The 57671-nt window shown below is 72.9% G+C and carries 42 protein-coding genes and 1 pseudogene (2 of these 43 running past the window's edge); 22 read left to right on the top strand and 21 right to left on the bottom strand.

The window, feature by feature from the left end; all coding sequences use genetic code 11:
- From G443_RS04660 to G443_RS04640, 5 genes are all read left to right on the top strand, one after another.
- A protein-coding gene (locus G443_RS04660; protein WP_051314312.1) for an ABC transporter ATP-binding protein crosses the window boundary here: on the top strand, positions 1-210 show its 3' end. 1701 nt of this gene lie to the left of the window's left edge; only the last 210 of its 1911 coding nucleotides appear in the window; its start codon lies beyond the left edge, outside the window; it ends in the stop codon at positions 208-210.
- Positions 211-622: 412 nt separating this feature from the next.
- A complete protein-coding gene (locus G443_RS04655; protein WP_155886256.1) occupies positions 623-820 on the top strand; it encodes a hypothetical protein in 198 nt (65 codons plus the stop codon).
- Positions 821-832: 12 nt separating this feature from the next.
- The gene (locus G443_RS04650) at positions 833-2245 is read left to right on the top strand and encodes a glycosyltransferase (RefSeq protein ID WP_211237600.1); all 1413 of its coding nucleotides are present in this window, start codon (positions 833-835) and stop codon (positions 2243-2245) included.
- Between the two features lie 449 nt (positions 2246-2694).
- A complete protein-coding gene (locus tag G443_RS04645) occupies positions 2695-4422 on the top strand; it encodes a family 20 glycosylhydrolase (protein WP_372492948.1) in 1728 nt (575 codons plus the stop codon).
- 139 nt (positions 4423-4561) lie between these two features.
- Complete coding sequence (locus G443_RS04640; RefSeq protein ID WP_035292911.1) at positions 4562-5203, top strand: class I SAM-dependent methyltransferase; 642 nt, start codon at positions 4562-4564, stop codon at positions 5201-5203.
- 224 nt (positions 5204-5427) lie between these two features.
- Here the strand turns inward: G443_RS04640 and G443_RS04635 are convergent, their stop codons facing one another.
- Positions 5428-5964: a hypothetical protein gene (locus G443_RS04635; RefSeq protein ID WP_081715690.1), complete on the bottom strand. Its 537-nt coding sequence runs from the start codon at positions 5962-5964 to the stop codon at positions 5428-5430.
- Between the two features lie 204 nt (positions 5965-6168).
- Here G443_RS04635 and G443_RS25325 point away from each other — a divergent pair, with 204 nt between their 5' ends.
- From G443_RS25325 to G443_RS04610, 5 genes are all read left to right on the top strand, one after another.
- Positions 6169-7290 carry a sensor histidine kinase gene (locus tag G443_RS25325; protein ID WP_081715675.1) on the top strand — a complete coding sequence of 374 codons (1122 nt, stop codon included), beginning with the start codon at positions 6169-6171 and terminating at the stop codon, positions 7288-7290.
- Positions 7287-7958: a response regulator gene (locus tag G443_RS04625; protein WP_026420335.1), complete on the top strand. Its 672-nt coding sequence runs from the start codon at positions 7287-7289 to the stop codon at positions 7956-7958. The genes G443_RS25325 and G443_RS04625 overlap by 4 nt, the downstream gene beginning before the upstream one ends.
- Positions 7959-8200: 242 nt before the next feature.
- Entirely contained in the window at positions 8201-8764 is a 564-nt protein-coding gene (locus G443_RS04620) for a dihydrofolate reductase family protein (protein WP_026420336.1), read from the top strand.
- A 447-nt stretch (positions 8765-9211) separates the two neighbouring features.
- Positions 9212-9568 (top strand): ArsR/SmtB family transcription factor, encoded by a 357-nt coding sequence (locus G443_RS04615; protein WP_035292986.1) that lies wholly within the window; start codon positions 9212-9214, stop codon positions 9566-9568.
- On the top strand, positions 9565-10758 hold the full coding sequence (locus tag G443_RS04610; RefSeq protein WP_016698135.1) for an MFS transporter: 1194 nt from the start codon (positions 9565-9567) through the stop codon (positions 10756-10758). Before G443_RS04615 ends, G443_RS04610 begins: the two co-directional genes overlap by 4 nt.
- Positions 10759-10960: 202 nt before the next feature.
- On the opposite strand, the gene G443_RS04605 is transcribed toward G443_RS04610, so the two are convergent.
- From G443_RS04605 to G443_RS04575, 7 genes are all read right to left on the bottom strand, one after another.
- Positions 10961-11719, bottom strand: a complete 759-nt coding sequence (locus tag G443_RS04605) for an iron ABC transporter ATP-binding protein (RefSeq protein WP_026420337.1) — start codon at positions 11717-11719, stop codon at positions 10961-10963.
- Positions 11716-12753 carry an iron chelate uptake ABC transporter family permease subunit gene (locus G443_RS04600; RefSeq protein ID WP_026420338.1) on the bottom strand — a complete coding sequence of 346 codons (1038 nt, stop codon included), beginning with the start codon at positions 12751-12753 and terminating at the stop codon, positions 11716-11718. Before G443_RS04600 ends, G443_RS04605 begins: the two co-directional genes overlap by 4 nt.
- Positions 12746-13747, bottom strand: coding sequence for an ABC transporter permease (locus tag G443_RS04595; RefSeq protein ID WP_081715677.1), 1002 nt, complete (start codon positions 13745-13747; stop codon positions 12746-12748). The genes G443_RS04600 and G443_RS04595 overlap by 8 nt, the downstream gene beginning before the upstream one ends.
- A 61-nt stretch (positions 13748-13808) precedes the next feature.
- Positions 13809-14783, bottom strand: coding sequence for a siderophore ABC transporter substrate-binding protein (locus tag G443_RS04590; protein WP_016701223.1), 975 nt, complete (start codon positions 14781-14783; stop codon positions 13809-13811).
- A 446-nt stretch (positions 14784-15229) separates the two neighbouring features.
- Entirely contained in the window at positions 15230-17050 is a 1821-nt protein-coding gene (locus tag G443_RS04585; RefSeq protein WP_026420340.1) for a hypothetical protein, read from the bottom strand.
- Between the two features lie 485 nt (positions 17051-17535).
- Positions 17536-17790: a phosphopantetheine-binding protein gene (locus G443_RS04580; protein ID WP_030106720.1), complete on the bottom strand. Its 255-nt coding sequence runs from the start codon at positions 17788-17790 to the stop codon at positions 17536-17538.
- The gene (locus G443_RS04575; protein WP_051314315.1) at positions 17787-18980 is read right to left on the bottom strand and encodes an acyl-CoA dehydrogenase family protein; all 1194 of its coding nucleotides are present in this window, start codon (positions 18978-18980) and stop codon (positions 17787-17789) included. Before G443_RS04575 ends, G443_RS04580 begins: the two co-directional genes overlap by 4 nt.
- A 1404-nt stretch (positions 18981-20384) precedes the next feature.
- Here G443_RS04575 and G443_RS04570 point away from each other — a divergent pair.
- Positions 20385-21437 (top strand): NAD(P)/FAD-dependent oxidoreductase, encoded by a 1053-nt coding sequence (locus G443_RS04570; RefSeq protein ID WP_026420342.1) that lies wholly within the window; start codon positions 20385-20387, stop codon positions 21435-21437.
- 44 nt (positions 21438-21481) lie between these two features.
- Here the strand turns inward: G443_RS04570 and G443_RS04565 are convergent, their stop codons facing one another.
- The 3 genes from G443_RS04565 to G443_RS04555 form a co-directional block, all read right to left on the bottom strand.
- A complete protein-coding gene (locus G443_RS04565) occupies positions 21482-22132 on the bottom strand; it encodes a class I SAM-dependent methyltransferase (RefSeq protein ID WP_016700827.1) in 651 nt (216 codons plus the stop codon).
- 76 nt (positions 22133-22208) lie between these two features.
- Complete coding sequence (locus tag G443_RS04560) at positions 22209-23708, bottom strand: FAD-dependent monooxygenase (protein WP_016700828.1); 1500 nt, start codon at positions 23706-23708, stop codon at positions 22209-22211.
- Positions 23705-24394 (bottom strand): acyl-CoA-like ligand-binding transcription factor, encoded by a 690-nt coding sequence (locus G443_RS04555; RefSeq protein WP_308208830.1) that lies wholly within the window; start codon positions 24392-24394, stop codon positions 23705-23707. Before G443_RS04555 ends, G443_RS04560 begins: the two co-directional genes overlap by 4 nt.
- A gap of 218 nt (positions 24395-24612) precedes the next feature.
- On the opposite strand from G443_RS04555, the gene G443_RS04550 reads away from it, so the two are divergent.
- Entirely contained in the window at positions 24613-25191 is a 579-nt protein-coding gene (locus G443_RS04550; RefSeq protein WP_016700830.1) for an AAA family ATPase, read from the top strand.
- A 161-nt stretch (positions 25192-25352) separates the two neighbouring features.
- On the opposite strand, the gene G443_RS04545 is transcribed toward G443_RS04550, so the two are convergent.
- Entirely contained in the window at positions 25353-25901 is a 549-nt protein-coding gene (locus tag G443_RS04545; RefSeq protein WP_155886257.1) for a hypothetical protein, read from the bottom strand.
- 382 nt (positions 25902-26283) lie between these two features.
- Here G443_RS04545 and G443_RS04540 point away from each other — a divergent pair, with 382 nt between their 5' ends.
- Positions 26284-27813, top strand: coding sequence for a carboxylesterase/lipase family protein (locus G443_RS04540; protein ID WP_026420345.1), 1530 nt, complete (start codon positions 26284-26286; stop codon positions 27811-27813).
- A gap of 242 nt (positions 27814-28055) precedes the next feature.
- Here the strand turns inward: G443_RS04540 and G443_RS04535 are convergent, their stop codons facing one another.
- The 4 genes and pseudogenes from G443_RS04535 to G443_RS04520 all read right to left on the bottom strand — a co-directional run bounded on the left by G443_RS04535 (position 28056) and on the right by G443_RS04520 (position 31207).
- Positions 28056-28946, bottom strand: a complete 891-nt coding sequence (locus G443_RS04535) for a class I SAM-dependent methyltransferase (protein ID WP_026420346.1) — start codon at positions 28944-28946, stop codon at positions 28056-28058.
- Complete coding sequence (locus G443_RS04530; RefSeq protein WP_253860293.1) at positions 28831-29520, bottom strand: cysteine hydrolase family protein; 690 nt, start codon at positions 29518-29520, stop codon at positions 28831-28833. Before G443_RS04530 ends, G443_RS04535 begins: the two co-directional genes overlap by 116 nt.
- A 166-nt stretch (positions 29521-29686) precedes the next feature.
- A pseudogene (locus tag G443_RS04525) lies at positions 29687-29941 on the bottom strand (isocitrate/isopropylmalate family dehydrogenase); the annotation flags it as partial.
- Positions 29942-30670: 729 nt separating this feature from the next.
- Entirely contained in the window at positions 30671-31207 is a 537-nt protein-coding gene (locus G443_RS04520; protein ID WP_026420348.1) for an EF-hand domain-containing protein, read from the bottom strand.
- Between the two features lie 1206 nt (positions 31208-32413).
- Between G443_RS04520 and G443_RS04515 the strand changes: the two genes are divergently transcribed.
- Both G443_RS04515 and G443_RS04510 read left to right on the top strand, forming a co-directional pair.
- Positions 32414-32653 (top strand): hypothetical protein, encoded by a 240-nt coding sequence (locus G443_RS04515; RefSeq protein WP_035292915.1) that lies wholly within the window; start codon positions 32414-32416, stop codon positions 32651-32653.
- Positions 32654-32822: 169 nt separating this feature from the next.
- The gene (locus G443_RS04510) at positions 32823-34394 is read left to right on the top strand and encodes an alpha/beta hydrolase (RefSeq protein ID WP_245588933.1); all 1572 of its coding nucleotides are present in this window, start codon (positions 32823-32825) and stop codon (positions 34392-34394) included.
- Between the two features lie 716 nt (positions 34395-35110).
- Here the strand turns inward: G443_RS04510 and G443_RS04505 are convergent.
- A complete protein-coding gene (locus tag G443_RS04505; RefSeq protein WP_026420350.1) occupies positions 35111-36022 on the bottom strand; it encodes a LysR family transcriptional regulator in 912 nt (303 codons plus the stop codon).
- A 72-nt stretch (positions 36023-36094) separates the two neighbouring features.
- On the opposite strand from G443_RS04505, the gene dapA reads away from it, so the two are divergent.
- The 3 genes from dapA (at position 36095) to G443_RS04490 (ending at position 39786) form a co-directional block, all read left to right on the top strand.
- Positions 36095-37003, top strand: a complete 909-nt coding sequence (gene dapA / locus G443_RS04500) for a 4-hydroxy-tetrahydrodipicolinate synthase (RefSeq protein ID WP_026420351.1) — start codon at positions 36095-36097, stop codon at positions 37001-37003.
- Positions 37004-37662: 659 nt separating this feature from the next.
- Positions 37663-38466 carry a GNAT family N-acetyltransferase gene (locus G443_RS04495; RefSeq protein WP_026420352.1) on the top strand — a complete coding sequence of 268 codons (804 nt, stop codon included), beginning with the start codon at positions 37663-37665 and terminating at the stop codon, positions 38464-38466.
- 153 nt (positions 38467-38619) lie between these two features.
- Positions 38620-39786 (top strand): aminotransferase class I/II-fold pyridoxal phosphate-dependent enzyme, encoded by a 1167-nt coding sequence (locus G443_RS04490; protein ID WP_026420353.1) that lies wholly within the window; start codon positions 38620-38622, stop codon positions 39784-39786.
- A 45-nt stretch (positions 39787-39831) separates the two neighbouring features.
- On the opposite strand, the gene G443_RS04485 is transcribed toward G443_RS04490, so the two are convergent.
- Positions 39832-40857 (bottom strand): 3-dehydroquinate synthase family protein, encoded by a 1026-nt coding sequence (locus tag G443_RS04485; RefSeq protein WP_026420354.1) that lies wholly within the window; start codon positions 40855-40857, stop codon positions 39832-39834.
- Entirely contained in the window at positions 40811-41389 is a 579-nt protein-coding gene (locus G443_RS04480; protein WP_026420355.1) for a hypothetical protein, read from the bottom strand. Before G443_RS04480 ends, G443_RS04485 begins: the two co-directional genes overlap by 47 nt.
- A 162-nt stretch (positions 41390-41551) precedes the next feature.
- Here G443_RS04480 and G443_RS04475 point away from each other — a divergent pair, with 162 nt between their 5' ends.
- Entirely contained in the window at positions 41552-42085 is a 534-nt protein-coding gene (locus G443_RS04475) for a YceI family protein (RefSeq protein WP_026420356.1), read from the top strand.
- 104 nt (positions 42086-42189) lie between these two features.
- The gene (locus G443_RS04470; protein WP_026420357.1) at positions 42190-42843 is read left to right on the top strand and encodes an NAD(P)-dependent oxidoreductase; all 654 of its coding nucleotides are present in this window, start codon (positions 42190-42192) and stop codon (positions 42841-42843) included.
- On the opposite strand, the gene G443_RS04465 is transcribed toward G443_RS04470, so the two are convergent.
- Together G443_RS04465 and G443_RS04460 are read right to left on the bottom strand one after the other, a co-directional pair.
- Positions 42837-43706: an ROK family protein gene (locus G443_RS04465; protein WP_272481002.1), complete on the bottom strand. Its 870-nt coding sequence runs from the start codon at positions 43704-43706 to the stop codon at positions 42837-42839. The two genes, G443_RS04470 and G443_RS04465, sit on opposite strands and share 7 nt — an antisense overlap.
- Before the next feature lie 17 nt (positions 43707-43723).
- Entirely contained in the window at positions 43724-44161 is a 438-nt protein-coding gene (locus tag G443_RS04460; RefSeq protein WP_026420359.1) for a type II 3-dehydroquinate dehydratase, read from the bottom strand.
- 193 nt (positions 44162-44354) lie between these two features.
- Between G443_RS04460 and G443_RS25715 the strand changes: the two genes are divergently transcribed.
- Positions 44355-46127 (top strand): HAD-IA family hydrolase, encoded by a 1773-nt coding sequence (locus tag G443_RS25715; RefSeq protein WP_081715679.1) that lies wholly within the window; start codon positions 44355-44357, stop codon positions 46125-46127.
- Positions 46128-46249: 122 nt separating this feature from the next.
- A protein-coding gene (locus G443_RS04445) for a type I polyketide synthase (RefSeq protein ID WP_051314316.1) crosses the window boundary here: on the top strand, positions 46250-57671 show its 5' portion. The gene runs 1421 nt beyond the window's last position; the window shows 11422 of its 12843 coding nt (coding positions 1-11422); its start codon is at positions 46250-46252; its stop codon lies off the right edge, out of view.

Here is a 57671-nt window from a genome sequence, read left to right as displayed (position 1 = left end):
TTCGCCTGCCTGTTCATCAGCCACGACCTGGCGGTCGTGGAGATGCTGACCAGTCACGTCGCCGTGATGCGGCGCGGCGAGATCGTCGAGTCCGGGCCGACCGGAGCGGTGCTGGCCGAGCCGAGCCACGAGTACACCAGGGCACTGCTCGCCGCCGCCCCGGTGCCGGACCCGGACGAGCAGCGCCGTCGGCGGGAGGCCCGCGCCTGACGCTGCGACGCGCACCGGCGGGGCGGCCACCAGACGGGCCCGCCCCGCCGGGCCGAGCGCCTTGCCGGGTAGGTCGAGGCGGCACCTCGTGCGGCGGGTGATGTCGCTGGGGCCTGTGGGGCGTGGCGGTTCGCTGGGTCCCCGGAACCGGCCCAGGCCGACACGCACCCACAAGGGGGGTAACCCTGGGTCAGCGGGGGTCGATCGGGCCGAGGCGCGACCCCGCGCCGTCGTCCGTCGCGGATGCGCCTCCCGCCCTGCCCGACGGCTGCTCCCCGGCGTTCGGCTCCACCCGCGAGGTGCGCGCCGCCCGCCCGCTGATACCCGAGGGAACTCGTCGACCAGCGGTGACGGTCCGCCGCGGTCACGGGTGCGGTCATCGCGAGCCCCGGCTATACAGAGGCGTGGACAGGTGACAGGCAGCGCACCCGACCCGCGAGGGGGAGCCATGCCCTACGGATCGTTGGCGGCCACCGGAACCGGGGTGACGCTCGGTGGCGTCGTCCTCGGCCAGCTCTGGCTGGTACTGCTGGCCCTCGCCCTGGTCCTGACCGGGGCACTGGTCATCCGGTTCGCGTTCCGCCCAGGCAAGACACCCTCCGACCCGTGACGGGGAGGGACGATGCGGCCGCCGACGGCGACGTTCGTGGGGTTGCGGGCCCGGACGCTGCTGGCGGCCGCCCCACTGGTCTTCTTCGTGGTCTGGACGACGACGCACCTGGTGTCGGTGACGAACGTGTTCTCCGCGTCCACCAACCAGCTGGCATTCGCCTGGCTGATCTCGTTCCTCCTGCTCTGGTGGGTTCCGCTGGCCTGGTTCGAACGTCCGTTCCGGGCCACCGCCGACCAGCAGCACGAGTTGGACCAGTTGACGGTCACCGTCCAGATCCCCGTCTACAACGAGGACGAGGCGGCGCTGCGCGCCTGCCTCCGATCGGTGTTGGACCAGAGCCGGCCCGTCGACCGGATCCGGGTCGTGGACGACGGGTCGATGGACCCGGCCAGCGGGCGTGGCCAGACCTACCGCAGGGTCCGGCGGAGCTTCCTCGCCGAGGCGGCCGCCCGGGGAGTCGAGGCCAGCTGGGACCGGACCGAGAACCGGGGGAAGCGGTGGGCGCAGATGCACGTCCTCGCCCACGACGACGCGGACATCTTCGTCACCCTGGACAGTGATTCCGTGCTGGACGCGCACGCCGTCCGGGAGGGCCTCAAACCCTTCGCCGATCCCGGGGTGAAGTCCGTCGCCGGCCTGGTCGCCGTCCTCAACACCAGGGCAAACGTGTTGACCAGGATGATCTGCCTGCTGTACCTGCCGTTCACCCGGGGCCTGCGCAGCGCGCAGTCCGTTCTCCGCCGGGTCACCATCAACTCCGGCACCCTGGCCTTCTACCGGGCCGACGTGATCCGCCGCCACGCCGGCGTCTACGAGAACGAGACGTTCCGAGGCCGGCCGATGCAGATGAACGACGACTCCATGTTGACGATGTACGCCCTGCTGGAGGGCGACACCGTCCACCAGCCCTCCGCCATCGTCTTCACCCTGGCGCCGGAACGGTTGCGGCACTACATCAGGCAGCAGATGCGCTGGATGCGGGGGACCACGGTGCGGCACTTCTGGTGGCTGCGGTACATGCCCGTGACCGGTGTCGTGTTCGTGACCACCGTCGCCGAGTACCTGCACATCGCGCTGTCCGTGCTGATCCCCGTGGCCCTCGTCGTCGGAGCGGCCCGGGAGGACCGCCTCGGTGAGGTCCTGCTCATCACCCTCGTGATCGCCTTGGTCATGCACTACCTGATGGCGCTGCGGCTGTTCACGCTTCGCCGGTCGGACGACACGTGGCGGTTCACCGTCGGGTTGTTCGTGCTCTCGCCCCCTCGTCGCAGTCTGGCGGGTCGTGGTGCTTCGCCCGATGTACCTGTACGCGCTCGCCACCTGTTGGCGGATCAGCTCGTGGGGGACCCGGGGCTCGGTGGAGGTCAGGGCCTCGGGCGGGTAGCCGCGCGGTGCGCGCCGGCCGGGGGGTCGGTGGGGTGATGACCCGGAACAGCGTCGCGACGCCGGTCCGCCGCTCGCCACTCGACCGGCACGGTCGGTGCTCGACGGGGGAACGCGGTCCGCGCCCCCGTCCTGGGAGGACCGCGCCCCAGCCGCCGGGGCGGACGCGGTGACGCCGGAGGCGCGACGGGGAACCGCCTGGTGGGGGACCGGGACGGTGACCCGTGGTGAGGGGCTGCCCGTCGGGTTCGGCTGATCGGAATACACGCCTTGACGGCACCGGGACCGGTGTTCTTCTGTGAATGGTATAGACCTCTGTTCCGTTTCGGCGGCGTGGTGGGCGTGGCCAGCACGACGGGCCGCCACCCCCTCCCGCCGCCGTCCCCTGTCGTGGCGCAGACCGATGAGGAGGAACCACGGTGACACAACGGACAACGCGGAACCCTCGATGGAGACGGGCACGTGGCGTGGCGGCCAGCGTCGTTCTGATGGGAGGCATGATGGTGGGTGCCGCCGGCGGACTGGCGGCCGAGCCCGACGGGCCCGGCGCTCGGGAGGGGTTACCGAGCCTGGTGCCCCTGCCAGTCTCGGTCGAGGAACGGAGCGGCGCCGAGTTCGCGCTGGACGCCGACACCGGCGTCCGGACCGAGGCCGGATCGGCCGAGGCGCGACGGGTCGGCGAGCACCTGGCCGAGATCCTGCGCCGCTCCACCGGCTACCCCGTTCCGGTCTCCGACGCCTCCCCCACCGACACCTCCGGCATCCAGCTCCTGCTCGCGGATGCCGACCCGGTGGTCGGTGAGCAGGGCTACCAGCTCGACACCAGCCCGGACGGGGTCACCATCCGCGCCGAACACGCGGCCGGCCTGTTCTCCGGGGTGCAGACCCTGCGCCAGCTCCTGCCGCCCGAGGTGGAGAGCGCGACCGTCACCGACGCCGACTGGACCGTGCCCGGCGTCAGCATCACCGACTACCCGAGGTTCGGCCACCGCAGCGTGATGCTCGACGTCGCCCGGCACTTCCACCCGGTCGAACACGTCAAGCACTACATCGACCAGGCAGCCCGCTACAAGGTCAACCACCTGCACCTGCACCTGACCGACGACCAGGGCTGGCGGATCCAGATCGACAGCTGGCCGCGGCTGACCACCTACGGCGGCAGCACCCAGGTCGGCGGCGGCCCCGGCGGGTACTTCACCAAGGACGACTACCGCGAGATCGTCGAGTACGCCGCCGAACGGCACATCACCGTCGTGCCGGAGATCGACATGCCGGGGCACACGAACGCGGCGCTCGCCTCCTACGCCGAACTGAACTGCGACGGCATCGCCCCACCGCTGCGGACCGACATCGAGGTCGGCTACAGCTCGCTGTGCGTCGACCTGCCGCTGACCTACGAGTTCGTCGCCGACGTGATCCGGGAGCTCGCCGAACTGACCCCCGGCCCCTACATCCACATCGGCGGGGACGAGGCCGACGCCACCACCGACGAGGACTACGCGCTGTTCATGTCCCGCGTGATCCCCATCGTGGAGGAGAACGGCAAGCAGGTGATGGGGTGGCACGAGATCGCCAACACTGACATCCCCACCGACGCGGTTCCCCAGTTCTGGAGCACCAGCACCAGCCACGAGGGAGTGCGGGCCGCGGCCGAGCGGGGCGCCAAGGTGTTGATGTCCCCGGCGAACAAGACCTACCTCGACCACAAGTACGACGCGACCACCCAACTCGGGCTCCAGTGGGCCGGGTTCGTGGAGGTCCGCGACACCTACGAGTGGGATCCGGGAACCCACGTCGAGGGAGTCAGCGAGTCCTCCATCCTGGGCGTCGAGTCACCGCTGTTCACCGAGACCATCGTGACCACCGACGACATGGAGTACATGGCCTTCCCCCGGCTGCCCTCGGTCGCCGAGGTCGGCTGGACCCAGGCCGAGGCGCGCGACTGGGACGACTTCCGGTTGCGCCTGGCCGGGCAGGCGGCGCACTGGGAGGTCCTGGACCTGAACTTCTACCGTTCCCCGCAGATCCCGTGGCCTGACGCCGAGCACCCACCGGGCACGTGCTCGGCGCCGGCCTGGTCCGCCACCGAGGTCTACCTCGGAGGGGACGTCGTCTCGCACGCGGGTCGTGAGTGGACCGCCAAGTGGTGGACGCGTGGCGAACAGCCCGGGACGACCGGTGAATGGGGCGTGTGGCGGGACGAGGGTTCCTGCTGAGACCGGTTCACCAGGGTGACCACGGGGAGGGCGGCGTCCGGGAGGGCGTCGCCCTCCTTCCCCGAGGAGCGGCCGGACCGGCGGCGCCGCGCCCACCACAAGGGACAGCGGTCCCGGGCGCCCGGCTAGTCTCGCGCTGGTGAAGGCACCCGATCCCGCGACGACCTTCGACCGAATCGCCGCGACGTACGACGAGGACGGCCACCACCAGCACGTGGCCGAACTGCTCCTCACCGACCTCCCCGGAACCGCCGCGCCCCCGCCCGACCTGGTGCTGGACGTCGCGACGGGCACGGGCGCGGCGGCGTTCACCGCCCTGCGCCTGCTGCGCCCGCCCCGTCTCCTCGCCGTCGACATCTCCCCGCGCATGGTGGGACGGGCCCGGGAACGGGCGACCACCCTCGACCCCGCCGGCAGGATCGACTGGCGGGTGGCGCCCGCCGTGCCCGCTCCCGTCGGGGACGGCACCGTCGACCTGGTCGTCTGCGCCTCGTCCTACCAGTTCCTGGGGGCGGCGGCGTTCCGGGACTGGCTGCGGGTCCTGCGGCCGGGCGGGTGCCTGGCGATCACCCTGCCCTCGGCCGCGTCGTTCGCCCCGTCACCCGACTTCGCCAGGCTGGTGCCGCCCGACCTGGTGTTGCCCTCCGACGAGGGGCAGGCGGCCGAGATCCTGGCGCGGGGCGGCTTCGACCAGGTGCGCGTGCGCGGGCGGGACTTCGGGGGAACCCGACCCCGGGCGGTCTTCCTCGCCCACGCCGTCGCACCGGCGGCGCGGCGATGAGGACCGGGGCCGCGCTGGGACGACGATCAGTGGGGAGGCCCCGGTCGCGGTCGGACGACGCGCCGGCCGACCGCTGACCAGGGCCCCACGCGGGGTGGGGCGGGCGCCCGGCCCCAGCATCCGAGCGAGTGGCGGGGCGCCACCGCGCCAGGCCTCCCACCCTGGCGCGGCGTCGCCGTCCGGCCTCCGAGGGCCGCCGCCACTCCGTCCGCCCCACCCGGGCATCAACGGCGCGGTGCGCCGCGCCTTCCGGGTGCCGGCTGGACACGTCGGCCCCACGGGACCCTGGTCCTGGCGTAGGAGACCGCCAGCACGGCGACCAGCACGAGGGCGCCCCCGTCGGTGACCACGGTCGGGACCAGCCCCAGCGGTCCGTACAGCTGGAAGGCGGCCTCCAACGACTCGACCGGCACGAGTACGACGCCGGCGGCCTGCCCCAGGTTCACCACCACCACGAACCAGAACAGCCACGCCCGGTCCAGCCAGTGGGCCAGCACTCCCACCGCGTTGCCGAGGACGAACAGCGTTCCCACCAGTTGGAGGCCGGACAGGAAACCCGCGGCGTCCGCCGAGGCCCGTTCGGGGGTCGCCCCGGCCAGCACCATCGTCCGCACCATCAGGTCCACGTCCAGCACGACGAAGTTGTGCAGGCCGGTGCCGATGGTGAAGACCAGGCAGGCCCACGCCGTGACGGCTCGCAGCCGGGGGTCGCGCACCGCGCCGGACCCCCGTGGCCGCGTCTCCGCCGGTTCCCGTGTCATCCCGTTCCCCCTCCGGTGGTCGTGGTGGCGGAGTCGAGTCTCGTCGTCGGCGTTCCACCGGACGTCCACCGCCGGGACGGTTCAAGGGACCTCCCCGGGGAGGTTGGCGCGGTCCGGCGTCGTCACCCGTACTCCCCTCGGAGTAGGGGCGGGCACCTCGTCCGAGGGACGCGCCGCGGATCACCTCGGCCCTATGCTCGGCCGGTGATCCGGAGCGGGTGGACGACTGACGTGGTGCTGGCCGTCGCCCTGACCTGCGCGGTCGCGGTGGGCACCGAGATCCTGTGGCGGACCGGTCCGCAGGGCGAACGGCCGGATCTGATCGCGTTCGTCCTCCTGGCGGTGCCCGCCCTGTCCCTCGCCTGGCGTCGTCGGGCGCCGGTCCTCGTGACCGCCGTGACCTGCCTCTGCGCCGCCGGCTACTTCTGGGGCGGCTACCCGCCCCTGTTCGCCGCCGCTCCGGTGCTCGTGGCGGTCCACACGGCGGTGGGGCTCGGTCACCGCGAGGTCGGGTGGGCGGCGGCGTCCGCCCTCGCGGGCTCCGTGTTCGTCGTGGAGGTCGTCGTCGCCGACCAGGTAGCCACCGGATCCCTGTGGATGACCGGCTACCTGCTCGCCGCGATCACCAGCGGGGAGCTTGTCCGCCACCACCGCGCCCACCTCGCGGAGGTCGAGCTGCGGCGGGCGGAGGCCGAACGCACCCGGGAGGAGACCGCCGTCCGGCGGGCCGACGAGGAGAGGTTGTGGATCGCGGCGGAACTCCACGACACGCTCACCCACAGCATCTCGGTCATCGGTGTCCAGGCGGGGATGGCGAGCCACCTGCTCGACAAGGAGCCCGAACGGACCCGGGACGCGTTGCGCGCCGTCAGGGAGGCGAGTCAGGACGCGATGCGAGAACTGCGCGCGACCCTGGGGGTGCTCCGGCACACCGAGCCAGGCCAGGACACCCCCGGACTGCGGCGCCTGCCGGCGCTGGTCGCCCGGGCCCGGACGGCCGGCCTCGCCGTCACCACCAGGGTGACCGGTAGTCCCGTTCCCCTCGACGGCGAGGTGGACCGCGCCGCCTACCGCATCGTGCAGGAGGCGCTGACCAACGTCCTCCGGCACGCGGGCCCGGCCGCCGTGGAGGTCACCTTGGACTGGCGGCCGCCCCTGCTGCGACTGTCCGTCGTGGACGACGGCAGTGGTGGGGGCGGAGGGCGGGACGGCACGGGGGTGGTGGGGATGCGGGAACGGGCCGAAGGCGTCGGTGGCCGTTTCACCTCGGGGCACCGCCCCGGAGGCGGTTTCCAGGTGGCGGTGACCCTGCCGGTGGCTCCGTGATCAGGGTGTTGGTCGCCGATGACCAACCGCTGATCCGGGGCGCCTTCCAGGTCCTGCTCGACCGGGAACCGGACATCGAGGTGGTGGCCCAGGCGGGCAACGGGTTGGAAGCCGTCGAACTGACCAGGCGGCACCGCCCGTCCGTGGTCCTGCTCGATGTCCGGATGCCCCTGCTGGACGGGATCAGCGCGGCAGGGCGGATCATCGCGGATCCGGAGCTCGCCCCGGTCAGCGTCGTGATACTCACCAACTACGCGTTGGACGAGTACCTCTTCTCCGCGCTCCGCGCCGGTGTCAGCGGATTCCTGGTGAAGGACTCCGAACCGGCCGAGTTGATCCACGCGGTGCGGGTGGCCGACCGGGGCGACGCGGTGCTCGCGCCATCGGTCACCCGGCGTCTGGTCGAGGAGTTCGCGGCCCGGCCGCCCACCCCGGCCCCACCACCCGAACTCGACGGGTTGACGGTGCGGGAACGACAGGTCCTGGCACTCGTGGGCGCTGGCCTGTCCAACGCGGAGATCGCCCGGGAGTTGACGATCAGCCACCTCACCGCGAAGACCCACGTCAGTCGGATCATGACGAAGGTCGGGGTGAGGGACCGGGCCCGCCTGGTGGTGCTGGCCTACGAGTCGGGCCTGGTGGTGCCGGGCCGTCGGATCTCCGGCTGACCCCCGGTTGGTTCGCCGGAACAGGGGAAAGGAGGGGGACGCGTTGCTCGCGGATGCCCTGGGTCGCCGGAACCGTCGTAGGGAGCTGGTTCACTGCGGTTGGTCGCCGTTCGCGCTTCCGGCGGCCCCCCTGCCGGGCCAGCCGGCTCATCCCGCGGGCTCTCCGGCGGTCGCGCCCTCCCGGAGGTTCGTTCCGCGCGGCCGGCGGCCTCCCGCCCCACCACTCATGAGAGGACCCCGTTGTGCGCAGGCTCAAGCTTCAGGTGCAGACGACCGTTGACGGCTACCTGGCCGGTCCGAACGGCGAGATGGACTGGATGACGTTGCCCTGGAGCGAGGATCTGAACGACTACGTGAAGACCCTCATGGCACCCGTCGACCACATCATGCTCGGACGCCACCTCGCCGAGGGCTTCATCCCCACCTGGGCCGCCAACCCCGATGGCGAGACCGAGGAGACGGTCGCCTGGATGAACGACACTCCCAAGACCGTCGTCTCCAACACCCTGACCGAGTCGCCGTGGGAGAACGCGGTGATCGCCGGTGGCGATCTCGCGGCCGTCGTGCACCGGTTGAAGGACGAGCCGGGCGGCGACCTGATCGCCTACGGCGGCGCGACGCTGGTGTCCGGCCTGATCGGGGGTGGGCTCGTCGACGAGCTGCACCTGTTGGTCAACCCGGTGGCGATCGGCGCGGGTCTTCCCGTCTTCCCGCCGCTCGCCGAGTACCAACGGCTGCGCCTGGTCACAGCCCAGCCGTTCGACTGCGGGATCACCGCGCTGCGCTACGAGCCCTCCGCCGGGTGAGGCAGCCGGGTGCGGAGCGGGAGCTGACCGTTCCCATCTCGGGCGGTGCCCGGGCCGGGAGCGGGGGACACGGGTGGGGTGACCGGAGAGGCGCTCGGGTCGGGTGGGGGCGCACCGGGGGTGGGGTTGGGGCCGCGCACGGTCAGCCGAGGCGGTCCGCTGCCTGGTCCGGTCAGGCGGCGGTCGGTGGTGGACACGGGCCTGGGGCGACCGTTCGGAGGAGCCATTGACCCGGCCGGGGCGCGACGGCGGCTCGGCTGTCGGGACGCCGTGTCGTCGGATCGTCGTGGACGGTGAACCTGGTTCGGAGTGACGGGCGGGCCCCGGACCGTCCCCCGGCCGCGCGCCGCCTCGGCGGGACCGAGGAATCCCCCGACCGAAGCTTGATCGTTCGAAAATTCTCGCACTATTATGGTGCGAGAATTTTCGAACGATTGGAGTGTGGTCGTGAGCCCGTCCCGGACCTACGAACATCCGGACCGCCAGGACATCGCGCTGCCACGCGTGCTCTTCGCGCTCAGCGAGCCGCTGCGACTGGCGATGGTGCGCAAACTCGCCGCCGAGGGCGAGGTGGACAGCGTGGAACTGGGGCCGGACCTGCCGCGCTCGACCCTGACCCACCACACCAGCCTGCTGCGGGAGTCCGGAGTGGTCCACGTCCGCGCCGAAGGGCGCAAGTGCATGATCCGGCTGCGGGAACGGGATCTCGAGGAGCGCTTCCCCGGGCTGGTCGGCATCGTCCTCGCCGGGTACGACCCCCACCACGTCCCCGGCGACCACGAGGACGAGGACGGGACCAGGTGATCGGCACGGTGTGGCCGCTGGTCGTCGCGGCCGTGTCGCTCGGGATCGACGCCTACGTCCTGGCCGGGGTGCTGCCCCAGATCGCCGACTCGCTCACAGCCACCGTCGGCGCCATCGGTCTGGGGGTCACCGCCTTCACCGGTGCCTACGCCGTGGCCGGCCCCCTGTTGTCCGGCAGGTTCGTCGCGGGTTCCACCCGGCGGGGACTGCTCGTCGCGCTCGGCGTCTTCAACGCCGGCAACCTGATCACCGCGGTCGCCCCCAACCTCGAGGTGTTCCTCGCATCCCGGGTCCTCTCCGGCGTCGGAGCCGGCGTGCTCACCGCCCTGGCCACCAGTGCCGCCGCGGCACTGGTGGCGACCGAACGGCGGGGGAGGGCGATGGCCCTGGTCACCTTCGGCCTCTCGGCCGGAACGGTCGCTGGCGTGCCCACCGGGATGCTCATCGGCCACCACGTCGGGTGGCGCTGGACGATGGGCCTCGTCGTCGCCGTCGGACTGGTCAGCATGCTCGCCGTGTTGCTGCGCTCCCAGGCCATGCCCCCGTTGGACGCGGGCGGTGCCCGCGTCGCCGTGATCCTCACCCCCCAGGTGGCCATCGGTGTGGCACTCGCCTTCGTGTTCGGCCTGGCCAGTCTCGGCCTGTACACCTACCTGCTCCCGATGGCGGCCGAACGAGGGGTGGGGTCCTGGGGGTTCACCTTCGTCTGGGCCTGGGGTGTGGGCGGCGTGGCCGGGTCGATGGTGGCGGGCCCGCTCATCGACGGTCTCGGCTCGCGCCGACTGCTGCCCGGCGTCGCCGTCCTGCTGGTGGCGTCGTTCGCCGCGCTGGCCCTCCTCGACGGTCCCGCCGCCTGGCTGGTGGCGATCGCCCTCTGGGGCGCCTGCGGTTGGGGTGGAGTACCCGTGCTCCAGGACGTCCTGACCCGGTCCCGCCAGGAGCGCACCACCTCCGTCGTCGCCTTCCAGATGGCCGCCATGTACCTCGGCGCGTCGGCCGGGTCCGCGCTCGGCAGCGCGCTCCTCGGCGCCGGCACCAGCGCCGGCGACCTCCCGCTGGCGGCCACCGCGACCGGTGTCCTCGCGGTGCCGCTGGCGTTCCTCGTCCTCGGGTCGCGGCGGACGAGAGCCGGGGGCGCGACCCCCTCCGAGCCGGAGTCGAGGGCCCAGGCGGGAACGGGAAGGACGTGAGACCTCCACCGGTCCGGTGAGCCCCGCCGGCGGACCTCCGGGCCCGCCGGTGCCGGCGGTGGAGTTCCAGCCAGCCTCGTTCTCCCTCCCCGTGGCGGCGTCGCCCGGCGAGCACCCCTCCGGGCCGGCAGCCTCCGACCCGCCCCTCCCGGTGTCGACGGTCCGCGACCGCACCGCGCACCGGGGACCTCCCCCGGCCCGGCTACCGGTAGTAGACGGCCAGGGGGTGGGGGCCGTCACGGCGGACCTCGACGGGGGTCTCGAACACCTCCTCCAGCGTGGACCGCGTCATCAGCTCCGACGGCGGTCCCGCCTGGGCCACCCTGCCCCGGGTGAGGGCGATGATGTGGTCGGCGTAGGCCGAGGCGAAGTTGATGTCGTGGATGACGATGACGATCGTCTTCCCGAGCTCGTCCGCCGCCTTCCTGAGCTGTTTCATCATCGCCACGGCGTGCCGCATGTCCAGGTTGTTCAGCGGCTCGTCCAACAGGATGTAGTCGGTGTCCTGGGCGAGGACCATCGCCACGTAGGCGCGCTGCCGCTGCCCACCCGACAACTGGTCGAGGTACCGGTGTTCCAGCTCGCCCAGGTCCAGGAACTCGATGGCCTGGTCGACGTGCCGGTTGTCCTCGCGGGTGAGGCGTCCCCGGGAGTGCGGGAACCGCCCGAAACCCACGAGTTCCCGGACCGTCAGCCGGGTGACGAAGTGGTTCTCCTGCCGGAGGATCGATGCCGTCCTGGCGAGCTCGCGGCTCGGGGTCCGGGTGATGTCGTGCCCACCGATGGTGACGGTACCCGTGGTCGGTTCGGTCAACCGGCCGATGATCGTCAACATCGTGGACTTGCCCGCCCCGTTCGGTCCGACGAGCGCGGTGATGCCCCCGCCGGGGACGCTCAGGGTGAGCGGGCCGAGGACCGTGGTGTCCCCGTAGGTCTTGGTGACGTCCGACAGGGTGATCACAGGGCGCCCTTCCGCAGCAGGTGGACGATGAAGAAGAGCCCACCCGCGAACTCGATGATGACCGACAGCAACCCGGCCGCGTAGAACACGTGGCGGAGCACGAAGTAGCCGCCGAGCAGGGTGACGACGCTGAGGAGGAACGCGAAGGGCAGCACGTGGCGGTGCTGGGACGAACCCGTCAACTGGTAGGCGAGGGTGGCGACGATGAACCCGAAGAACGTCATCGGCCCCACCAGGGTCGTGGAGATCGAGATCAGCACCGAGGTGAGGATCAGCAGCACGGTGACCTCGCGCTTGTAGCGCAGGCCGAGGTTCGTCGCCGTGTCCCGGCCCAGCGCGATCACGTCCAGGTGGTGGCGCCGCCGCCAGACGACGCCGAGCGCGATCGCGATCACCAGCGCCGCCCACGGCAGGTACGCCTCGTTGGACATGCTCAGGTTGCCGAACAGCCGCGCCGAGAGCACGTCGAACTCGCTCGGCGTGAGCAACCGCTGCATGAACGAGGACAGCGAGCCGAAACCGACGCCGAGGACGACCCCGACCAACAGCATCACGTGCAGGTTCCCGCGCCGTCCCGAGAACAACCAGGTGTAGAGCACGGTCGCGAAACCCACCATGAGCAGGCTCTGGATCGCGACCTTGGCCAGCCCGTCGGTGGCCGCCGCTGCGGCGCCGCCGAAGAAGAACACGAGCGCGGTCTGGATGACCACGTAGACGGCCTCGAACCCCATGATCGAGGGGGTGAGGATGCGGTTGTTGGTCGCGGTGTGGAACAGCACGGTGGCGACCGCCTGGCAGCAGGCGACGATCAGGATGGTCGCCACGGTGGTGAACCGCATCTCGACGGCGAGCCAGAAACCCCGGCTCCCCGGGGTGGAGGGGATGTTCCACACCAGGACCCCGACCACGGCGGCGACGGCCACCAGGCCGAGAACGGCGAACCTCGGCCAGAGCCGGGGTGCGCTCCGCCGGTCCCGGTCGACGTCGGGGGCGGGAGCGGGACGGGTGGGGAGGGATGTGCTGGTGTCAGCCATGACGACGCTGCCTCAGGAGAAGCGTGATGAAGACCGCGGCACCGAGGATGCCGAGGATCATCGAGACGGGGATTTCGAACGGCATCCGGATGACCCGTCCCACGATGTCGCAGAGCGTGACGATGGCGATGCCACCGAGGCACACCCAGGGCAGGTTGGACCGGAGGTTGTCGCCCCGGACCATCGAGACCAGGTTGGGGACGACGAGGCCCAGGAAGGGCAGGAACCCGACGACGACGGTCGTGATCCCGCTGGCGATCGCCACGAGGGTGGTGCCCACCAGCATCACGTGGTTGTAGTTGACCCCCACGTTGGTCGCCACATCCTTGCCCAACCCGGCCACCGTGAACCGGTCCGCGACCACGTAGGCGATCACCACGACGATCGCCACGACCCACAGGAACTCGTACCGGCCGCGCACCACGCTGGTGAAGCTGCCCGTGAACCAGGTGCCGAGCATCTGGAGCAGCTGGGTCGAGACCGCCAGGTAGGTGGTGAACGCCGAGACGACCGCGCCGAGCATGATCCCGATGAGGGGGACGATCAGCGAGGAACGCAGCGCCACCCGACGCAGGATGGTGAGGAACACCAGGGTGCCGACGAACGCGAAGCAGCTCGCCACCGCCATCCGGGTGGACAGGGTGGCCTGCGGGGCGACGATCACGGTCAGCAGGAGACCGAGCGTGGCCCATTCGGTGGTGCCGGTGGTCGTGGGTTCCACGAAGCGGTTCTGGGTGATGAGCTGCATGATCAACCCCGACACGCTCATGGCGCAGCCCGCGAGGACGAGCGCCGACGTGCGGGGTATCCGCGTGATCCAGAACATCTCGGCCCCGAACTCCTGGCCCCCGATGTCGTACACGCCGACGAACAGGGATGCCACCACCAGGCCCAGGACGAGCACGGTGGCGACGGGGAGCGCGGCGATCCGGGGCAGGGCTCCGAAGCGGGCTCCCGGCCGGGCGGGGAGCCCTTGTCGTGTGGTGTGAGTCATGATGTCGACGTCGGGGGTGCGCGCGGACCGGAACGGTCCACGCGCACCCGCCTCCGTCCCCTTACTCGGCGTCGGCGAACGCGGTCGCGACCGCGTCGAAGAGGGTCGTGTACGCCTGGATGCCCTCGTCGAGGTAGAAGCCGGGTTCGAGGTAGATGACCTGGCCCTTGCGCACGGCCGGCACGTTCGCGAGCGCCTCGGAACCCTCGATCAGCTCGGCGGCCGGGACGTAGCCCTCCTCGTCGAAGGTGGCGTCGCGGTCGAGGACGACCAGCCACTCCGGGTTCGCCTGCGCGATGGCCTCGACGCTGATGTCGTCGCCGTGGGTGCTGTCCTCCGCGGCCTGCTCGATGCCGGGGACGAGGTCGAGCGTGGGGAACAGCAGGCCGACTCCCCGCCCCGAGCCGGGCGCGGCGTAGGAGATGTCACCGCCGGAGGTGATCAGGCCCACGACGGTGTCGGTGCCGTTGTAGGCGTCCGCCGCGGCGGTGATCGCGGTGTCGAGCTCGTCGACGATCGCGGCCGCGTCGTCCTCGCGGTCGAAGATCTGGCCGAGGATCTCGACCTGGCGCCGCAGCTCGGCGACCTGGTCCTCGCCGTCCCGCGCGTTGATCTCGACGGTGCGGGGCTGGATGTCCTTGAGGTCCTCGTAGACCGAGGCGAAGCGGTACCCGCCGATGACCAGGTCGGGGTCGGCCTCGATCACCGCCTCCAGGTTGGGCTCGCGGTGGGAGCCGACGTCCAGGACGGACGGATCGTCGGACAGGTCGGGCCACAGGTCGTGCATCAGCGGCTTCGGTACCGCCGCGACGTCGACGTCCCAGTCGCTGAGGGTCTGGAACGTCGTGTTGTCCAGTGCGACCAGCCGCCGGGGGTTGACCGGGACCTCGATCTCGCCGTGGTTGTCGACAACGGTGACCACGTCCACGTCATCGGAGGTCTCCTCGGGCGGTGCCGCGCAGCTGGCGAGGACCAGCGCCGCCGCTGACACCGCCCCCAGAACTCCCAGGGGCCGACGGCTGAACATGGTGGGCATAGAGGACTCCCGTGTCTGCTGTGGCGCACCTGAACGGATCGCAGGTGCCGGTCGCTCCCCGGATGACGGCGGGGCAACCCGGCGGTAGCCTAGGCTAGCCTTACCTAGGTAAGTCAAACCTAACTCCTGGGAGATCCGCCACACGCCGGCGAACGCGGGTCGGGGCCCGCCAGGCCGACCCGCGCCGCCCGGCCAGGCTGGTCGGGGGCGGGCGGGGCGCGAACCGGTCGATCAGCGACCCGCTCCCGTCTCGGAGGTCGCGGTCCGAACCGGTCGGCCGTTCCGGGCGGCGGGGTCCCGAGACGGTTCCCCGTCACCCCGTCACCGCGTCGCCCGGTCGCCCGGTCGCCCCGTCGCCGCGTCGGCCCCGTGGGGGCCGGGGGTGGCCGGTCGGTGGCCGGCCACCTCGTCATCCCGTCCGACCACCGAGGCGACCCGTGGCCCGCTCAGCTCCCCGATCGTCGGAGCGCGCCGCCGAGTTCGGCGATGGGCCGGTGCGAGCAGAGGTCCTGCCAGGTCAGTCCGGTCCAGCCGGCGAGGGTGGCGCGATGCAGGATCGCCGGTACCGAGGTGAACGTGCCCCCGGCTGCCAGGTAGCTGCTGGTGCCATCGACCGGTCCTGGTGGGAGGTAGGCCCGCAGGATCTCGACGAGGGCATCCCGCTCGGGGGAGGGCGGTCGGGGGTGGCGCGGGGCGGTGGTGTCCCAGTGGATGTGGAAGCGGTCCGGGACGGCGAAGCCGGGCAGGTCGAGTTGGGACGTCGCGGCCGCGCGGAGGTCGGCCTCCGTGGTGGCCGGGGGTGTGGTGACCTCCGCGATGAGGGTCGCGGTGGGGCCGACGCCGGCGACGCGGACGGTGGCCCGGTGCACGAGGTCCAGTGCGACGAGTCCCGCCTGGACCACCTGGGGGTTGACCCAGCGGTGGTGGGACAGGGGGATCAGGTGGGGTGCCGCGGCCGGGCGGGGCACGGGCGAGGGGGCGCGCCCGGAACGCAGGGTCCTCGCCACGTGGTCCAGGAACCGGTGGACGAGGGGGCCGCCCTCGGCGGTCAGGCCCACATGCGCCAACAGGGTGATCCGCAGGGTCTCCCGGAGCCGCCAGACGGTGACGGCCAGGTACTCGACGGCGTGGTGTTCGGAGTCCTCCACGCTGATCCCCGCCACGGGCGCGGGCAGGCCCACCCGGTCGGCCGGTCGTCCTTCGACGAAGTTGTAGTTGATCGTCGGGACGATGCTGACCCCCCGTTCCCGGGACACCCGGTGCGACTCCTCCACCACGCCCTGGTCGCCGTGCCCGCCGTTGCGCAACGCCACCAGCGTGCGGTGCCACAACGTCGCCGCCGCCTCGCGGAGGTCGTCCGGCAGGCCCCACCCGGGCACCAACGAGGTCGTGGGTTGGTAGCAGACGACCGAGCCGTGCGGTTCGGACGGACCCCCGTGATCGGTGAGCAGGCGCCACAACGTCGCCGAGTCCTGGGGGAGGAGGAACCCCGACGCCGAGGTCACCGCCGCCAGGACGATCGCCGAGGCCGGTATCCCCCACCGCCGGGAGTGCCCGTCGAGGTGGCCCAGCAGCTCCGGGGAGTCGAGGTCGCCTCGCAGTCCCCGCCGCTGGCTCCCCGGCGGGACGCGGGAGGAGAAGTCGGCGGTGAAGGGGGTGTTGGGCAGGGTCAGGAGCAGCTCCCGGACGTGGCGCCGGTGCCGCTGGTCGGCGAGCCGGCCGCGCTCGCCGTCCTCGGCGGCCCGCAGGCGGTCCGGACCGATCGCCGGCGGCCAGGCCGGGGGTAGGGGCCGGCCGGCCGTCAGGGCTTCCACCGCCGTGGTCAGCTCCTCGCTGATCACCGCGCGGCCACGACGCCCGGCGGCGACGTGGTGGAGCAGGCAGATCAGCACGATGTCGCCCTCGGCGGTGGCGACGAGCAGCCAGCGCGCGGGCCAGTGCCGGGCGTGGTCGAAGGGGGCGGTGCGGTGTTCCTCGACGAGGGCGTCGAGGTCGGCGGGGTCGAGGGGGCCGTGGTGGTGGATGGTCGGGGTGGTGTCGGGGGGTGCGATGACGTGGTGGAGGTGCCCGTCCTGGCCGGGGACGACGGTGCCGCGCAGGGCGGTGTGCCGGGCGGTGAGCATCCGGACGGCCCGTTCCAGGTGGTGGGCGCGCACGGGGGAGGTGAAGCTCCAGCGGAGGTCGGCGAACACCTCGCTCGGCGGGGAGTGCTGGAAGATCACCAGCGAGGTCAGTTGCGCGGAGGTCAGCCGGTGTGCGTGGGGCACGGTCGTGTCCTTCCTCGGTCCGGTGCGACGAGCCGTCCGACGGGCGCGTCTCCCGGCCGTGACGTCCTCGGATCGTTCGGGGCCCGTGCCGGGCGGACCGCGCCTCACCGTCGACCCCGCGCGGTCCGCTCGTGCCACCCCGGTGTTCCGGTCTCCCGCCCCTCGGCGCCTCCCCGCCGCCTGGTCCCGGGCTGGCCGCGACGGCGACGAACCGGGACGCCCGTCCCGGCCGGCCCGGTACCGGGGCACGCCGCCACCGGTGTCCTGCCTCCCCGCCGCCAGGTCGTCCGGCGCGCCACCACCCGTGCCGCCACCGCATCCAGCGCGGGCGGCGCACCCGGGCCGGCGATACCGGTCACGATCGGCGCGCGGGCTCCCCGCCGGGTGATCCCACGTGAGCGGCGGGGCACCACCCGGTCTGACCCCCACCCGGGGACCGTGTCACCGGAACCTCGGCGGCGCCGGCACCAGCGGTTGACCCCGGATCAGCCCGAGCCGTCCCGAAGACCAGCGAGGACCACCCACAGCGACTCCGCCGTCCCGAACGTCTCGGCCGTCAACGCCTCGTCCGGGAACTCCACCTCGAACTCCTGCTCCAGGTCGACGAGCAGGCCGACCGTGGACATCGAGTCCAGGCCCAGGTCGATGAGACGCCGGTCCCCCAGCAGCGGGTCGTCGGCGGGCAACAACGGCAGGTACTGGCGTACCAGCGCCTCGAACTCGGCGGGCCAGCCGGTCATCGGCACACACTCCTCGGATCGGGCCCGAGCGTGGTCACCGTGGGCTCGAGCAGGCACAGCGCCCCACTGGACGTCAGCAACGCGGCGTCGTCGTGGTTGAGCGAGGCGGAGCGCAGGTCGCGCACCAGCCGCTCCAACGGCGGACGGGAGCCCCGCAGGTAGCCCGCGCGCAACCCCGCCAGTTCGACCATCTCGTTCGCGGCCGCGTAGGTCTCCTCGGCCGCGAGGACCTTGAGCGTGTTCAGGTGGATCTGGCAGGACGCGCCCGCCAGCGACGACCCCCGCTCATGGGCCCCGAGCACCTCGTCCAACACGCCCGACAGGTAGCCCCCGACGGCCTCCAGCCGAACGCGGACGCGGGCCACCCGGTGCCGCACCAACTCCGACCTCGGGTCCGCCCGGACCCCGTCAGTGCGGCGGATCCGGCGCACCAGCTCCCCGAAGGCGCCCCGTGCCGCCCCGAGCCACGCCGCGCTCCACCCCAGGTGGGCGACCGGGGCGAAGGACTCGACCGCGATGTCGGCGAAACCGCCGGGAACCCCGAGGACCTGCCCGTCGGGCACCCGACCGGACACCGTCAGGCCGACGTTCTCCACTCCACGCATCCCCAGCGACGCCCACGGTGGTCCCGCCGTCACCTCGACCTGATCGCGGTCGGCGTAGACCAGGCTGACCTGCCGAGGGGTGGCGTCGGGAGCGGCGCGCATCGTCACGAGGAAACCGTCGGCGTGGCGGCCACCGGTGACCACCGGCGCCTCCCGCCGCACCACGTGGTGCTCCCCGTCCGGCACGAGTTCCTGATCGCAGGTGAGCAGACCCGACGAGCCGAGCTCGGTGGTGATCGAGGCGAGGTACGTCCCGCCGGAGGCGACCCGGGGCAACAGGTGGGCGCGGAGTTCACGACCGGCGTGCCGCACGAGCGCGTCCACCTGTTGGCAGTGCATGGCGTACACCAGGGCGCTGGACAGGCATCCCTCCGCGATCCGGGACGTCACCGCGACCAGGTCGCGCAGGTCACCGCCGAGCCCGCCGTGGTCCCGGGGCACCAGCAGACCGAGCAGACCGTTGTCCCGCAGGACGTCCAGCACCTCGTGGGGGAAACGACCCGCCGCGTCGACGTCCTCGGCGTGCTCGGCGGCGACCTCCCGCGCGGCCCGCGCCAACGCGAGCACGTCCGCCCCACCACTCACCGGGCTCCACCGGCCCCCGGGACGAGCGCCGCCCAGCGCCGTCCCAGCGGCGCGGCGGCCCGTATCCCCCGCCGGGCCCCCAGAGCGCGGATGCGTCCTGGCCCCGCGTCGGCACCCACCGGGCCCCGGTGTCGACACCCCCCGAGGAGGCGACGGAACGGCGGGAACCGGGACCGCTGATCACCGGGCTGGCCCCACGGGGCGAACCGGCGGTCGCGCCGGGAACGCGGGGTGGCGAACCGGCGGGGGCGGGCGGGGGGAGCGGCGCCCGAGGCGTCGCTCCCACCGACGAGGGGACACGGCGGGGGAGGGGGCGGCCCCCGGGGGCCGGTGGCGGCGAGGAGGTCGACGCGGGCGTGCCGCTCCCGCGTCGCGGGGTGGAACGGGGGGCCCCGACATCCCGCCCAGCGGCGCCCGGCGGGAGGCCGACGAAACGGTGGACGACCCTCGCCCCTTTCGCCGAGCGGTTTCGAGGAACGATTTCCAGCGGCACGGCCTCCCACGACGACGACCGTTGTTCGCGGGTCCCGGTCATCGTCGGAGGGCGGTGCGCATTTCGTGCCGCGAGAGTCCGCACAACGGCAGATCGTAGCGACCACCGGACATCCTGACCATTGGCCGTGGCGAACCGAACGGGCACCCGAATCATCGGGGCCCCGCGGAATTCGGCGGCCGCCGCTGTCAATCCCACGTTCGGAGCAAAGGGGCCAACCCCTGCCCCGCCTGCCACCGTCCCGCCGAGCCGACGCGGTGCCCGCAACCCCGCCCCGGCCGGTGGTCAGCGCGCCCCGGCGCCGCGCGTACCACCTGGTCATCCCCACGTGACGGTCGAGCGGAAGCCCTCGCGCCACGACCTCTGACCAGTGGGGAGCGTGGCACCACCACCAGGGGCGGACGGAACGCGTCGCACGGCGAAATGCCGTCGGTCCGATTTCCGGTCCTTCCCGCTCCCCGGCGGGAATGGGGGGATTGCCGGTGCTCTCCCGCTCGTGGCAGAGTCCTGGGTGGTCCCGACCGGGGAGGTCGAATGCGGGCGGTGGGAATCGGGGCGCCGTATGCCGGTGTACCGGTGTTCCGAGTTCTCCGGCGGGGCATGGCGAGGAAAACCGTGCCGGATCACTTCCCGCCGCCGCTCCCGGCCCGGTGTCAGCCGGCGTCGGCGTCCCACGACGGCAACGTCCCGGAATCCCCACCGGTCATGGTCACCGGGAAGGCGACCGCGCCGTTACCGCCCGCCCGGCGTCGCCCGGACGACGACGGGGTCGGCGAGCCGACGCGAGCCCCGGCGGCACGGGCCGCTCGGCACGCCCCCGGCGGTGACCACCGGCACGGGCAACCCCGGCACCGCTCGGCTCCGCACCGGGATCGCCGTCGTCGATCCGCGCGCTCGCGGCGGGATGCGCCATGACCGAGGCCGTCGTCGTGGGCGGAGGCGTGGTCGGTCTCTCCGCCGCCCGTGCACTGGCACGCGCCGGCCTGTCCGTCACCCTCCGCACGGCCGCCGGGATCGGGGACGGTGCCAGTGCCGCCGCCCACGGGCAGCTCGTCCCCCCGGCCGCGCCCCTGACCGGCCTGTGGAAGGCGAGCCTGACCGCCTACGACGAGGTCTCTCCCGGCACGACCACCGGACGGCTCGTCCTCGCCGAGACCGCGACCGAGGCGGCCGCGCTCCTCGACGGCCCCGGCACCGTCCTGGCCGGACCCGAGCTCGCCGCCCTGGAACCCGCGCTGGCCCCCGGCGTCCGGGCGGCCCTGCACCAGCCGGAGGCAAGGCGGATCGACCCCCGTGAGGTCACGCGCGCCCTGCACGCCGAACTGGTGGCCCTCGGGGTGCGCGTGTCGGAGTACGACCCGGTCGTCGACATCCTCCGCGAGCCCGGACGCTGGCGGTTGCGCGGTACCGACGGCACGGGCCGCCTCCACCGCGTCGTCGTCCTCACCACCGGACTGGGCACCCGACAGCTGTGCGCCCAGCTCGGGCACCGCATGCGGCTGACCGGGTCGCGGGGTCGCCTCCTGCGCACGGTTCCCACCGCCCCACTGCTCGGCCACATCCTGGGCGAGGTCAGCATCGGGCCAGCCAGGACCGGGACGGCGGTCGGGCTCCTGGTCCACCAGCGCGCCGACGGTGTCGTTCTCGTCGGCGCCAGCTGGACGGCGGAGGACCAGGCGGAACCGGCCGATCTCGACCGCCGCATCCTGCGCCGCGCCGCCACCCTGGTACCCGCGCTCGCCGACATCCCGGTGGCCGGCCGTCGCTCCGGCGTCCGACCCCTGTCGCCCACCGGCAGACCGATCATCGACGAGATCGACGACGACCTGTACGTCTGCTGCGGGCACGGCGGGGAGGGCTTCATCCTCGGCCCTGGTTCCGCCGCCCTGCTCGCCGATCTCGTCCTCGACCGCCGACCGGTGACCGACCCGGCTCCGTTCCGCCACCAGGAGGAGCCGGAGTGACGGCGCCCCGGGCGTCCACCGGGCCGGCACGTGCCGCCGGGTGGTCACCCCCGCCCGGCGGCACGCCGCACCAGGAGATGGCCACGGCGGAACCGCTCACCCTCGCCAGGCTCCCGCGTCATCCGACCCACCTCCAGGAAGCCCGCCCGGTCGAGCAGCTCCGCGAGTTCGTCGACCGGCCAGCGGTAGGCGGTGACGACCCTGTGGTCGAACGCGGTCACCGGGTCGCCCTCCGACTCGAAGAAGCCGAGGAGGAGGTGACCACCGGTGGCGAGCACCCGACCGAATTCGGCCAGGTACCCGGGAACGCTCTCCGGCGGGGCGTGGATGATCGAGTACCAGGACACGATGCCGGACACCGACCCGTCGGCCAGGTCGAGGCGGTCCATCGACCCGAGGTCGAACCGCAGGTCGGGATACGCCCGGCTGGCGATGTCGATCATCGCTGGGGAGAGGTCGACGCCGAAGACGTCCAGGCCGAGCTCCCGCAGGTGCGCGGTCAGCTGCCCGGGGCCGCAACCCAGCTCGACCACCGGGCCCGGGCTCGTGGTCCGCACGAGTTCGGCGAAGGCGGCGAGCACCGCGCGATCCAGCGGAAGGCCGGCCAAGGCGTCGCGGGCGAACTCGGCGTAGGGCACGGCCAGCTGGTCGTAGGCGGTGGCGGTCCGGGACAGGTGGGAGTCGACGTCGGTCACGACCGAGCACGGTAGAGGTGGTACCGGTCGGCCCGTGGGCGGGGCCGCCCACCGTCGACCGGCGCGGCCGTCCCGCTCAGCCGGCGGCGAACCACTGGTCGACGGCGTGCCGCGGGCCCTCCTGGTCCGGCCGGGGCTCGTTCGACGCCCACGCCACCCAGGAATCCGGTCGGAGGAGGAGAGCCGTCACGTCGGTGTCCGCCCTGGCCCGCACGACCTCGACTCCCGCGACATCCAGTTCACCGCCCTCGGTGAGGTCCAGCAGCAGGGGACGCGCTGCCCTGACCATTTCGGACAGCCGCACCGTTCCCCGCGAGGTGCGCAGGTCCAGTTCCGGCGCGGCCCACCCCGCCCACGGGTGGGCTCCTTCCGCCACCGGGTACCGGACGTCCGAACCGGCCACGAGATCGGCGAGGACCCGGACGACGCCAGGTTGGGTGAGCAGCTCGCCGAACACCTGGCGCAGGCCCGTGACGTCGTCGCCAGGCGCGAGCAACGCCGCCTGGGCCTGCGAGAAGGTGATGGCGCGGTCGGCGTGCGGTCGGCGTTCGGTGTCATAGGTGTCCAGCACGTCGACCCCGCCCGTGAGCCGAGCCGCGAGCTTCCACCCGAGGTTGATCGCGTCCTGGAGGCCCAGGTTCAGCCCCGTTCCGCCGGCGGGGAGGACGTGCGCCGCGTCGCCGACGAGGAACACCCGGCCCGCCCGGTACCGCTCCGCGACGCGGGTGTTGCCGCCCCGGAGCCGGCGCAGCAGGTGTGGCCCCTCGCCAGCCGGCGACTGGAGGGGAACGTCGGTACCCAGCACCCTGCGCACGCTGGCCCGCATCTCCTCCAGGCTCATGGGGACGTCGATGTCCGGCCCGTCCCACTCGACGGTGGCGATCAGCGGGGGGCGCCCCGGGAGCGGCGCGTAGGTGAAACCGCCGTGGGCCGTGCGGGCCGGCAGGAACGGCGGGACGGCACCGTGACCAGGCACGGTCAGGACGCCGGTCGCCGCGTCCACCCACTCCGGCGGCACCGTGGCGTGCGCCGTGCGCGTGGTGGTCCTGTCGTGGGTGACACCCGGGAACCCGATCCCGGCGGCCTCGCGGACCGCGCTGTGCGCGCTGTCGGCCCCCACGAGGTACCTGGCCCGCAGTTCGTGGGCACCTCGTGGACCGTCGACGGCGAGGGTGACGCCGTCGTCGTCCTGGACGAGGCCGGTGCACTCGTGCCCCCGGCGGATGTCGACGCCCAATTCGCGGGCGCGGTCCTCGAGCACGCCCACGAGGTCCCGTTCCGGCACCGGGAGGGTGTGGAGCGGGCTGTCCTCCACCAGGCCCAGGTCGAGCGGTAACGCCCCGAACACGTAGTGCCCCCGGTGGGCCCGTGGCGGGCCGGGCTGGCCGCTGAGCCGTTCGAACAGCCCCCGGCGGTCCACCATCCTGACGACCTGCCCGACGAGCCCGTTCGACCGGGGTTCCGGATTCGGTTCGGTGCGGCGTTCCAACACCACCGGGCGGACGCCTCCGAGGGCGAGCTCGCAGGCGAGCATCAGTCCGTTGGGGCCGCCGCCAACGATGACCACGTCGTTCATGGGTTTCCCTCCGTCTCGCGCCGCGGCGTCGGACCGGGTTCGGCGGAGGCGCCGAGGGTTCGGCCTGGCGGGTTCCGGCTGGGCGCCGGCATACCTGTGCGGATCTGGTCGAAGACCTCGCGGAGCAACGCGACGAGCGACTGCCGAGGATCACGGGTCCAGTGCGTCAGCGCCGAGCCGAGCCCGGCGCCGACGACGGCGGCGACGGTGCCCGGGTACAGGTCCTCCGGCTCGGTGCCGGTGCGCTCGGCCACGGCGGCCGCGAGTTCCCGCTGCGAGGTGGCGTGCGCGCGGAACACCTCGTGCTGGACCGCGGGCGTGGCGAGCAGCGCGCGCAGTGCCGAGGCGTAGGCGTCGTCCGGCCTCGGCGGTGTCCCTCCTGGGGGCTCGAACTGTTCGACGACCGCGTGGACCAGCGCGTCCCAGAGCGGTTCGTCGGCTGGCCGTGCCCGCAGGGCCGCCGCGGTCCGCCGACCGCGTTCGACGTGGTTGGCCACCACGGCCTCGGCCTTGTTGGAGAAGTAGTTGCGGAAGGTGCGTTCCGAGACGTTCGCCTCGGCCGCGATGTCCTCCACCGACACGTTCTCCAGCCCGTGTGCCAGGGCCAGGCGAATGGTCGCCTGGCTCAGTGCGAGGCGTGTCTCCCGCTTCTTGCGTTCCCGCAGCCCGCCTTCGGTCGTGCTCACGGACGACACCGTAGCAAAAGTTGCCGAAGAGGAAAAATTTCCTGACTGGCAAGATTTTTTGGGCTGGTGTCCGCATCGATCGGACGCCTCGCTGGGGCCGAGCACCGGCCCGCCGTTCACCGCCGGCGTGCTCGGAGATCCCGTGCGTGGGAGCCATCGGGGTCAGGGAGCCGACCCGCTAGGCTGCCGGCTGCGCTGACGAGGGGGAGAACGGACCGATGGCGGAGAGTCCCGAACGCACCGGGGGGCACGAGGAGACGGCACGCCCGAGGCGGATCGTCGTGCTCGGTACCAGTGGTTCCGGCAAGAGCACCCTGGCGACCAGGCTCGCGAGGGAACTCGGGATCGACCACGTCGAACTCGACGCGCTCCACCACGGTCCCCACTGGACTCCCCGCCCCACCGAGGAGTTCGCCGCCGACATCGCCGAGCTGCGCGACCGGCCCGCCTGGGTCGTGGACGGCAACTACATCGACCGGGTCGCCGACACCCTCTGGCCCCGGGCCGACCTCGTGGTGTGGCTGGACCTGCCCCTGGCCGTCATCCTCCCCAGGATCCTGCGCCGCACCGTCCGGCGGATCCGGCACCGCACCGAACTGTGGGCGGGCAACCGCGAGGACTGGTCGGCGTTGTTCGGCCGGCACTCCCTGCTCGTGTGGGCGGTGCGGTCCCAGCGCGCGCACCAGGCGGAACTGCCGGGGAGGCTCGCGGCCCTGCGGAGGAGCGGGGTGCGCGTCGTCCGGCTGACCTCCGGACGTGCCGCCGACCGGTGGCTCGTCGAGGAGACGAACGGCTGACCTCCGGACCACCCGTACCCGGCGGGTGACCCGGCCGTGGGGTGGCCCCGGGGGCCGCTCCGTCCCGCGCCGCCGGGCCACCCGCCCCACGCCATCCGCGCGGTCGCCCACGCCCGAGCCGCGTTCGTCGAACCCGGGCGGGAACGGGGCGTGGCGGGGGATCAGGGTTCGGTGTGGAAAGCGAACTCGTAGTCGTCGCCGGCCGAGCCCTTGACGCAGGCGATCCCGGCCGTCTCACCGTCGTCGACGGTGCACGACCAGCCGTGGGAGACGTCCACGTTCCCGAGGGCTGCCTCGGCCTTCTCCTCGTCCGGCAGCGAGAGGAACTCGTCGATCACGTTGAACGCCTCGGTGCAGCCCACCCGGCCGCCGACCGTGGGCATGGCGATCAGCCGGTGCGCGCCGGTGTCGGTCTCGATCTCGCCGCAGTCCACCCGTTCCAGGTCGTCGGTCGCCGACGTCGCGCCATCGTCGGCCGCTCCGCCCGCCCCCGGTTCGGCGGTTCCCGCCCCGGAGGTGGCCGACCCCGACGTCGGCGCCCCGAGGCCCGGGTCCGTCGTCGGTTCGTCCAGCCCGGACCCGGTCGTCGCGTCGACGCCGTCGCCGGGACTGGTCGGCTCCTGGTCGCCGGAGCCCTCCCCGCACCCGACCAGGAACACCCCGCCGAAGGCGAGGACGGCGGGAATGAGCACACCAGGACGTCGCATCATCGCAGGTCCTCCTGTCTGTCGTGTCCCTTCACCCATCCAGACGCACCTGGAAGGACAAGGTTGTCGCGGAGAAAGATCTGTTGGACATTTACCAACCATAGGGTTGTGTTTGTGCCTCGTGGTCGCGACACCATCCACGCGTTCGTCGGGCGAACCGTGTCCGGGCTACCCGGACCCGTGGCGGTGTACACATCGGTCCCTGGGCGAGGAGCTGACATCGACCTCGGGTGAACCCCGCGCGTTCGTCCGAACGGAGGGCGCCGACCCGCCATTCGGCCCCGGTAGAACACTGGTCGACCGGTCCCCAACGCGGTGCGACGATGGCCGTGGGCCAGGACGGCACGCCCCGCCCCGCCGTCGCCCCACACCGAGAGGACAGCACGTGAGAGATCGGCACCACCCGCCGAGCGGCACCGACCAGGACTCCTCCTCCGAGGGGGCCGTGGTCACGACGCGGGCCGGCAGGGTGCGCGGCAGGAACGAGAACGGCGTGCACCGCTTCCTCGGGATCCCCTACGCCGCCGCACCCAGCGGCCCGAACCGATTCCTGCCACCGAACCCGGCGCCGCCCTGGGCCGGAGTGCGTGACGCTGGTGCCGACGGCCCCACACCTCCACAACTCCCGACGCCGCCGCCCCTCGACGCGTTCCTCCCCACCGTCGCCGGCGCCGACTACCTCAACGTCAACGTCTGGACCAGCCAACCCGGGGACGCCCGGCAACCAGTCATGGTGTGGATCCCCGGTGGGGGCTTCGACACCGGCAACAACGTCATCTACGACGGGAGCCGCTTCGCCCGCGACGGAGTCGTGCTGGTGGCCATCAACTACCGGCTCGGCGCGGAGGGCTTCCTCGTCCTCGACGACGACATCGCCAACGTCGGGCTGCTCGACCAGATCGCCGCCCTGGAATGGGTGCACGACAACATCGCCGCCTTCGGCGGCGACCCGGACAACGTCACCGTCTTCGGGCAGTCCTCCGGAGCGATGAGCGTCGGCACCCTGCTCACGATGCCCAACGCCAGGGGACTGTTCCGCCGCGCCATCATGCAGAGCGGAGCCGGTAACCTCTGCTACTCCCTCGACACCGGTCGGGAGATCGGTCACCGCGTCGCCGACATGCTCGGGGTCGCCCCCACCCGCGAAGCCGTCGCCGAGGCCGGAGTGGATCGCCTCCTCGCCGCCCAGCTGTCCGTGGCAGGGGACCTCGCCCGCACGCCCGACCCCCAGCGGTGGGGTGCCGAACCCGGGGCACGGGTCAACATGTGGCGGCCCACGGTCGACGGCGTCACCCTTCCCCGCGTTCCCCTCGAGGCGATCGCGTCGGGAGCGGGAAGTGACGTGGACGTCCTCATCGGGCAGAACGCCGAGGAGGGACGCCTCTCGTTGGTGCCCTTCGCCGGGCTCGACTCGGTCACCGACGCCGCGTTCCTCGACGCGCTGCGGCTCTACCGGCTACCCGACAGCGCCGCCACCGACTACCGGACCGCGTACCCCGACGCGACCCCCGGCGAGCTCCTCGCGATCCTCCAGGGGGACTGGTTCTACCGGATACCGGCGATCCGGCTCGCCGAAGCACGAGTTGACGCGGCCGCCCGCACCCACATGTACGAGTTCACCTGGCGCTCGCCCCAGTTCGACGGCCACCTCGGAGCCTGCCACTTCCTGGAGATCCCGTTCGTCTTCGACCTCCTGGACGACCCCGTGATGCGGTGGGTCACCGGCCCGAACCCGCCCCAGCCGCTCGCGGACCACATGCACTCGACCTGGGTCCGGTTCGCCGCCACGGGTGAGGTGCCCTGGCCACGTTACGAACCGGCACGTCGAACCACCATGTGCTTCGACGCCGACCCGGTGGTGCGCGACGACCCCTCGCCGATCCGAGCTACCTGGGCGGGCGTGGACCTGACCTGACCCACCCACCTCAGGACCGGGAACGACCGGTGAGCTCGGGTGGTCGGACCACGTGCGCCGTCACGTGGAGCAGCGGGAGGGGCACGCCGAAGCCCCGGGTCCGTGGCGGCGCAACGACGACTCCCAAGGAACGGTCGCGCCTCGCCGTTCGGCCGCACGGCGAGGCCACCGAGGATCCGGCCCGCCCTCCGCCACCTCGGACCGTGCCGGTGGCCGGACGACGAGACGGGCGGGAGCGGTGCTCAGCCCCGGCTCCCGAAGACCCACCTGTTGCTCGCCAGCGCGTCCCGCGCTTCGGGCAGCGGCCCGCGACCCAGCCGGCGGGTGAAGTCGAACGGGGTCGTGACGTCCACCGACCAGCCGGTCGCCAGCAGGTGACCGGCCGAGTCGGGTTTCCGTTCCATCTCGAACAGGCCGACCAGGTCGACACCGATCTGGTGCCTCGTCGAGGTGTAGATGGCGCTCTCACGGACCTCCGGGAGCTCCGTTCCCCGCTTGATCTCGAAGGCCAGGGCGCTCCCCGGTGCGCTCAGCCGGTCGATGGTCTCGATGAGCCTCCGTTCGCCGTCGGCCGGGATGTAGAGCAACAGCCCCTCGGCCAACCAGACCGTGGGCAGGGCGGGGTCGAAACCCGCGTCGAGCAGCATGGGCGCCCAGTCATCCCGCAGATCACAACCCAGGGGTCTTCTGGACGCCCTCGGGGTGGCTCCGATCCCGTCCAGCACATCCTGCTTGAACCCCAGGACCGTCGGCTGGTCGAGCTCGAACACCACGCACCCCGTGGGCCAGTCCAGCCGGAACGCCCGCGAGTCCAGGCCAGCGCCGAGCAGGACCGCCTGCCGGGTACCCGAACCGAGCGCCCGCGCGACGAAGTCGTCGAGAACCCTGGTCCGCAGGCCGAAGTACCGGCCGAGCCGCCCCCACAGCGGGTTGGCGTCACCCCCGGGCGCGTGTTCGATGCGCAGCGGCCAGTCCGCGCAGGCCGGGGCGGCCCGGACGAAGTGCTCCGCGTAGGGGTCACTCGCCAACGAGTCGGTGCGGTGGGTCTCCATCGCCCGTGCCGCGGCGACCATGAAGGCCGTCAGACCGACTCCGCTCTCCACGCCCGTACCCGGCTGTTGGGTGCTGGTCACGTGTCCTCACTTCGCTCAAGGGGGGCGACCACACCTCCGGCCTGTCGTGGGAGGTGGTGCGCGCCCCGTAGACGGTTCTCATGAACCGGAAGGTCGTCTCGTCCGGCAGGTGCAGGCTGGTGGTGCAGTCCGTCAGCACGGTGACGTGGAGACCGCGCTGGAACGCCGTCCGCGCGGTGGAGTCCACGCACACGTCGGCGTAGAGTCCGACGAACACCAGGTGCTCGGTCCCCTGACGCGCGAGGTGGTCGGCGAACCCGTCACTGAGGAAGGCGTCGAAACAGGCTCGTTTGGTGAAGACACGGTCCGCCGGTTCCGGTGAGACCGCGTGGAAATCCGCTCCCCAGGAGCCTGCCCGACACTTGGTCGGCTTGTCCAGCAGCAGATTCCTCCGGCGCCAACTCGGCCCCTGGAACGCCACGTCGCCGTGGAGGCGCACGAAGACGACCTCCGTTCCGCGCGCCCTCGCGGCCGCCACCGCCCGGACGGTGCCCGTGATCGCGGCGCTGAGGACGTCGAGCCTCCCACCGAACCGCGACTCCACGCCCGGGCCGACGCAGAAGTCGTTCTGCATGTCCATGACGACCAGCGCGGTGCCGGCCGAGGAGGTCATTCCTCGGCCGCCACGGCCGCCAACGGGGACGAACCGGCGGCCCCCGCGCGCCGAGCTCCTCGAGCAGTGCGTCCACCACCTCCGTCGTCGAGTGCCGACCACCGAGGTCGGGCGTGCTCACGCCCCTGTCCAGCAGCGCCGCCAGCGCCCCGTCCACCGCCGCCACCGCGCCCTGGCAGCCGACGTGCTCCTCGGCGATCGCCGAGGCCGCCCGGATCGTGGCGACCGGGTTCACCCTGTCCCGCCCAGCCAGGTCATCGGCCGAACCGTGCACCGTCTGGTACTCCACCAACCCCTCGACGTCGGGGTGCAGGTAGACGTTCTCGGTGCACCGGTTCTCCTGCCGTTCGAAGCCGAAGCGGTCCAGCAGGACGACGTGCATGATGTCTGCCCACTCGTTCCCGGCGATGACCAGCGTGCGCCCCGGCAACCCCTGCTCGATCAGGTTCCGGTTCACGGTGTCCGGCTGGAACAACCCGATGTCCACGCCGAGCCGCCCCGCGATCTCGGCGACCCACTCACCGAGCGCGCCGTCGAGCAGGTGGAACTTGTACGCCATGACGATGCGATCGGCCGATTCGTCGGGCCACTGCCGGCGTGCGCGCCGCAGGGCGAACCTGATGATCGTCTCCGTGGTCTCCTTGCTGAAGGTCATCGTCCGCTGGACGGCGCCCGGGGTGTGGGTGTTCTCGCCGCTGTAGAAACCCTGTGTCTGGTCCCGGACCAGCAACAGGGAGGTGCCCTGGTCCGCGATGAGGTCGACCTTGACCGCGTGCAACCGTTGCCGGACCAGGTACAGCGACTGGGCGTTGATCGCCGTCCGGAAGATCACCCTGGTTCCGAGCTGGGCCTGGGTGCGGCAGAACTCCTCGTAGTGCTCCGCGTCCTCGTGCGTGAGCCCGCGGATCCGCTCGGCATCGCCCTCATCGCGGAGGGAGACATAGGAATGGTAGCGGCGCGGCGACCGTTCGATGCGCACGCCAACCGAATTCATCTCGGCGAGCGTGAGGAGTACGCGCTCGAATGCGGACGCCAGTTCTGGGCCCGTTCCCCGCCCGACGGCGAGTCCGACCACTGGAGTCATGGGAATATCTCCGTTCCGTTCCACGGATCAGGGCGCGGCGGAGTCGCCGACGAGGCGGTCGCCCGCGACACCGCTCCTGGTCGGGCTGTAGAAGTCGATGACGGCCTCCACCCACGTCGCCGCCGGTATCCGGTCCGAGGCCGTGGGCTGGAGGTCGTCGAAGAGGGCGTTGATCCTGCCCTCCTCGAATCCGATTGCCCGCATGAGCGCGACGAAGTCGGGACGTGTGACAAGCCCGTCCTGGTCGCGGTCACCAAGGCCGGCGAGCGCTGCCGCGAAGGCGCTGATGGGAGCGTGGAAACGGTCCGGTGACAGCACGCATACCGCGTACTCGTCGAAGCTCACCCTGCCGTCGCCGTCGCTGTCCAGCTCGGTGACCAGCGCGCGCCAGAACCCGTGGAAGGTCGATCGCAGCGTCTCACCGGCCGCGTCACTGATGTCGGGAGAGGCCTGGACGACCCGGTCGGCCATGAGCTCGAAGTCACCGGACTCCACATGGCCGTCACCATTGGTGTCGAGCAGGTCGAAGACGAGCCTGATCCGGCTCACCGCTTCTTTCCGCATCGAACGGTCACCTTTCCTCGGTCTCGCCCACCGCGGAAGGGGAACGAGAAACCCGAAACTTCGCCGCGATTGCGGATCTGGTGCTCCTCGGCGACGGGGACGACTATTCCAGAAAAGGACCACCGCGAGTAGTGAAAGAATGGACACCACACTGAAGGGTGAAAACGGTGGGAAGGCGGAGAAACGCCTGAATGCCGGATCCCACGGCCGGTCGGGTGTGGCCTGCCGCCCGGTGCCCGGCTCGGTTCGGGCCCTCCGGCGAGGTGGGCTGGTCCACCCGGGGGCGCGGCGGTGGACCACGAGTACTCGACGTCACGCAACGTGATCGGCCCGGGGTTGGTCGACCGCCGTTCCGCAGCGGCGACGCGGGGAGCTTGGCTGGCGCACGCTGGCATCGCGCCGCCCCGGACCGCTGAGCGGCGCGACCCGAGGTGGAGCGGGGTGGCCAGCCGCGCGGTGACGGGGTCAGCTGGCCCGGATGACACTGATGGCCTGGGGCGAGTCGAGCTCCGTGCCACCCACCAGTGACATCACGTCACGCCTCGACCCTCGAGATGTCACGGCCAGATCATGACGCGGCCACACTGCCGGGGGAGCGGCCCGACGGCTGGGATGGGGGCATGACCACCACCACGCGCCGTACGACGCGACCACCCACGGGGAGCCGCCGCCTCCGGCCCACGAGCACCGGTCGGCCACGACGGTGGGACCGGCTGCCCGGGCGCGCGACACCCGTCGCCGCGCACCAGCGGGCCCCGTGGTCCGCGCCCGCCCGACGGCAGGACAACGCTCCCGCGACGCGTGCGGGGACGTGACGCCCGCCGACGCGGGCACCTGTCGCACGCCTTCGGCACCGGCCCCGGGACCGGAAACCCCGTGAAGGGGCCAGTCCCCGTCGCCGGCCGCCCCGGCCGGCCCCGGCGTTCACGCCCATCGACCGCCCGGACCAACGACGTCCACCCCGTGGGCCGACCTCCAGCCCCGAGGCCTGACCAGCCGCGCCGGGGCGACCGGAGGAGCGCGGCGACCTCGCCCCGTCACCACGCCTGGCCTCGACATCCCCGCGGCAAGGCACCTTCCCGCCCACCGTCGGCCCGGCCGTCCGACGGGACCCGACGCCCAGGACGCCCGTGCTCACCTGCCGGTTCCACCACCCACCAGGAGCGCGCACCGCCGGCTCGCTCCCAGAACCGATGAGGACACGCGATGACCCGGCTCCGGGCGTACCGGACCCGCTCCTACCCGCTCAGCATGAAGGGCTTCGACTACGAACGCATCGAACGTGACCTCAACGACCTGGGCCGGCAGGGCCGGGAGGCGGTGAGCACGCTGCCCCCAGCTTCGGGGCCGGTCAGGCCATCGAGATCGTCGTCCTCGTCACACGCGCCACGACCTGATCCCGTCCAGCCCACCCCGGCGGCGGGTACGGCGACCACGCCAGCGTGATGCGGGTGGCGCGCCCACCCGCGCCAGTCCAACCGGGCCGAAGCACGCACCGCACGCTGAGGCGTCCGCCGCCGCGAGCGCACCGGCAGCCGCCCCCGGTCCCCGCGTCCACGGCCAGGAACACCCCACCTCGACGCGCCACGCGCCGTCGACCGAGGAAAGGATCCCCTTGCACCCACGCTCCTCCGCCCGCGCGAGGGTCGGCGTCGCGACGACCGCGCTACTCGTGCCACTCGCCGGCTGCGTCGCCCCGGAATCCGAACCGTCCGCCCCTCCCACCTCGCCAACACCCTCCGGTCTCGAGGCGTTCCACGACCAGGAACTCGCCTGGGAGGAGTGCGACGAGTACGCGACGACCTCCACCGAGTCCAGCGTCTACGCCCTCAGCGACGGGTTGGAGTGCGCGCGCCTCGAGGTGCCGCTGGACTACGACGAACCCGGCGGCCGGACCATCCACGTCGCCGTCCTACGGCTGCCCGCCTCCGGCGACGCGGTGGGCTCACTGGTGACCAACCCCGGCGGGCCAGGCGGATCGGGACTGTTCGGCGCCGCCTTCGCGGCGCTGACGCTCAAGGACAGCCCGTTGACCGAACGGTTCGACCTGGTGGGCCTCGACCCGCGTGGCGTGGGCGCCTCGACCCCCGCGATCGACTGCTACTCCGACGAGGAGGCCGACCGCGGCGCGGTCCCCCTCACCGCGCAGGGCACGACGGCCCAGTTCACCGAGGAGGACACCCGACGGCTGGTCGAGCGGTGCGCGGAAGGCTCCGGGGGGCTCGACGTCCTCGCCCACGTCGGCACCCGGGACGCGGCCCGCGACATCGACGTGCTGCGCGCCGTCCTCGGCGACGACGAACTCACCTTCCTGGGGCAGAGCTACGGAACCCGCCTCGGCGCGGTGTACGCCGAACAGTTCCCCCAGAACGTGCGGGCCATGCTGCTGGACGGCGCCGGTGACCCCACACAGGGCACCGTCGAACGGCGGGTCAGCGCCTACGCCGGATTCCAGGCCGCCTTCGACCGCATGGCCGCGCGCTGCGCCGAGCGGGAGGACTGCCCGCTCGGTCCCGACCCGGACCGAGCGACCGAGGTGTTCCAGGACCTCGTCCAGCCGTTGTACGTCGACCCCGTGCCCGCGCTCGACGCGGAACTCGGCTTCGACGAGGCCATCGGAGGCGTCATCACCGGCCTGTACACCGAGGACGCGTGGCCCCGGATCATCGCTGGAATCGCCGAGATCGAGGACGGACGGGGCGACGAGCTGCTCCAGATGAACCACGACTTCGGCGGCCGCGACCCGGAGGGCCGCTGGACGAACTTCGCCGAGGCCAACTACGCCATCAACTGCCTGGACGAGGACCGGCTCACCCCGGAGGAAGGTGGACGGCTGCGCACCGCGATCCACGAGGCCGCGCCCTTCATGGACCCCGGCGTCGACGTCACCGGCGGAGCCCGCGACACCTGTGAGCACTGGCCCGCCGAACCGAACCTCGGGTTCCCCTACGCCCAGGACATCGAGGGGCTGCCCGACACCCTCGTCGTCTCCATCACCGGCGACCCGACCACGCCCCACGCCGGAGCCCAGGTGCTCGCCGACAGCCTCGGCAGCGCGCTGCTCACCGTCGAAGGGGAGGGGCACGGCATCGTCAACTTGGGAACGAATCCCTGCGTCGACGAGATCGCCGCCGAGTACCTGATCAACCTCCAGGTGCCAGCGGAAGGCGCCACCTGCTCCCTGTGACGCGGGTGCGCGGCGGGCGGGAACGGGGGCTTCCGGCCGTGACCCGCCTGGTCGGACCCTGGGACGGCGAGCGCCGCACCCGAACCGCCGCGCGGCACTGACGCCGGAGGTCCCCACGTGCTGGCGCCGGTCCGAGGATCGGCTCCAGGTCGCATCCGGGAAGGACGTCGTGAGCTCAGGGCGGAGGTCCTCGCCCCGCCGAGGGGGAGTGGGCCGCCGGAACGGGCGCCGCTCCGTTTCTCGTGGCACGTCGCCACGGGGCGCGGAGCGGTTCCCCGCTCGGGTTTTCGACACCGCCTCGGGACCGATCGCCAGTGTGATCGGACTGCCGGGCGGTACGGACTCGCGGAGAACCAGTCCGTACCGAGACAGGCCCCTGAGCGCCCACACACGATGACACGTTCCGTGCCTTCAGTCCCGAACGAACCAATCCCCCAATCGTCCGCCCGCGCCTCCTCGCGAACCGTCGACACCACCCACCCACCCACCCCCGGTCAGGCGTCGGTTGTCCGCCGTGACCGGACGCCCTCGTTCCGTCCTGCTCTGACGACACCACGGTGGTCGACCGGTGGCCCCGTGAGGAACATCGACCTCAGTGGAGGGGGCGCGGGGCAGTGGATGTGAACGAGCGAGAGGTGCCAGGCCGGCTTCCTCACGAACGCGGAACACCACACCGCCGGGGCGGCCTGACCGTGCCCACCCGATTCGACATCCAACTACCGTGGCCGGCCCGAATCCGGAAACCCCAGTTCGGCGAGCAGCGCGCGGATCGCCGGGCTGGTGTCGGCGCTGCGCCGCCACGCCGCATGGACCTCACGCTTCGGTTGCCGCCGCAGCGGGCGGGCTACCAGCTCCGCCCCCAGCGGAGGGCGGGCCAGGCGAGGGACCAGCGCGACGACCTCACCGGATGAGACCAGGGACAGCTGGGTGGCGAAGTCGTCGATCAGGTGCCGCACGTCGGGCTCCTCGGGTGCCTGGGCGAACAGCCGCCGGAACCACTGGTGGCAGACGGTGCCGGGCGGGCTCGTCACCCAGCTGTGGCTCGCCAGGTCGGTCTCCGCGAGGGGCGCGTCGCACCGCGCGAGCGGGTGCGTCCGGTGCATGACGACGTCGCCGACGTCGGTGTGGACGTGGCGCTGGACGAGGGAGGGCGGCAGCGCGGTCGGCAACCCGTCGGCGTCGTGGACCAGGGCGAGATCGGCCGTACCGGCGTCGACGCTGTGCAGGGCCTCCTCGGGGTCCTGTTCGGTGATCCTCGGCCGGAGGTCGGGGCAGTTCGACGACAGACGGGGGAGGGCGGGGGCGAGCAGTCCTCGAACGGCGGTGGAGAAGGCGACCACCCGGATCACCCCGCGTGGAGCGCCGTCCGCCACCGACTGGGCGGCGTCGGCGCACCGTTCCAGCGCCTGGAACACCTCGGGTGCGCGGTCGACGAGGGCCTGCCCGGCCGGCGTGAGCACCACCCCTCGGCCAGCCGGGGAGAGCACGGGGACCCCGAGCTGGCGTTCCAACCGCTTGATCTGCTGGGAAACCGCGGAGGCCGTGAACCCGAGCTGGTCGGCCGCGCGCACCAGGCTGCCGAGAGCGGCCACCGACCGCAGCGCCCGCAGGCCAACGACGTCGATCACGAAGGGATGCTACGCGGTACCGGCAAGAAACCCTCGCTGGACCGCAGGTATGGGCATCGACAGGATCGAGGCATGACCGACCCGTCGATCCCCGCCCACCTCGTGTTCGGCACGAACCTCGTCGCGATGGTGACGCCGATGCGCCCCGACGGGGCGATCAGCGAACCCGCTCTCCTCACGCTGGTCGACCACCTGGTGGACAACGGGTGCGACGGGATCGTCGTCGGCGGGACCACCGGTGAGGCCCCCACCCTCACCGACGCGGAGACCGCCTGGCTGGTGCGGACCGTGGCCGCCCGGACCGGGAGCCGGGCTCGGGTGATCGCCGGGGTCGGCACCCACGACACCGCCGCCAGCGTGCGCCAGGCACGGCAGGCAGAAGCCGCCGGAGCCGACGCGCTGCTGCTCGTCTGCCCCTACTACTCCAGGCCGACGCAGGCCGGGGTCGTCGCCCACTGCACGGAGGTCGCCGAGGCCACCGGCCTCCCGGTGATGCTCTACGACGTCCCCGCGCGCACCGGGACCGCGCTGGAAGCCGCGACGCTGGTGGAACTCGCCGGCCACCCCCTGATCCGCGCGGTCAAGGACGCCAAGGGGGACCTGTTCGAGGCGATGACCGTCATGGCCGGTACGTCGCTGGCCTACTACTGCGGCATCGACGAACTGAACCTGCCCTACCTCGCGTGCGGGGCGGTGGGTGTGGTCAGCGTGGTGGGCAATGTCGCGGCCGGCCGCAACGCCGAGCTCCTAGGAGCCGTCCACACCGGAGACCTCACCCGTGCGCGGGAGCTCCAGTCCGGGCTGCTCCCCCTCGCGGACGCGGTGATGCGCACCTCGCAGGGCGCGATCATGGCCAAGGCCGCGCTCGTCGAGCTCGGGGTGATCCCGCACGCCACGGTGCGCCGTCCGTTGCTCCCCGCACCGCCCGCCGACCTCCAACGGCTGCGCGCCGCGTTGGCGGCGGTCGCGCTCCCGGCCTGACCACCACGTCACCCGCTGCCCACGCTTCTGCGCAGCGGCCCTGCGGATCAGCCCGTTCTCCGCCACGGCTGGGTGCGCGCTGCCACCCACCGCTGCCGGCCCCTGGTTCGGGTGACACCCGCCAGCTCCCCGTGCCCCGGCCAGGGCGGGCGTGGCCGTGCGCTGGGGGAGCGCACGGGCAGGACGGCGCCGCCCGGTGCGCCGCCCGCGAACACCCCGAACAGCACCGTCCGCCAGCGGGCGGCCGAGGGCCACGAACCCGAGCGCCCGACACCCGCGAACGCCGGGAGCGCCGGTGCCTGAACGCCCGTGCTCCGCCCGGCCCCCCCGGGCCCGATCGGCGGGTGGGCCGACGCCGGGGGAACGAGCACCAGGCGGGCAGCGGCCTGGCAGGGGCCGGGCGCTGGTCCTCCCGGCATGTGTCGCGGGAGCACACGGTGCCCGCAGGTCTGGCCCGTTCTCCCGACGGGAGTGGTCGAGGCCGAGGGCGCCGGCATGCGAGGAGCCGCCTCGTCGGCAGGGACTCGGCGGTCACCAGCCGCCGGAGCTTCGTCCTGGCGGGACCCGCGCCTCACCCGATCAGGTGGACCGTGTCGGGCATTGCGGTCATGATCGACGAGCGAGCCCGCCAGCCCGCCGCGTGGTGGGAATCTGGGTGGATGACCGAGACGCTGGAGGACACGGTGGAGTCGGTGGAGCAGTTGGCCACCGCCTGGCGCGGCCTGGTGCTCGACGCCAGTCCGACGGCCGACGTCCGGGACCTCCCCGGAGTGGCCGTCCGGTGGGCCGAGTCGCGCTTCCCGTTCTGGAACTGCCTCACCCTCACCGAGGTCGGTGTGGACCCGGCGTTGCTCGACCAGCGGTTGGGGGAGGCCGCGCGGATCATGCGCGGGAAGTCCCGTCCGGGGCACCTGTGGCTGTTCGAGGACCTGCTGGACGACGCCGCGCGCCGGGCGCTGCCCGAGGCGGCCGACCGCGCCGGGCTGACCCGCGCGTTCTCCGGGATGGGGATGAGCGCCGACGTCCCGGACGGGGCGGCACCCGAGCACCCGCGTCTGACCTTCGAGCGGGTGACCACCGACGAGCAGCTCGAGGCGTACGCGGACCTGAACTCCCGTGCCTACGGGTTCGCCCTCGAGGACGGCCGGGACGGGCTGAACGGGTCCGAGCTGTGGAAGGCGGGTGTGCACGCCTACCTGGCCCTCCGGGACGGGGTTCCGGTGAGCGCGGCGGCGACGATGGAGTGCGCGGGCCGGCTGTTCGTCGCCCTCGTGGCCACCGCGCCCGAGGCTCAGCGGCAGGGCTTCGGGGAGGCCGTGACGCGCAGGGCGCTCCACGAGGGTGCTCGCGCCACCGGGCTCACCCGCGCCACCCTGCACGCCACCGCCGCCGGCGCGCCGGTCTACCGACGCATCGGTTTCCGGCCGAACTCACCCCTGCACTTCTACGTGCCCACACCGTGATCACCCCGCGTGCGGGGAGAGGGTGGTGGGGGTGCGCGCGTCCCGCCGGGTGAGCGCAGCAGGTCAGCGCGGTTCAGGGGTTTCGTAGGGGGCGGGGCGCCACCCGCGTGCTGTTAGCTTCGGATCACCTCGTACCGGGAAAGGCTACCGATCATGAGTGATTCTTCGCCGCGGCCGCTGGACCTGCCGGTGTGGCCGCAGTTCGACGACACCGAGCGGGCCAACCTGCTCCGCGCGCTCGAACAGGGCCAGTGGTGGCGGATGGGCGGCAGTGAGGTCGACTCCTTCGAACGCGAGTTCGCCGAGTACCACGGCGCACCGCACGCGCTCGCGGTCACCAACGGGACGCACGCCCTCGAACTGGCGCTCCAGGTGATGGGTGTCGGCCCCGGAGCGGAGGTCATCGTCCCCGCCTTCACCTTCATCTCCTCCTCACAGGCGGTGCAGCGGCTCGGTGCCGTCGCCGTTCCGGTGGATGTCGATCTGGACACCTACTGCGTCGACGTGGCCGCCGCCTCGGCCGCGGTCACCTCGCGGACGGCCGCCATCATGCCGGTGCACATGGCAGGCCAGATGTCGGACATGGACGCCCTGGCCAAGTTGGCCGCCGACGCCGGGGTGCCGCTGCTCCAGGACGCGGCGCACGCCCACGGCGCGCGGTGGCGGGGGAAGAAGGTCGGCGAGCTGGGATCGGTCTCCGCGTTCAGCTTCCAGAACGGGAAGCTGATGACGGCGGGTGAGGGCGGCGCGGTGCTGTTCTCCGACACCGAGCTGTACGAGGCGGCGTTCCTCCGGCACAGTTGTGGTCGTCCGCGTACGGACCGGCACTACCGGCACGAGGTCGCCGGCTCCAACTTCCGGATCAACGAGTTCACGGCGAGCGTGCTGCGTGCGCAGTTGTCCCGGCTGGACGGGCAGATCGACACGCGTGAGGAGCGTTGGCCCGTTCTCGCCGGCCAGTTGGCGCGGATCCCCGGGGTGGTGCCGCAGGGCCGAGACGAGCGCTGTGACCGCAAGCCGCACTACATGGCGATGTTCCGGCTGCCGGGGGTCACCGAGGAACGCCGCAACGCCGTCGTGGACGAGCTGGTCGCGCGTGGGGTGCCGGCCTTCGCCGGGTTCCGCGCCATCTACCGGTGTGACGCGTTCTGGGAGACCGCCGCTCCCGAGGAGTCCGTCGAGGCGATCGCGGAGCGTTGCCCCAACACCGAGAAGCTCAACGCCGACTGCGTCTGGTTGCACCACCGCACGCTGCTCGGGACCGAGGAGCAGATGCACGCGGTCGCGGGGATCGTCGCCGAGGTCGTCGGGCGGGTGTGACGCGGGGTGGTGGGCGGAACCGGGTCCTCCGGCCCGCCCACCATGTCACCCCTCGACGAGGCGCAGCGCGGTGGCGACGGCCGCCTCCGGTACGTCCCGCACCAGCTCGGGCCCGAGGGCTCCCCCGAGCACGAAGGTCAGCCCCGTCGTCACCTTCTTGTCGGCACGCATCAACGAGATCAGCACGTCGTGGTCCAGCCCCGGCGGGAGGCTGGCGGGCAGCCCGTAGTCCCGCACCACCGCGTGGTGCTCCTCGAGCGCGGTCCGGTCGATGCGGCCGAGGACGTGCGCGAGTTCCCCGGCGAACACCGTCCCGACCGCGACGCACTCACCGTGCCGCCACGCGTAGCCGGTGGCGCGTTCGACGGCGTGACCGAGGGTGTGCCCGTAGTTGAGCAGGTGTCGCCGGCCGGTGTCCCGCTCGTCCTGCCCGACGACCGCGGCCTTGAGGGCGACGCTGGCGGCGATCTGGCGGTGGACGGGGAGCCCCCGCAGATCGCCGGCGCCGATGAAGTGGCAGCGGGCGATCTCGCCGTACCCGTTCGTCCACTCCCTCCTGGGCAGCGTGGTCAGGTACTGGGTGTCGCACAGCACCGCCCTCGGCTGCCAGTAGGCTCCCGCGAGGTTCTTGCCCGCGGGTAGGTTCACGGCGGTCTTCCCGCCGACGCTCGCGTCGACCTGCGCCAGCAGTGAGGTCGGTAGGTGGATGACCGGCACCCCGCGGTGGTACAGCGCGGCGGCGAGGCCGACGAGGTCCGTGGTCGTCCCACCGCCGCAGGAGACCACGACGTCCTGGCGGGTCAGGCCGAACTCGCTGAACCGCTGGCACAGCTCCGCGACCGCGGCGAGCGTCTTGCCAGCCTCACCGTCCTCGATGTCCACGATCAGTGTCGGTACCCCGGTGTCGGGCAGCCAGTCCCGGGGACGTGCCGTGACCACCACCGCCCGGCGCGCGCCGATGCGGCTGATCTCGGCCATGAGCCGGTTCCGCACGCCGGGACCGATGTGGACGAGGTAGGAGCGGTCACCGAGGTCGACCTCGATGCGGTCGTTCGCGGTCAGCTGGGCCATGGGGGTGTCCTCTCCTGATCGGGGGCACGGGGTTGCCCGCTTCGGTGAGCACGGCGCGCAGCGCACCGGCGGCGCCCGCCGCCGCCCCGGGTGGGATGCCGAGGACGTCGTGGCTGCGGCAGGCGTGGACGTACAGCAGGTATCCGAGCGGAGCGGTGCCCGCCTCGGTCGCGGCCCGCGCGTAGGAGGCGACCGCCTCCCGGTATCGCCGCCAGGACGCGGCGGGTCGGGCGTACCGGTCGGCGTCGCGGGCGACGCGGGCCGCCTCGCCGGTCGCCGCCACCGCCTCCGCCGCCACGCCGAGCCGCTCCAGCGGGCTCAACCTGGCTGTCCAGTCCTGCCAGCACTGGAAGAGGAACCCACGCCGGTCCCCCCGGGGAACGTGGCGCACGAGGCACCACAGGTGAGTGACGGGCACATCAGGCCACTCCCCGGTCAGCAGGTCGGCGGCGAGCTCGCGGACGGCACCGGTCAGCTCCGGTGGCGGTGCGTCAGCCGGGGAGACGAGGGCCAGCCCGTCGAGTTCCGCCATCTCGTCCCCGTTCCGCGTCCCGTGTCACGTCGTGGTCCATCCTCGAACCTCGACGGTGGACTTCCGCGCGACGACGGGAATTCTGGGTTGGTTCAGGGGGCTCGTAGGGGTTTCCCCGATTGCTAGGCTTCGTGCTTCCACGGTGATTCGGGGGTGACAGCGATGAGCGCTGCCGGCGACAGCGACGTTGACGACGGGCAGGGAATCGCTGCCGGTGTCTTCACGATCGATCCCGCGAGGTCGGGGATCTCGTTCCGCACGCGAGCGATGTGGGGACTGCTCGGTGTTCGGGGCACGTTCTCCGTCGAGAGCGGCAAGGTCGAAGTCGGGGAGCCGGCCACCACGTCCACGGTGGAGGCGGTCGTCTCGGCGGCCAGCTTCGCCAGCGGCATCCCCCAGCGGGACGAGCACGTCCGCTCGTCCGACTACCTCGACGTCGCGAACCACCCGAGGATCGTGTTCGTGAGCGATCGGTTCGAGTGGACGGGTACCCGGGGGACCCTCCAGGGGCGGTTGACGGTCCGCGATGTCACGCGTCCGGTCAAGCTCGACGTCACCAGCGTGACCGGCGGGGAGCGTGAACTCACCGCCCGGGCCACGACGACGATCGACCGGTTCGACTTCGAGGTGACCACGGCGCGCGGGATGACCGGGCGCAAGCTCCAGCTCACCCTGGACGTCGTCGCCACCCGCTGACCCCGGTCGTCCATCCCGGTACCCCTGTCCTCGTCCAGGGACCTGGCGGGTGCGGTGTCGGGGCGATACGTTGCCCCCGCGAACCGGCCCGTCAGGAGTGGAACATGGCGAAGATCAGTGTCATCGGGGCGAACGGGACGATCGGAAGGCGCGTCCTCGACGAGGCCCTGGCCCGCGGTCACGAGGTCACCGCGGTGGTGCGGCGCCCGTCCACCCTGGAGCGGGAGCCCGCCGGGAACCTGACCGTGACCACCGGTGACGTCCTGGACCCGGAGGGGGTCGCCAGCCTCGTCGCGGGACAGGATGTCGTGGTGAGCGCGGTCGGTGGCGGCGACGGAGCGGGCCATGAACGGCTCATCGAGCCCTCGCTGCGTGTGCTCGTCGACTCCCTGCGCGCCGCAGGTCCGGGTGCGGCCCGGTTGATCGCCGTGGGTGGAGCGGGCAGCCTCACCACGACGCCGGGCAAGAAGGTCTGGGACTTCCCCGGCCTGCCGGATGACGCCTTACGGACCATGCGCGCGCACGGTGAGGGGCTCCGGTTCCTCCGTTCGGTCACCGACGTGCGGTGGACGAGCCTCAGCCCCGCCATCATCATCGCCCCGGGCACGAGGACCGGCCGATACCGCACCGGCGCTGACGACGTGCTCATGGACTCGGCGGGCAGGAGCCACATCAGCGCCGAGGACTACGCCCTCGCCCTCGTCGACGAGATCGAGCGCCCTCGGCACGTCGGCCGCCGTTTCACGGTCGCCTACTGACGGCGCGCGAGCAAGGCGGCACCCCGCAACGACGAGAGCCCGCCGAGCGTGGACAGCCGCAGCGGTGGCGTTGGGTGACCCTCGCGGGCGAGCGCCCGCAGGTGCCGCGCCACCGCGTCGGCGAACCCCGGAAGTCCCGCCGCGAATCCACCCCCGAGCACGACACACGCGGGCCGCACCAGCTCGCTGATACCCGCGGCGGCGACCGCCAGCGCCGCGCACGTCTCGTCCACCGCCGCCACCGCCCACGCCACCCCGTCGTCCCACGCGGCCCGGAGCTCGGGGAAGGAGACGTCCTGCCCGCGCGATGCCGCCGCGCGCCGCAGCGTCGCCGGACCGGAGGCGATGGCCTGGAGGCACCCGGCGCGGCCGCACACGCACGTCGGCCCCGCGCGGTCCACCACCAGGTGGCCCAGCTCGCACGAACCATTCGCCGGATCGGGCACTGGACGGCCGCCCACCACCAGCCCGCCGCCCACCCCGGTGCCGACACCGAGGTAGAGCAGGTCCTGGACGTCCGCCGCGTCCGCCTCCGCGAGCGCCGCGAGATCACCGTCGTCGGCCCAGCGCACCGGGATCCCCGGGAACAGTCGTGCCAGCGACGCCCCGAAGTCCAGTCCCGCCCACGACGGGCGGCTCGGCCAGACCACGACTCGTCCCTCGCCGTCCAGGGTGGCCGGCATCGCCACTCCCACGGCTCGGACCTGGTGCGGCCACCGCGCGATCAGCGCGGCGATCCGCTCCTCGAACAGGGCGAGGTCCTCGGCCACCGTCGCGGGTGACCCCCAGCGGAACGAGGCCTGCCGGGCCGGGGCGTGTTCGGCCTCCGCGCGGAGCGCCACCTTCGTGCCGCCGACGTCGATCGCGATGACGCTGATGACTAGCTCCCGGAGTGTCGCGCCAGCAGCGCCCGCGCGGCCAACCGGTACCCGGTCGTGCCGAGCCCCGCGATCACGCCCGCGGCGATCGGCGCCAGGATGGAGTTGTGCCGGAACGACTCCCGCGCCCAGACGTTGGAGATGTGGACCTCGATCCACGGGCTGGGGTAGGAGGCGAGCGCGTCCCGCAGGCTCCAGCCCGCCATCATCAGGGCACCGGGGTTGATGATGGCCCCGAGGGTGTCGTAGCTGTCCTGGACAGCCCGCACGAGCATGCCCTCGCAGTCGTCCTGCACGGCCCGGACCTTCCAACCGCGGTCGGCGATCTCGTCCGCCACCGCGTCCTCGATGTCGGACAGGGTGTCCGTGCCGTATATCTCCGGCTCCCGTCGACCCAGGATGCCCAGGTTCGGGCCGTGCAACAGAAGGACTTCGGACACGGGACACCTCACAGGCTCGGTCTGCTGCCGCCGCGAGGCTAACCAGCGCCGGGCCGTGCCGGGCCGTTCCTCCTGGGCGCAGGGGGTGTTGAGGGGTTCGTTAGGGGAGATCGGAACCGCGCCCCGCCGGTAGCGTCGCCCGAAATCCGGTCCACGGTCGAGTGCCCCGTCTGAGGTGGAGTGTGAGTAGGTCATGAGCGATGGACGCGCCCCCACCAGGCAGGTCCGGACCGCCGTCGTCGGCCTGGGCTGGGCCGCCCGGTCGATCTGGCTGCCCAGGCTGCGGGCCCACCCGGGCTTCGTCGTCACCGCGGTCGTCGACCCCGACCCCCGGGCGCACTCCGGAGCCGACGACGGCGGAGTGATCCGCTACGCGGATGCCGGCGAGCTCCGCCCGGAGGTGGCGGAGCTCGCGATCGTCGCCGTGCCCAACCACCTGCACGCCCCTGTCGGCTCCCTCCTGCTGGAGAGGGGGATCTCGGTGTTCGTCGAGAAGCCGGTCTGCGTGAACACCGGCGAGGCCGACCGCCTCGCCGCGGCCGAACGCGACGGCGGTGCGCTGCTGCTCGCGGGGAGCGCCGCCCGGCACCGTGCCGACGTCCGCGCCCTGGCCGCGCTGGTCCCGTCGCTCGGCCAGATCCGCCACGTCGACCTGGCCTGGGTCCGCGCCCGCGGTGTTCCCGACGGGGACGGCTGGTTCACCCGGCGCGGTCTGTCCGGTGGGGGCGCCCTGGTCGACCTCGGCTGGCACCTCCTGGACCTGCTACCACCGTTGGTCGGTGCCGCCGGGTTCCGGGAGGTCGTGGGCACGGTGTCCGGGGACCACGTCAACGACCGGACGGCCAGGGCGGCGTGGCGCGCCGAGGACGACGAGGTCGGCTCGGCGCCACCCAGCGACGTCGAGGACACCGCACGCGGTTTCCTGATCACCGACGAGGGCATCTCGGTGTCCCTGCGGGCGGCGTGGCGGTCGCACGAACCGCTCGACGCCACCGTCGTGACCGTCGAGGGCAGCGGGGGCACCGCCACGTTGCGATGCACCTTCGGGTTCAGCCCCCACCGCGCGGGCGGGTCCGTGCTCACCGTGACCCGGGACGGCGAGACGACCCCCGTGGCGGTGGCTGAGGAGGCGATCGGCGCGGAGTACGGGACGCAGCTGGACGTGATCGCCGCCGAACTGGGCGACCCGACGACCCAGGGACGGGCGGTGGGGGAGGCGCGGCGGACGATCGGCGCCATCGAACGGCTCTACGCCTCCGCGCGTCCCCTCCCTCGGGCAGAACGGCCCGTCCCGCCCGATCCCCGTGCCAGTGCCCTCCGCGCCGTGGTGTTCGACCTCGACGGTGTGCTCGTCGACAGCACCGAGGTGATGCGGGAGGCCTTCCGCGTCGCCTACGCGGAGGCGGTGGGCGAAGGGGAAGCCCCGTTCGCCGAGTACAACAAGCACCTCGGCCGGTACTTCCCTGACATCATGCGCATCATGGGGCTGCCGCTGGCGATGGAGGAGCCCTTCGTCCGGGAGAGCTACCGGCTGGCCCACCAGGTGCCGATGTTCGAGGGTGTGCCCGAGCTGCTCGCCGAGCTGCGCGCCCGCGGCCTGCGGCTGGCGGTGGCCACCGGGAAGAGCGGACCCCGCGCGCGTTCGCTCCTCGACCTGCTCGGAGTGCTGCCGCTGTTCGACCACGTGATCGGGTCCGACGAGGTGGCCAACCCCAAGCCCGCTCCCGACATCGTCGAGCTCGCGCTGGACCGGCTCGGGGTCAGCCCCGACGAGGCGGTCATGGTGGGTGACGCGGTCACCGACCTCGCCAGCGCCCGGGGCGCCGGGGTGCGCGCGGTGGCCGCGCTGTGGGGTGAGTGCGAGGCGGCGGCCCTGCTCGCCGCGCGCCCGGACGTGGCCCTCGACAGCCCGGCCGAGTTGCTGGCGCTCTGCCCGCCCCTGCGAGCTCCCGCCCTGGAAGGCTGACCGGCCCCGCTCGCCGGGGGCGGAAGTTAGGGAGTCATAGGGGGCATGGCAGGGGTTAGGCCAGCGCCTCCTTGCCGGAAGACTGCTGTCGAGGTGACGGCACGACCGACGGATGTGGTGGCATGCTGCGTACCGAGCTGATCAGGCCGTTGCCTGAACTGCTCCGGGAGCACGCCGACCGGATCGGCGACAAGGTCGCCTTCCACGACGCGTCCCGGACGGTGACCTACGGGGAGTTGGAGCGACGCACCGGGCGGCTCGCCGGCCACCTCGTCGCACTGCGGTTGCGGCCAGGTGACCGTGCCGCGATCTGCCTCGGCAACCGCGTCGAGGTCGTGGAGAGCTACCTCGCGATCCTGCGCGCCGGGGCCATCGGCGTGCCGCTCAACCCGCGCGTCAGCGAGGCGGAGCTGACCTACCTGCTCGACGACAGCGGCGCCCGCGTGGTCATCACCGACCCCGCCCACCTCTCGCGGCTCGGGCACGTCCTCGCCGGTCGGCGGGACGTGTCCGTCGTGGTCGTCGGGGACCAGGGGATGCCGGACGACGCGCCTCGGGGCGCGAAGCTCTTCGAGGCGATGGCCACCACCGAGCCGCCCGCCCCCGCCCGCGACGACCTCGGCCTCGACGACCTCGCCTGGATGCTCTACACCTCCGGAACCACGGGCAAACCCAAGGGAGTGCTCTCCACCCAGCGAAACTGCCTGTGGTCGGTCGCCGCCTGCTACGTACCGGTACCCGGGCTCTCGGCTGACGACCGGGTCGTGTGGCCGCTGCCCCTCTTCCACAGCCTGTCGCACATCGCCTGCGTCCTGTCCGTCACCGCCGTCGGCGCCACCGCCCGGATCGTCGACGGGTTCGCGGCCGAGGACGTGCTGGAGGCGGTCGAACGGGACTCGGCGACGTTCCTCGCCGGCGTGCCCACCATGTACCACTACCTGGTGCGGGCGGCCCGCGAGACCGGGTTCCGCGCCCCACACCTGCGGATGTGCCTGGTGGGCGGCGCGATCACGACCGCCGCCCTGCGCAGGGCGTTCGAGGAGGTCTTCTCCGCGCCGCTGCTCGACGCCTACGGCAGTACCGAGACCTGCGGGTCCATCACGATCAACTGGCCGACGGGTGGGCGGGTCGAGGGTTCCTGCGGGCTTCCGGTGCCGGGCCTCGGGGTTCGGGTCGTGGACCCCGACACGGGCGTCGACGTCCCGTTCGACGCCGAGGGCGAGGTGTGGGTCAGGGGCCCCAGCGTGATGGTCGGCTACCACAACCAACCGGCTGCCACCGCCGAGGTGATGCGGGATGGCTGGTACCGCACCGGTGATCTGGCCCGACGGGACGAGGCCGGCTATTTCACGGTGACCGGCCGCATCAAGGAACTGATCATCCGGGGTGGGGAGAACATCCACCCCGGTGAGGTGGAGGACGTCCTCCGCCAGGTTCCCGGTGTGGCGGACGTGGCCGTGGTGGGGAAACCACACGAGGTGCTGGGTGAAGTGCCGGTCGCGTTCCTCGTGCCGGGGCCCGGTGGGCTCGACTCCGCCCGGCTGTTCGCCGCGTGCCGCGAGAAGCTGTCGCCCTTCAAGGTACCGGAGGAGCTGTACGAGATCGCGCGTGTCCCGCGCACCCCGTCCGGCAAGATCACCCGGCACGTCCTGACCCGGCAACCCGCGCGGCTGCGGGCCGCGGCCAGCGGGCAGTTCGACTCGTTGTTCCGGACCGACTGGATCCCCCGGCCCTCGATCGCCGGCACGCCACCGGTCGTCCCCGACGAACGGTGGTGCCTCCTCGGCGCGGGGACCGCTCCGCTGGCCGAGGGGCTGGTCGCCGTCGGCGTGGCGACGCGGACCCGGTCCGGCACCGGCGAGCTGCTGGCCGCCGTCCAGGCCGGGGAACTCGCGCCGACGGCGGTGGTCCTGGTGAACCCGTCGCGGTCGGAGCTGGCGGAGCTGCCCCCGGTGGTCACGGCGCTGCCCGAGGGCACCCGCGTCGTCATCCTCACGTGCCGGGCCGTCGCGGCGAGCCCGGACGAGGACGTACCGAACCCCGACCAGTCGTCCACTTGGGGATGGGTGCGCGCCGCGCAACACGAGCTTCCCGGTCGACTGGTGCTCGCCGACCTCCCCGACCTCGACGGCGGGTCCGAGGGCACGACGGCGGCCGCGTTGCACGCCGGGGTCGCCTCCGGCGAATCCCAGTTCGCGGTGCGCTCGGGGGCGGTGCTGCTGCCTGAACTCGTGCGGTCCACGAGCCACGGCGAGGGCACGCGGCTCGACCCCCGGCGCACGGTCGTGCTCACCGGCGCCGACCGCCCGACCGCCGCCGCCGTGGCCAGGCACCTGGTGGCGTGCCACGGCGTCCGCCACCTCCTGCTGCTCAGCCCAGGCGGACGAGACGACCCTCGGGCGGCGGTGCTGCGCGCCGAACTGACCCGTGCCGGTGCCCGAGCACAGCTGGTCGCCTGCGACCTCACGGACCGAGGGGCGATCGCCTCGGCCCTCGCGGCGGCGAAGCGCCCACTGACCGCGGTCATCCACACCTGGCAGGGGCCCGGGGCGGCCGCGACGTCGGCCGAGCACCTGCACGAGCTGACCACGACGGCGGACCTGGCGGCGTTCGTCCTGTTCACCTCAGCCGTCGGTGTGCTCGGCGCCGCCGGCCGGGCGGAGGAAGCGGCCGCCTCGGCTCGTCTGGAGGCGCTGGCCCACCGCAGGCGCGCGGCGGGTCTCGCCGCGCTGACCATCGCATGGGGGCCGTGGGGACACGACGACGCCCGCATCCCCCTCGCCGGCGCGTCCACCCTGTCTGGCGCGGACGGACTCGCGATGTTCGACGCGGCGCTCACCGTCGACCGCGCCTCCCTCGTCGCGATGTCCCTCGACACCGAGGTCCTCCAACGGGGTGCTCTCGCTCCACCCCTGCGGGGACTCCTCGACGCCAGACCCACGTCGCGCGCCCCGGACGAGGCCGCGCGGTCCGCGCTGCGGGAGCGGTTGGCGGCCCTGCCCGAACACGACCAGCATCGCGAGCTGCTCGACGTGGTCAACGCCGAGACGGCCCGAGTGGCCGGTCGTGACACCGTCGACCCTGGCCGCCCGTTCAGCGATCTCGGTCTCACCTCCCTGGCCGCCGTGCGGTTGCGGGACGCGCTGACCGGCGTCTCCGGGCTTCGGCTGCCCGCCACGCTCGCGTTCGACCACCCCACCCCTGACCTGGTGGCCCGGTACCTGCGCGCGCTGCTGTTCGGTGGCACCAGGCGGTCCGCACCCGGACTTCCCCCCACCGGGGCACCGGCACCGAACGAGGACGACCCGATCGCGGTGGTCGCGATGGCCTGCCGCCTGCCCGGAGGTGTCACCTCACCGGAACAGCTGTGGGCGTTGGTGGAGGAGGGCGTGGACGCGGTCTCCGGGTTCCCGGACGACCGGGGCTGGGACCTCGACACCCTCTTCCGCGCCGAGGGCGGGCCCGGCACGTCCATCACCCGGGAGGGCGGTTTCCTCCACGACGCCGGTGACTTCGACCCGGCGCCCTTCGGGATCTCCCCCCGCGAGGCACTCGCCATGGACCCCCAGCAGCGGCTGCTGCTGGAGACGTCGTGGGAGGTCGTCGAACGCGCTGGCCTGGACCCGACGTCGCTGCGCGGCGCGGATGTCGGCGTCTTCACCGGGCTGATGCACCACGACTACGCGAACGGACTCGACGAGGTGCCCTCCGAGTCCGAGGGCTACCTCGACATCGGGACGGCGGGCAGCGTGGCGTCCGGCCGCGTCGCGTACGCACTGGGACTCGAAGGCCCGACGATGACCGTCGACACCGCCTGCTCGTCGTCCCTGGTCGCCGTGCACCTGGCAGCGCAGGCGCTGCGCGCCGGTGAGTGCTCGATGGCGCTCGCCGGTGGGGTGGCGGTGATGGCCACGCCCCGGGTGTTCGTGGAGTTCAGCAGGCAGCGAGCGCTGGCGCGCGACGGGCGGTGCAAGGCGTTCGCCGCGTCCGCCGACGGAACGGGGTGGTCGGAGGGCGTGGCCGTCCTGCTCCTGGAGCGGCTTTCCGAGGCACGCCGGAACGGGCATCCCGTCCTCGCCGTCGTGCGCGGTTCCTCGGTCAACTCCGACGGCGCGTCCAACGGTCTCACCGCACCCAGCGGGCCCGCGCAGGAGCGGGTGATCCGTCGCGCGCTCGCCTCGTCGGGACTCCGTCCCTCCGACGTGGACGCCGTGGAGGCGCACGGCACGGGTACCCGGCTCGGTGACCCCATCGAGGCCCAGGCGTTGCTGGCCACCTACGGCCAGGACCGGTCGCCGGACCGCCCGTTGTGGCTGGGCTCGCTGAAGTCGAACATCGGGCACACCCAGTCGGCGGCCGGGGTCGCCGGGATCATCAAGATGGTGCAGGCCATGCGGCACGGCGTCCTGCCGAGGACCCTGCACGTCGACGAGCCCACCCCGGAGGTGGACTGGTCCGCCGGGGCCGTCACCCTCCTCCGGGAGGCCGTGCCGTGGCCGGAGCGGGACGGGCCGCGCCGCGCCGGTGTCTCCGCGTTCGGCGTCAGCGGCACCAACGCGCACCTGATCCTGGAACAGGCACCTCCCATGGACGCCAGCCCACCGGCGAGCGCCACCGGACCTCGCCCCGAGGTCGTTCCGTGGGTGGTGTCCGCCGCCGGCGAGGACGCGCTCCGCGCGCAGGCGACCCGCCTGCTGGCCGCCGTGGACCCGGCGGGGGCCGACGCCGTGCCCGTCGGGTTCTCCCTCGCCACCACTCGTGCGCGGATGGAGCACCGCGCGGTCCTGCTCGCCGGGGACGGCACCGAGACCACCGCCGTGCGAGGCCTCGCCGACGGCGTGTCGGTGCCAGGGCTGGTGACCGGCCGAGCCGACACCCGCGGCCGGGTCGTCTTCGTGTTCCCCGGGCAGGGCGCCCAGTGGGCGGGCATGGGAGCCGAACTCCTGGACACCCACCCCGTCTTCGCGGAGGCGATCGGCGAGTGCGCCGAGGCACTGCCCTCCCTGGTCGACTGGTCCCTTCTTGACGTGATCCGGGGTGTTGACGGTGCCCTGTCCCTCGACAGGGTCGACGTCGTGCAGCCGGTGTCGTTCGCGGTGATGGTCGCGTTGGCCCGACTGTGGTCCCACCTCGGGGTCCGACCGGACGCCGTGCTCGGGCACTCGCAGGGTGAACTCGCCGCAGCGTGCGTCGCCGGCGCGCTCTCCGTCGAGGACGCCACCCGGGTGGTGGTGCTGCGCAGCCGCGCCATCGCCCGCCGCCTCGCCGGGCACGGGGGGATGGCGGCGGTGCCGTTGTCGGAGGACGAGGTCATCGACCGCCTGGCCCCGTGGGACGGGGCGGTCGCGGTCGCCGCCGTGAACGGCCCGACCTCGGTGGTGGTGTCGGGTGAGGCGGAGGCCCTCGACGAGGTCCTCGCGAGCCTGACCGGCGACGGCGTTCGGGCCCGTCGCATCCCCGTCGACTACGCGTCCCACTCGACGCAGGTGGAGGCCATCGCCGACGAACTGGCCCCGGTCCTCGCCGGGATCCGCCCCCGTCGCGCCAGCGTGCCCTTCTACTCCACCGTCGACGGTCGGTGGTTGGACGGTACCGAGCTGGACGGCGGTTACTGGTACCGCAACCTCCGCGAGCCGGTGCGGCTGTGGGGAGCGACGACGGCACTCGCCGGGCAGGGCTACGGGTTCTTCGTCGAGGTCAGCCCACACCCCGTGCTGGCGCCCGCGATCCGGGAGGCGGTGGAGGAGGCCGGAGCTCCCTCGGTCGTGGTCGACACCCTCCGCCGGGACGACGGCGGCCCGCGCCGGTTCCTCACCTCCGTCGCCGCCGGGTACGTGCGCGGCCTGCCCGTCGACTGGTCCGCGGTCTTCGCCGACGCGGGTCCTCGGCGTGTCGATCTGCCGACCTACGCCTTCCAGCGCCACCGCTTCTGGCTGGCGCGGGCGAACCATCCCTCGGCGGGCGGCCGGGACCCTGGCTCGTGGCGGTACCAGGTCAGCTGGCGTCGCCTCCGGTTCCCCGAGGTCTCGCCCCCACCGGGCGCCTGGCTGGTCGTCGTTCCCGAGTCCCGGTCGGATGACCCCTACACCGCCGAGGTGCTCGAGGGCCTGCGCCGGCTCGGCGCCGACCTGACCCGGGTGGACGTCGGGGACGACCGGGATGCGGTGGCGGCACGCCTGGTGGCCGGGAACACCCGCTTCGACGGAGTGCTCTCACTGCTCGCGTTCGACGAGGACCCGCACCCCGACCACCCCGTGGTCACCCGAGGACTCGCCGGGACCCGGGCGCTCCTGCTCGCCCTGGACGACGTCGGTATCAGCGCGCCCCTGTGGACCGCCACCGTCGACGACCGGGGGGAACGCCCAGCCGGCGCCCTGGTGTGGGGCTTCGGGCGTGCCGCGGCCCTGGAACACCCGGCGCGCTGGGGCGGACTGGTCGACCTGCCGGCGACCCCCGACCACCGGACGTGGTCCAGGCTGGTCGCCGTCCTCACCGGAACCGGCGGGGAGGACCAGGTCTCGATCCGTCCCGACGGTGTGTTCGGACGACGGCTCCTCCCCGCACCGCCCGCCGTCGACGCCGGTGGGTGGGCCCCGCGCGGAAGTGTCCTGGTGACCGGCGGCAGCGGCGGCGTCGCCTCGGCGGTCGCGCGCGGACTGGCCGAGGCCGGTGCCCCGCACCTCGTTCTCCTCAGCCGGAACCCGGACGGTGCGGCCGACCTCGCCGCGGAACTCCGTGATCGCGGCACCGAGGTCACCCTCGCCGCCTGTGACGTCGCCGACCGGGACGCGCTCGCCGCCGTCCTGGCCGCGGTGCCAGCGGACCAGCCGCTCACCGGCATCGTGCACGCCGCGGGCGTCGGGGAGCGTCGCCCGATCCGGGAGGCCAGCCTCGCCGACGTCGCGGAGGTGCTCTCCGCCAAGGTCGCCGGCGCCGCCAACCTCGACGAGCTCACCGAGGGCACGCCGCTGGAGGCGTTCGTCCTCGTCTCCTCCGGCGCGGGCGTGTGGGGCAGCGGCGAGCAGGCCACCTACTGCGCGGCCAACGCCTACCTCGACGCCCTCGCCCGCCGCCGTCGGGCCGCCGGTGGGGTCGCGACCTCCGTGGCCTGGGGAGCGTGGGGCGGCCCCGGCCTGTCCGAGGTGGACGGCAACGCCGAACGGCTCGCCCGGATCGGGGTGCGCGCGATGCCGCCCGAGCAGGCCGTCGCCGCGCTCGTCAGGGAGGCGGCGGGCGACCAGGCGCACGTGACCCTCGCCGACGTGGACTGGGCCCGGTTCACCCCGGTGTTCACCTCGTCCCGACCGAGCCGCCTGCTCAGTGAGCTGCCCGGCTCCGCCCCATCGGGCGAGCGGACCGAGCAGCCCACCGGTTTCGCCCGCCACCTCGCCGACCTCCCCGAGACGGACCGACCCCGGGTCGTCCTCGACCTGGTCCGGCACGAGGCAGCAGTGGTGCTCGGGCACGCCGACGCCACCGCCATCGAACCCCGACGGGCCTTCCGGGACATCGGATTCGACTCGATGACCGCCGTCGAACTCCGCGACCGCCTCGTCGAGGTCACCGGCGTCCCGCTGCCCAGCACCGTCGTGTTCGACCACCCCACCGCGCAGGCCCTCGCGGACCGGCTCGGCGCCCACCACACCCGGCCGGCCGAACCCGCTGAACCCGCAGTGCCCGCGGGGAGCCCCGTGGACGAACCGATCGCCATCGTCGCCATGAGCGGCCGCTTCCCAGGAGGCGTCAACAGCCCCGACGAGCTGTGGGAGCTGGTCGCGGACGGACGGGACGCCATCGGGGCGTTCCCCACTGACCGTGGCTGGGACCTCACCACCCTCTTCCACCCCGACCCGGACCGCGCCGGCACCTCCCACACCCGCCAGGGCGGGTTCCTCGCCGACGCGGCGGACTTCGACGCGGCCTTCTTCGGCATCGCCCCCCGCGAGGCGCTGGCGATGGACCCGCAGCAGCGGGTGTTCCTCGAAACGGCGTGGGAACTGTTGGAACGCGCCGGGATCGACCCCGTCTCGTTGCGGGGCAGCCGGACCGGTGTGTTCGCGGGAACCTTCCACCAGGACTACGGTGTCGGCGCCGGGACCCAGCGGCAGGAGACCGAGGGCTACTTCGTCACCGGGACCGCGTCGAGCGTGCTCTCCGGCCGCGTGGCCTACACCTTCGGGTTCGAGGGGCCCGCCGTCACCGTGGACACCGCCTGCTCCTCCTCACTGGTGTCGCTGCACCTCGCGGGCCAGGCGCTGCGGAGCGGCGAGTGCGACCTCGCGATCGCCGGCGGGGTCACGGTGATGGCGACACCCTCCGGGTTCGTCGAGTTCTCCCGGCAGCGCGGACTGGCCGTCGACGGGCGGTGCCGTGCCTTCGGCGCCGGCGCCGAAGGCACGGGCTGGGGGGAGGGGGTTGGGCTCCTGCTCGTCGAGCGCCTGTCCGACGCCCGCCGCAACGGCCATCCCGTGCTGGCGGTCGTCCGGGGCACCGCCGTGAACGCCGACGGCGCGTCGAACGGCCTGACCGCGCCGAGCGGGCTCGCCCAGCAGCGGGTGATCCGTGACGCGCTCGCCGCCGCCCACCTCACGGGGACCGACGTGGACGTCGTGGAGGCGCACGGCACCGGAACGCGCCTGGGTGACCCGATCGAGGCCCACGCGCTGATCGCGGCCTACGGCCGGGACCGACCCTCCGACCAACCCCTCTGGCTGGGTTCGTTGAAGTCCAACATCGGGCACACCCAGGCCGCCGCCGGGGTGGCTGGTGTGATCAAGATGGTCCTCGCGATGCGGCACCGGATCATGCCAAGGACCCTGCACGTCGACGAACCATCGCCCGAGGTCGACTGGGACTCCGGCGCGGTGCGACTGCTCGACGAGGCACGCGAGTGGCCCTCGGCCGGTCGGCCGAGGCGCGCGGGGGTGTCGTCCTTCGGCATCAGCGGAACCAACGCCCACGTGATCATCGAGGAGCCCCCGGCCGAGCCACCGGGGGAGCGGCCGTCCGACGAGGCCCCGCCCCTGGTGCCCTGGGTGCTGTCCGCGGGAACGCCGAGGGCCTTGCGCGGCCAGGCCGAACGGCTGCTGTCCTTCCTGGACGGCGGGGAGGCGCGGCAGCGACCCCAGGACATCGGCCGTGCGCTGACCGCCCGGACCGCGCTGGCGCACCGCGCCGTGCTGTCGGCCGAGGACCTGGACACCGCCCTGGCACGGCTCAGGACGCTCGCCGGCGGAGAGGACGTGCCGGCCGTCGCCGTCGGCGCCGCCACCGACGGCGCGGTCGCGTTCCTGTTCACCGGGCAGGGCGCGCAGTACGCGGGTATGGGCCGCCAGCTCCACACCACCTACCCCGCCTACGCGCGGGCCTTCGACGCCGTGTGCGCCGAGCTGGACCTGCCGCTGCGGGAGATCCTGTTCGACGGGGACGACGAGGCGCTCGCCAGGACCGGTCACACGCAGCCCGCGCTGTTCGCCGTCGAGGTCGCGCTCTACCGCCTGCTGGAGACGTGGGGTCTGCGTCCGGACTTCGTCGCCGGCCACTCGATCGGTGAGCTGGCCGCCGCGCACGTCGCCGGGGTCCTGACCCTGGCCGACGCGTGCGCGCTGGTCAGCGCCCGCGGCAGGCTCATGGAGGCGCTGCCCGACGGTGGCGCGATGGTGGCCATCGAGGCCACCGAGGACGAGGTGACGCCGCTGCTCGGCGACCTGACGAGCCTCGCGGCGGTGAACGGCCCCTCCTCGCTGGTGGTCTCCGGGGACCGGGACACCGTTTCCCGGATCGCGTCCACCTTCGCCGAACGTGGACGCCGGACCAACCACATCCGGGTCAGTCACGCCTTCCACTCGCCGCTGGTGGAACCCATGCTGGCCGAGTTCCGCGCGGTCGCCGAGAGCGTGTCCTACGCCCCACCGCGGATCCCCCTCGTCTCCACCCGCACGGGAGCGCTCGCCGAGCCAGCGGAACTGTGCGACCCGGAACACTGGGTCGCCCAGGTGCGGGACGCCGTGCGGTTCCACGACGCGGTGGTGACCCTGCGCGAACTGCGCGTCGACAAGTTCCTCGAGATCGGGCCCGGCGGGGTGCTCACGGCGATGGTCCAGGACTGCCTCGGCCCGGAGGGGGACGTCACCGCCGCCCCGGTGCTGCGCCGCGACCGTTCCGAACCGGAGACCCTGGTCGGAGGGGTGGCGCGGATGCACGTGCGGGGCGCCGCCGTCGACTGGGCAGCCCTGTTCCCCCGCGGTGGACCGGTGGTGGACCTGCCGACCTACGCGTTCCAGCGCACCCGGTTCTGGCTCGACCCCGCTGTCCCCGCCGGCGATCCCACCGGCGCCGGCCTCCGGGCCGCCGGGCACCCGCTGCTCGGTGCCGCCGTGCCGGTGCCGAGCACGGGAGGAGTGGTCTGCACGGGCGTCCTCTCGGTGCGGCGTCACCCGTGGCTGGCCGAGCACCGGGTCGGCGGGTCCGTCGTGGTGCCGGGTACCGCGTTGGTGGACCTCGCGCTGCGCGCGGGCGAGGAGGCGGGCTGCGAGCTGCTCGACGAGCTCGTCATCGAGTCACCCCTCGTGTTGACCGACGAGGAGGAGCTCCACATCCAGGTCGCCGTCGGCGAACCCGGCGGCGAGGACGGCCGGCGGCCGGTGCACCTCCACTCCCAGCCCCCCGGCGGTGACTGGACGCGGCACTTCACCGGCGTGCTCGGGGGCCCCTCCGCGGCGCCCGGCCACGTCGCCGAGTCCTGGCCGCCGCCCGACGCGCACCCCGCGCCCGTGGACGCCTTCTACTCCCGAATGGAGGAGGCGGGCTACGCCTACGGACCGTCGTTCCGGGGGCTCCGCGCGGTGTGGACCCGGGGTACCGAAGTCCTCGCCGAAGTGGCGTTGCCGGGAGGCGACGGCGCGGCGCCGTCGGCGGAGGGCTTCGGCGTGCACCCGGCGCTTCTCGACGCGGCCCTGCACGCCGCGAGCTTCGGTGCCCTGGTCACCGCGCCGGAGGAGCAGACGCTGGTGCCCTTCGCGTGGCGGGGGGTCCGCGCGCACACCACCGGCGCCGAGGTGCTCCGCGTGCGGGTGGCGCGGACCGGACCGGACAGCATCAGCCTGGAGGCCGTCGACGTGACGGGTGCCCCGGTGGTCTCGGTGGACGCGGTCGCGTTCCGGCCGCTGCCGACCGAGCGGCTGCTCGGCTCCGGTGCCGGCGTGGACACCCTGTTCGAGGTCACGTGGCGACCGGTGCCGGTCGAGCCGGACCCGACCGCCCGCGCGATCGTGTGGGCGGACCTGACCGGCGCGGACGCCTCCGACCCCGCCGGGGCGCGGGGCCTGACCACCCGCGCGCTCAGCGTCCTCCGGGAATGGCTCGACAACGCACCTCCCGAAGGCCCCCCGCTGGTCGTCCTCACCCGGGGTGCCGCCGCACTCGGCGAGGAGACCCCGGTTCCCGCCGCGGCCGCGGTCTGGGGTCTCGTCAGGACCGCTCAGCTCGAACACCCCAACCGGTTCGTGCTGGTGGACGTCGACGAGGAGGACGCCACCTCCCACG

The organism is Actinoalloteichus caeruleus DSM 43889 (genome assembly GCF_000429185.2).
Taxonomy (GTDB): domain Bacteria; phylum Actinomycetota; class Actinomycetes; order Mycobacteriales; family Pseudonocardiaceae; genus Actinoalloteichus_B; species Actinoalloteichus_B caeruleus.
This window is presented reverse-complemented; position numbering and strand designations above follow the sequence as displayed.

Excerpts from the sequence above, each read along its gene's own strand:
- G443_RS04650 (WP_211237600.1), top strand. The coding sequence starts at position 833 with ATGCGGCCGCCGACGGCGACGTTCGTGGGGTTGCGGGCCCGGACGCTG.
- G443_RS04645 (WP_372492948.1), top strand. The coding sequence starts at position 2,695 with ATGGGAGGCATGATGGTGGGTGCCGCCGGCGGACTGGCGGCCGAGCCC.
- G443_RS04635 (WP_081715690.1), bottom strand. The coding sequence starts at position 5,964 with ATGACACGGGAACCGGCGGAGACGCGGCCACGGGGGTCCGGCGCGGTG.
- G443_RS04600 (WP_026420338.1), bottom strand. The coding sequence starts at position 12,753 with ATGGCTGACACCAGCACATCCCTCCCCACCCGTCCCGCTCCCGCCCCC.
- G443_RS04595 (WP_081715677.1), bottom strand. The coding sequence starts at position 13,747 with ATGACTCACACCACACGACAAGGGCTCCCCGCCCGGCCGGGAGCCCGC.
- G443_RS04590 (WP_016701223.1), bottom strand. The coding sequence starts at position 14,783 with ATGCCCACCATGTTCAGCCGTCGGCCCCTGGGAGTTCTGGGGGCGGTG.
- G443_RS04580 (WP_030106720.1), bottom strand. The coding sequence starts at position 17,790 with ATGACCGGCTGGCCCGCCGAGTTCGAGGCGCTGGTACGCCAGTACCTG.
- G443_RS04570 (WP_026420342.1), top strand. The coding sequence starts at position 20,385 with ATGACCGAGGCCGTCGTCGTGGGCGGAGGCGTGGTCGGTCTCTCCGCC.
- G443_RS04560 (WP_016700828.1), bottom strand. The coding sequence starts at position 23,708 with ATGAACGACGTGGTCATCGTTGGCGGCGGCCCCAACGGACTGATGCTC.
- G443_RS04550 (WP_016700830.1), top strand. The coding sequence starts at position 24,613 with ATGGCGGAGAGTCCCGAACGCACCGGGGGGCACGAGGAGACGGCACGC.
- G443_RS04545 (WP_155886257.1), bottom strand. The coding sequence starts at position 25,901 with ATGATGCGACGTCCTGGTGTGCTCATTCCCGCCGTCCTCGCCTTCGGC.
- G443_RS04530 (WP_253860293.1), bottom strand. The coding sequence starts at position 29,520 with ATGCAGAACGACTTCTGCGTCGGCCCGGGCGTGGAGTCGCGGTTCGGT.
- G443_RS04520 (WP_026420348.1), bottom strand. The coding sequence starts at position 31,207 with ATGCGGAAAGAAGCGGTGAGCCGGATCAGGCTCGTCTTCGACCTGCTC.
- G443_RS04515 (WP_035292915.1), top strand. The coding sequence starts at position 32,414 with ATGACCCGGCTCCGGGCGTACCGGACCCGCTCCTACCCGCTCAGCATG.
- dapA (WP_026420351.1), top strand. The coding sequence starts at position 36,095 with ATGACCGACCCGTCGATCCCCGCCCACCTCGTGTTCGGCACGAACCTC.
- G443_RS04495 (WP_026420352.1), top strand. The coding sequence starts at position 37,663 with ATGACCGAGACGCTGGAGGACACGGTGGAGTCGGTGGAGCAGTTGGCC.
- G443_RS04490 (WP_026420353.1), top strand. The coding sequence starts at position 38,620 with ATGAGTGATTCTTCGCCGCGGCCGCTGGACCTGCCGGTGTGGCCGCAG.
- G443_RS04485 (WP_026420354.1), bottom strand. The coding sequence starts at position 40,857 with ATGGCCCAGCTGACCGCGAACGACCGCATCGAGGTCGACCTCGGTGAC.
- G443_RS04480 (WP_026420355.1), bottom strand. The coding sequence starts at position 41,389 with ATGGCGGAACTCGACGGGCTGGCCCTCGTCTCCCCGGCTGACGCACCG.
- G443_RS04475 (WP_026420356.1), top strand. The coding sequence starts at position 41,552 with ATGAGCGCTGCCGGCGACAGCGACGTTGACGACGGGCAGGGAATCGCT.
- G443_RS04470 (WP_026420357.1), top strand. The coding sequence starts at position 42,190 with ATGGCGAAGATCAGTGTCATCGGGGCGAACGGGACGATCGGAAGGCGC.
- G443_RS25715 (WP_081715679.1), top strand. The coding sequence starts at position 44,355 with ATGAGCGATGGACGCGCCCCCACCAGGCAGGTCCGGACCGCCGTCGTC.